The organism is Gordonibacter urolithinfaciens, assembly GCF_900199375.1.
Classification (GTDB): Bacteria; Actinomycetota; Coriobacteriia; order Coriobacteriales; family Eggerthellaceae; genus Gordonibacter; species Gordonibacter urolithinfaciens.
This window is the reverse complement of record NZ_LT900217.1, coordinates 1,604,908-1,662,578: the sequence shown is the minus strand read 5'-3', so window position 1 is coordinate 1,662,578 and position 57,671 is coordinate 1,604,908. Positions and strand designations below refer to the sequence as shown.

General features: G+C 61.3%; 48 protein-coding genes and 5 tRNA genes (2 of these 53 only partly in view). 32 read left to right on the top strand and 21 right to left on the bottom strand.

Annotation, left to right across the window (positions count from 1 at the left end):
* The 3 genes in view from BN3560_RS07180 to BN3560_RS07175 are tightly spaced (at most 4 nt apart) and all read right to left on the bottom strand, a layout consistent with a single transcriptional unit that may run on beyond the window.
* A protein-coding gene (locus tag BN3560_RS07180; protein WP_096227527.1) for a GGDEF domain-containing protein crosses the window boundary here: on the bottom strand, window positions 1-1,215 show its 5' portion. Its footprint begins 642 nt before the window's first position; the window shows 1,215 of its 1,857 coding nt (coding positions 1-1,215); it begins with the start codon at window positions 1,213-1,215; its stop codon lies beyond the left edge, outside the window.
* Between the two features lie 4 nt (window positions 1,216-1,219).
* Entirely contained in the window at window positions 1,220-1,534 is a 315-nt protein-coding gene (locus tag BN3560_RS14345; RefSeq protein WP_123649808.1) for a hypothetical protein, read from the bottom strand.
* Window positions 1,509-2,609, bottom strand: a complete 1,101-nt coding sequence (locus tag BN3560_RS07175; RefSeq protein ID WP_096227526.1) for an LCP family protein — start codon at window positions 2,607-2,609, stop codon at window positions 1,509-1,511. Before BN3560_RS07175 ends, BN3560_RS14345 begins: the two co-directional genes overlap by 26 nt.
* A 605-nt stretch (window positions 2,610-3,214) precedes the next feature.
* Here BN3560_RS07175 and BN3560_RS07170 point away from each other — a divergent pair.
* Window positions 3,215-3,529: a helix-turn-helix domain-containing protein gene (locus BN3560_RS07170; protein ID WP_154269947.1), complete on the top strand. Its 315-nt coding sequence runs from the start codon at window positions 3,215-3,217 to the stop codon at window positions 3,527-3,529.
* 18 nt (window positions 3,530-3,547) lie between these two features.
* On the opposite strand, the gene BN3560_RS07165 is transcribed toward BN3560_RS07170, so the two are convergent.
* From BN3560_RS07165 to BN3560_RS07140, 7 genes are all read right to left on the bottom strand, one after another.
* On the bottom strand, window positions 3,548-4,033 hold the full coding sequence (locus BN3560_RS07165) for a VanZ family protein (RefSeq protein ID WP_096227525.1): 486 nt from the start codon (window positions 4,031-4,033) through the stop codon (window positions 3,548-3,550).
* A gap of 38 nt (window positions 4,034-4,071) precedes the next feature.
* Complete coding sequence (locus BN3560_RS07160) at window positions 4,072-4,737, bottom strand: HAD family hydrolase (RefSeq protein ID WP_096227524.1); 666 nt, start codon at window positions 4,735-4,737, stop codon at window positions 4,072-4,074.
* 60 nt (window positions 4,738-4,797) lie between these two features.
* A tRNA-Gly gene (locus BN3560_RS07155) sits at window positions 4,798-4,872 on the bottom strand.
* A gap of 153 nt (window positions 4,873-5,025) precedes the next feature.
* Window positions 5,026-5,178, bottom strand: coding sequence for a DUF5679 domain-containing protein (locus BN3560_RS14475; RefSeq protein ID WP_166521699.1), 153 nt, complete (start codon window positions 5,176-5,178; stop codon window positions 5,026-5,028).
* Between the two features lie 144 nt (window positions 5,179-5,322).
* Complete coding sequence (locus BN3560_RS07150; RefSeq protein WP_227115347.1) at window positions 5,323-8,655, bottom strand: aminopeptidase; 3,333 nt, start codon at window positions 8,653-8,655, stop codon at window positions 5,323-5,325.
* A 63-nt stretch (window positions 8,656-8,718) separates the two neighbouring features.
* A complete protein-coding gene (locus BN3560_RS07145; protein WP_096227523.1) occupies window positions 8,719-10,110 on the bottom strand; it encodes a hypothetical protein in 1,392 nt (463 codons plus the stop codon).
* A 28-nt stretch (window positions 10,111-10,138) separates the two neighbouring features.
* The gene (locus BN3560_RS07140) at window positions 10,139-13,234 is read right to left on the bottom strand and encodes a helicase C-terminal domain-containing protein (RefSeq protein ID WP_096227522.1); all 3,096 of its coding nucleotides are present in this window, start codon (window positions 13,232-13,234) and stop codon (window positions 10,139-10,141) included.
* A 143-nt stretch (window positions 13,235-13,377) separates the two neighbouring features.
* Here BN3560_RS07140 and BN3560_RS07135 point away from each other — a divergent pair, with 143 nt between their 5' ends.
* The gene (locus BN3560_RS07135; RefSeq protein WP_096227521.1) at window positions 13,378-14,019 is read left to right on the top strand and encodes a hypothetical protein; all 642 of its coding nucleotides are present in this window, start codon (window positions 13,378-13,380) and stop codon (window positions 14,017-14,019) included.
* Between the two features lie 159 nt (window positions 14,020-14,178).
* Here BN3560_RS07135 and BN3560_RS07130 read toward each other — a convergent pair whose 3' ends face one another.
* Window positions 14,179-15,126, bottom strand: a complete 948-nt coding sequence (locus tag BN3560_RS07130) for a D-alanine--D-alanine ligase family protein (protein WP_096227520.1) — start codon at window positions 15,124-15,126, stop codon at window positions 14,179-14,181.
* A gap of 99 nt (window positions 15,127-15,225) precedes the next feature.
* Between BN3560_RS07130 and rlmN the strand changes: the two genes are divergently transcribed.
* On the top strand, window positions 15,226-16,257 hold the full coding sequence (gene rlmN, locus BN3560_RS07125) for a dual-specificity RNA methyltransferase RlmN (RefSeq protein WP_227115348.1): 1,032 nt from the start codon (window positions 15,226-15,228) through the stop codon (window positions 16,255-16,257).
* Window positions 16,258-16,350: 93 nt separating this feature from the next.
* Here rlmN and BN3560_RS07120 read toward each other — a convergent pair whose 3' ends face one another.
* Both BN3560_RS07120 and BN3560_RS07115 read right to left on the bottom strand, forming a co-directional pair.
* Window positions 16,351-17,412: a ParB/RepB/Spo0J family partition protein gene (locus BN3560_RS07120; protein ID WP_172623283.1), complete on the bottom strand. Its 1,062-nt coding sequence runs from the start codon at window positions 17,410-17,412 to the stop codon at window positions 16,351-16,353.
* Complete coding sequence (locus tag BN3560_RS07115; protein ID WP_371744313.1) at window positions 17,405-18,388, bottom strand: ParA family protein; 984 nt, start codon at window positions 18,386-18,388, stop codon at window positions 17,405-17,407. The genes BN3560_RS07120 and BN3560_RS07115 overlap by 8 nt, the downstream gene beginning before the upstream one ends.
* 141 nt (window positions 18,389-18,529) lie before the next feature.
* On the opposite strand from BN3560_RS07115, the gene BN3560_RS07110 reads away from it, so the two are divergent.
* Window positions 18,530-19,045, top strand: coding sequence for an endonuclease domain-containing protein (locus BN3560_RS07110; RefSeq protein ID WP_331712886.1), 516 nt, complete (start codon window positions 18,530-18,532; stop codon window positions 19,043-19,045).
* Between the two features lie 70 nt (window positions 19,046-19,115).
* Here BN3560_RS07110 and rsmG read toward each other — a convergent pair whose 3' ends face one another.
* The 6 genes from rsmG to rpmH form a co-directional block, all read right to left on the bottom strand.
* Complete coding sequence (rsmG, locus tag BN3560_RS07105) at window positions 19,116-19,769, bottom strand: 16S rRNA (guanine(527)-N(7))-methyltransferase RsmG (RefSeq protein ID WP_096227516.1); 654 nt, start codon at window positions 19,767-19,769, stop codon at window positions 19,116-19,118.
* Window positions 19,770-19,877: 108 nt separating this feature from the next.
* The gene (locus tag BN3560_RS07100; RefSeq protein ID WP_087191150.1) at window positions 19,878-20,411 is read right to left on the bottom strand and encodes a Jag family protein; all 534 of its coding nucleotides are present in this window, start codon (window positions 20,409-20,411) and stop codon (window positions 19,878-19,880) included.
* A 91-nt stretch (window positions 20,412-20,502) separates the two neighbouring features.
* Window positions 20,503-21,273 carry a YidC/Oxa1 family membrane protein insertase gene (locus tag BN3560_RS07095; protein ID WP_096227515.1) on the bottom strand — a complete coding sequence of 257 codons (771 nt, stop codon included), beginning with the start codon at window positions 21,271-21,273 and terminating at the stop codon, window positions 20,503-20,505.
* Between the two features lie 48 nt (window positions 21,274-21,321).
* Complete coding sequence (yidD, locus tag BN3560_RS07090; RefSeq protein ID WP_015539276.1) at window positions 21,322-21,564, bottom strand: membrane protein insertion efficiency factor YidD; 243 nt, start codon at window positions 21,562-21,564, stop codon at window positions 21,322-21,324.
* A 10-nt stretch (window positions 21,565-21,574) separates the two neighbouring features.
* Window positions 21,575-21,904, bottom strand: a complete 330-nt coding sequence (gene rnpA, locus BN3560_RS07085) for a ribonuclease P protein component (RefSeq protein ID WP_096227514.1) — start codon at window positions 21,902-21,904, stop codon at window positions 21,575-21,577.
* A 14-nt stretch (window positions 21,905-21,918) separates the two neighbouring features.
* Window positions 21,919-22,053, bottom strand: a complete 135-nt coding sequence (gene rpmH, locus BN3560_RS07080) for a 50S ribosomal protein L34 (RefSeq protein WP_041239173.1) — start codon at window positions 22,051-22,053, stop codon at window positions 21,919-21,921.
* Between the two features lie 842 nt (window positions 22,054-22,895).
* Between rpmH and BN3560_RS07075 the strand changes: the two genes are divergently transcribed.
* The 8 genes from BN3560_RS07075 (at window position 22,896) to BN3560_RS07040 (ending at window position 36,485) form a co-directional block, all read left to right on the top strand.
* Window positions 22,896-23,738, top strand: a complete 843-nt coding sequence (locus BN3560_RS07075; protein WP_167380491.1) for an ATP-binding protein — start codon at window positions 22,896-22,898, stop codon at window positions 23,736-23,738.
* A gap of 93 nt (window positions 23,739-23,831) precedes the next feature.
* Window positions 23,832-25,433, top strand: coding sequence for a chromosomal replication initiator protein DnaA (dnaA, locus tag BN3560_RS07070; RefSeq protein ID WP_096227513.1), 1,602 nt, complete (start codon window positions 23,832-23,834; stop codon window positions 25,431-25,433).
* Between the two features lie 679 nt (window positions 25,434-26,112).
* Window positions 26,113-27,213 (top strand): DNA polymerase III subunit beta, encoded by a 1,101-nt coding sequence (dnaN, locus tag BN3560_RS07065; RefSeq protein ID WP_096227512.1) that lies wholly within the window; start codon window positions 26,113-26,115, stop codon window positions 27,211-27,213.
* Between the two features lie 24 nt (window positions 27,214-27,237).
* Entirely contained in the window at window positions 27,238-28,482 is a 1,245-nt protein-coding gene (gene recF, locus BN3560_RS07060) for a DNA replication/repair protein RecF (protein ID WP_096227511.1), read from the top strand.
* Window positions 28,479-29,183: a phosphoadenosine phosphosulfate sulfotransferase gene (locus BN3560_RS07055; protein WP_096227510.1), complete on the top strand. Its 705-nt coding sequence runs from the start codon at window positions 28,479-28,481 to the stop codon at window positions 29,181-29,183. The genes recF and BN3560_RS07055 overlap by 4 nt, the downstream gene beginning before the upstream one ends.
* A 309-nt stretch (window positions 29,184-29,492) precedes the next feature.
* Window positions 29,493-31,463, top strand: a complete 1,971-nt coding sequence (gyrB, locus tag BN3560_RS07050; protein WP_154247985.1) for a DNA topoisomerase (ATP-hydrolyzing) subunit B — start codon at window positions 29,493-29,495, stop codon at window positions 31,461-31,463.
* 11 nt (window positions 31,464-31,474) lie between these two features.
* Entirely contained in the window at window positions 31,475-34,252 is a 2,778-nt protein-coding gene (gene gyrA / locus BN3560_RS07045) for a DNA gyrase subunit A (protein ID WP_096227508.1), read from the top strand.
* A 511-nt stretch (window positions 34,253-34,763) separates the two neighbouring features.
* Window positions 34,764-36,485, top strand: coding sequence for an MATE family efflux transporter (locus BN3560_RS07040; protein ID WP_087191159.1), 1,722 nt, complete (start codon window positions 34,764-34,766; stop codon window positions 36,483-36,485).
* A gap of 86 nt (window positions 36,486-36,571) precedes the next feature.
* Here BN3560_RS07040 and BN3560_RS07035 read toward each other — a convergent pair whose 3' ends face one another.
* Complete coding sequence (locus BN3560_RS07035; RefSeq protein ID WP_087191160.1) at window positions 36,572-37,075, bottom strand: bifunctional nuclease family protein; 504 nt, start codon at window positions 37,073-37,075, stop codon at window positions 36,572-36,574.
* A gap of 322 nt (window positions 37,076-37,397) precedes the next feature.
* Here BN3560_RS07035 and BN3560_RS07030 point away from each other — a divergent pair.
* Window positions 37,398-37,474 (top strand) — tRNA-Ile (locus BN3560_RS07030).
* A 127-nt stretch (window positions 37,475-37,601) separates the two neighbouring features.
* Window positions 37,602-37,677: transfer RNA gene (locus tag BN3560_RS07025), tRNA-Ala, on the top strand.
* Window positions 37,678-37,713: 36 nt separating this feature from the next.
* Here the strand turns inward: BN3560_RS07025 and BN3560_RS14695 are convergent.
* Entirely contained in the window at window positions 37,714-38,670 is a 957-nt protein-coding gene (locus BN3560_RS14695) for a TraX family protein (RefSeq protein WP_224768053.1), read from the bottom strand.
* 69 nt (window positions 38,671-38,739) lie between these two features.
* On the opposite strand from BN3560_RS14695, the gene BN3560_RS07015 reads away from it, so the two are divergent.
* From BN3560_RS07015 to BN3560_RS06930, 18 genes are all read left to right on the top strand, one after another.
* The gene (locus BN3560_RS07015; protein ID WP_087191161.1) at window positions 38,740-39,549 is read left to right on the top strand and encodes a CPBP family intramembrane glutamic endopeptidase; all 810 of its coding nucleotides are present in this window, start codon (window positions 38,740-38,742) and stop codon (window positions 39,547-39,549) included.
* Window positions 39,550-39,685: 136 nt separating this feature from the next.
* Window positions 39,686-40,243 carry a J domain-containing protein gene (locus BN3560_RS07010; RefSeq protein ID WP_087191162.1) on the top strand — a complete coding sequence of 186 codons (558 nt, stop codon included), beginning with the start codon at window positions 39,686-39,688 and terminating at the stop codon, window positions 40,241-40,243.
* A gap of 100 nt (window positions 40,244-40,343) precedes the next feature.
* A complete protein-coding gene (typA, locus tag BN3560_RS07005; RefSeq protein ID WP_087191163.1) occupies window positions 40,344-42,155 on the top strand; it encodes a translational GTPase TypA in 1,812 nt (603 codons plus the stop codon).
* Window positions 42,156-42,373: 218 nt separating this feature from the next.
* Window positions 42,374-43,693 (top strand): peptidylprolyl isomerase, encoded by a 1,320-nt coding sequence (locus BN3560_RS07000; protein ID WP_087191164.1) that lies wholly within the window; start codon window positions 42,374-42,376, stop codon window positions 43,691-43,693.
* Between the two features lie 221 nt (window positions 43,694-43,914).
* Entirely contained in the window at window positions 43,915-44,751 is an 837-nt protein-coding gene (locus BN3560_RS06995; protein WP_087191165.1) for an ABC transporter ATP-binding protein, read from the top strand.
* Window positions 44,752-44,816: 65 nt separating this feature from the next.
* Window positions 44,817-44,907, top strand: a tRNA-Ser gene (locus tag BN3560_RS06990).
* A 58-nt stretch (window positions 44,908-44,965) separates the two neighbouring features.
* Window positions 44,966-45,058, top strand: a tRNA-Ser gene (locus BN3560_RS06985).
* 268 nt (window positions 45,059-45,326) lie between these two features.
* A complete protein-coding gene (gene kdpA / locus BN3560_RS06980; protein ID WP_224767976.1) occupies window positions 45,327-47,102 on the top strand; it encodes a potassium-transporting ATPase subunit KdpA in 1,776 nt (591 codons plus the stop codon).
* Window positions 47,103-47,153: 51 nt separating this feature from the next.
* Window positions 47,154-49,232, top strand: a complete 2,079-nt coding sequence (gene kdpB / locus BN3560_RS06975) for a potassium-transporting ATPase subunit KdpB (protein WP_172623282.1) — start codon at window positions 47,154-47,156, stop codon at window positions 49,230-49,232.
* Between the two features lie 105 nt (window positions 49,233-49,337).
* Complete coding sequence (kdpC, locus tag BN3560_RS06970; RefSeq protein ID WP_087191168.1) at window positions 49,338-49,940, top strand: potassium-transporting ATPase subunit KdpC; 603 nt, start codon at window positions 49,338-49,340, stop codon at window positions 49,938-49,940.
* A 245-nt stretch (window positions 49,941-50,185) separates the two neighbouring features.
* On the top strand, window positions 50,186-50,710 hold the full coding sequence (locus BN3560_RS06965) for a hypothetical protein (RefSeq protein WP_087191169.1): 525 nt from the start codon (window positions 50,186-50,188) through the stop codon (window positions 50,708-50,710).
* Window positions 50,711-51,265: 555 nt separating this feature from the next.
* Window positions 51,266-51,559 carry a 30S ribosomal protein S6 gene (rpsF, locus tag BN3560_RS06960; protein ID WP_015539264.1) on the top strand — a complete coding sequence of 98 codons (294 nt, stop codon included), beginning with the start codon at window positions 51,266-51,268 and terminating at the stop codon, window positions 51,557-51,559.
* Window positions 51,560-51,616: 57 nt separating this feature from the next.
* Entirely contained in the window at window positions 51,617-52,087 is a 471-nt protein-coding gene (locus tag BN3560_RS06955; protein ID WP_087191170.1) for a single-stranded DNA-binding protein, read from the top strand.
* A 23-nt stretch (window positions 52,088-52,110) separates the two neighbouring features.
* Entirely contained in the window at window positions 52,111-52,371 is a 261-nt protein-coding gene (rpsR, locus tag BN3560_RS06950) for a 30S ribosomal protein S18 (RefSeq protein ID WP_015539262.1), read from the top strand.
* A 16-nt stretch (window positions 52,372-52,387) separates the two neighbouring features.
* Window positions 52,388-52,936: a 50S ribosomal protein L9 gene (gene rplI / locus BN3560_RS06945; protein ID WP_087191171.1), complete on the top strand. Its 549-nt coding sequence runs from the start codon at window positions 52,388-52,390 to the stop codon at window positions 52,934-52,936.
* A 202-nt stretch (window positions 52,937-53,138) separates the two neighbouring features.
* A complete protein-coding gene (gene dnaB / locus BN3560_RS06940; protein ID WP_087191172.1) occupies window positions 53,139-54,551 on the top strand; it encodes a replicative DNA helicase in 1,413 nt (470 codons plus the stop codon).
* A gap of 39 nt (window positions 54,552-54,590) precedes the next feature.
* The gene (locus BN3560_RS06935) at window positions 54,591-55,874 is read left to right on the top strand and encodes a metallophosphoesterase family protein (protein WP_087191173.1); all 1,284 of its coding nucleotides are present in this window, start codon (window positions 54,591-54,593) and stop codon (window positions 55,872-55,874) included.
* Window positions 55,871-57,671 carry the 5' portion of an AAA family ATPase gene (locus tag BN3560_RS06930; protein ID WP_087191174.1) on the top strand. It continues 488 nt past the right edge of the window, so the window shows 1,801 of its 2,289 coding nt (coding positions 1-1,801); the start codon lies at window positions 55,871-55,873; its stop codon lies off the right edge, out of view. The genes BN3560_RS06935 and BN3560_RS06930 overlap by 4 nt, the downstream gene beginning before the upstream one ends.

The following is a 57,671-nucleotide window of genomic DNA, read 5'->3' as shown; positions in this document are numbered from 1 at the left end:
CTCGAGAATCTCCTCAACCAGCGAAACGTCCTCTTCGTGGAAATCGACGAGCGGGATTCCGCGCTCCAAATAGTGTTCGCGTCGTAGGCTGTCGAGTGAGAACACGCTGCGCGCGTTCGGGGTCAATTCCAAAACGTCATCGCCGTACGAGTACTCGAACAATACCGTATCCGAGAACTCCGCAAGCACGGCATAGCGTTCGGCCCCGCGGAGCGCGCGACGACGGAAGCGTCCTATGACCAGGGCAACCGCGACACAGGCTATGGTGCTGATGATGACGAGAACCGTTCCCGCCACTACCGTGTCGTGCAGGATGACCTGGGAATGCTCGGCTATCGTATTCTCCTCGGTAAAGTTCACGATAGTCCAATCGTTCTCATTGAGACGTACGGAAGTGAAGAAAGTCGTCTTGCCATCGCGCTTGCCAATAGCAAGGGTGGCCACATCGCTATCGTTCTCCACGTTCTCCTGCATCTTGCTCACGATAGCGTCCGCATACCCTTGGTTGCGCAACACCTCGTACAGGTTCAACCCGTCGTAGAGCTCCGACTTCTCGGAGTCGACGATAATGGTGCCATCGCCTTTCATGAGCACGGAACCCAGCAGCGTAACCGACGATTTGATCTGGGTCGTATCGATGAGACTATGAGCGTCGACGATACTGCGAAGCACGCCGACGACCACGCCCTCCTTTACCACCGGTTCGGCTATGCTGTAAAAGAATCCGTTAAGCCGATGAGACTTGCGCACGTCCGACACGACGCTCTCGCCGGCCTTGAGCCTTCTCAAGATCTCGAGGTCGCTCTCTTTCCGATTCGACTCGACAACGCCCTCTTCGAGCGAGGCGATGGATACGTAGGTCACACCGAAAGTCGCGCGTTCGTTCCATGAGTTAAGAAAATCGGTGAACACCTCGCCTTCAGGGTCGATATCGGTTGATTCTGCCAACGTCCGAATGGTGAGCACGGTATTGCGAATCTCGTCGATGGACGATTCGGACTCGATTTTCTGCGCCGTGGTGAAATCGTTCATACCTTCGGCCGACATCTTGTTGAACTCCTCGCCCAACGAGACCGAGTATGCGATGAACACGCCGTAGATGATAGCGCCCACGATGAGGATGGACGCGGCGAGGACGGCGAACGTGCGCGGCGACCCAAGCCGACGCCAGCGGCGCGGCCGATTTTCGTGCTTGGTTTCGGTTGGCTCGGCCATCAGGTCAGAATTCCTTGCTTTCACGCGAGCGCACGTGTTCGAGGGCATTCCCGAATTCGATAGCATGTTCTCGGCCAGGGCAAAAAACAAGGTTGACGCGCAAGTGCTTGCGTTCCGTTACACGAAAGCGCCCGCTTCTCTTATGGGGAAACGGGCGTTGAAGAAGGTTTGGCTGCACGATATCGGCGTTCGTGCCGCGCAGCGTATCCCGCGTCGACAGGGGAAGCGGAATAGCCACCGTCACCCTATTCGCCATCCGGCCCGCTTTGCGAGGAAGCCGAGTTGCAGCACGGCTAGTAGGACGGATCGTAATCGTCATACGACTCCTCATCGTAATATCCCGAGCTGCCCGTACCTGTAGAGCTGGCGCTGGAGTAGCCCGACGATCCTGACCCGCTGGTATAGCCCCTGGGACCCAAGCCGCTGACGCCCACGATGTTGCTCGGGTCGCCCCCCTCCTCTATCGTCTCCATCATCTGCTTCGTAGCAGTGGGATCGTTCAGCACGAACGACTGGCCGTCCACCATCTGATCCATGAACACGGTGGGTGCCATGGCCGAGTACACCGTCAGGTCTCCCTTGCCCTTGAACTGCTCGGCCAGCGAGATGATATCGGTAACGGACAAGTCCGTAGTCACGCACTTCGCCGCACCCTGAATAACGCCGGGAAGATCGGTGACGGGCATGTCGAGCACCTTGTTCACCAGAGCCATGATGAGCTTGCGCTGATTGGCCGTCCGCGTGAAGTCCCCGTCGACGAAGGCGCGGCTGCGCGCGAACACGAGTGCCTGCTCGCCGTTGAGATGCTGCAGGCCCTCCTCGATGATGATGCGCTGGCCATACGGGTTGTCCGTGGTGTTGTCGGCATCCGTGTCGTCGATGCGCTCCGTCACCTCCACGTCAACGCCACCCACCGCGTCGACCAATTGCACCATGTTCTCGAAGTTCACCTCAGCATAGTGGGAGATATCCACCCCGAGCAGCTGGCTGGCCTCGCGGATGGTGGACGACACGCCACCGTAGTTGTAGGCGGCATTGAACTTCGAGATACCCACGTTGTCGATGTCGATCATGGTGTCGCGCGGAATGGACACGATGCTGGCTTGGTTTCTCGTGGGATCGACGTACACGACAATGTTCGTGTCGGAACGCGCGCCGGCCTCGTCGCTTCCGGTACGCTCGTCCGAGCCCACGAGCATCATGTAGAACGGCTCGTCGAAGCTCTTCTTCGGAGCAAGCACGTCTTGGATGGCCTGCATCTCCTCGGAAGTCATATCGCCGACCAGCTCGTTGTTGATGGAGTTGACGTACAGGGCGAATGCGGTGCCGCAACCCACGACAGCTACGAGAACGGCAGCCAAAATGCCGATGGCCACCTTCTTGCCGCGGCTCATGCGACGGTTCGCGTTACGGGAGTACTGGGGATTGTTGCGAGAGTACTGGCTAGCGGCTGACTGGCGGGAATAGGCGGTGTTGGCGCTGCGCCCCTGGCTTCCGGGCGTGTAGGCTGAACGGTAGGCAGAGGAGCTGGCCTGCTGCGCACCGCGATTGCGAGAAAACTGCTCGGCGGTTCCACGAGAGGCGATACGGCCCGACTGGGCCGCCTTCGCCGAGCGCACAGCACGTGCTGACTGCGGTGCACGCGAGGAGCGGGCAGCCGGTCGGTTGGTGCGAGAGTTTCGTGACGCCATGTACTTCTCCTCAACAGCCTTGGCTCAACCGCTTGCAGGCGAAACGCAGAGCCGGCGGGCATGCGCGGCACCGCTTTCCCTCCGGCACCGGCCCCTTCACGATTCAACCCTATCGTTCGAGGTCGTATGCGCAAACCGCACAATATACCTTTACATTCTATCATCGATGGGCGAAACGCCATAAAAATGGCATGCTATAGGGACAAACGATACACAGCGGATCAAGCCATGCCCGCTTTTCCAATAATTCCCCAAATCGTATTCCAGCGGTTACGGTACCAGGCGCGAGAGCGGCTAGGCTTTCCCACATGGCGAACAACGTCGGACAGACCGCGAGCTCACAGCATGCAGCCTTGGACAACAGAAGCGAGACTTCCGTCATCCTCGGGCGCAATGTCACGCGCCTTCGCAAGCAAGCAAAGATCACAAAGCAGAAGTTCGCTCTCATGGTGGGCGTGGGACGCCCCTTCCTCAACCGCATAGAGAACGGCACAGCCGACCCGCGCCTGTCCGTCATCCTCCGCTTGGCCGATGCTCTGGAAACCACACCGCAAGAACTGCTCACCAATCCGGGCGAACCGCCAACGCAGAGTATGCCAAAACGCCACGCGCGCCTTGGCTGACCATTCCCTCTCCGGCTATCACCTCTTCGGCAACGGCTCCTTGCCCAAGCGTTCTTCGCCTTCCCGCCGCCTCCTCCTAAGCTGGAGGTAGGCCAACCCCGATCCCAGCGCAGCACCGGCGGTGTCTACGAGCCAATCCATCGGATCGCACATGCGCCCCGGCACGAACAGTTGATGAAACTCGTCGGACACGCCGTACAGGCTGGCGCAGGCCACCGCCACGAGGCAAGCACGGCGCAGGGGCATATGGCAGCGCAGGGCATTCGCCAGCAACGCCCCGAAAACCGCATACTCGCAGAAGTGGGCAGTCGACGAGACCACGTCCACCCCGGGTCCGAGCAGCTGCGCCTGCAGAGCTTTCAGATCCTGGAAGACGAGCGAGAACAATCCCAGATCGTCGTTCAAACCGGTATCCGTATTAGACGACATGAAGAAGATGAAGCCGGCGCAGAGCACCACGAGCACCCAGCTCGCCACGACAAACGCCGTCGATTTTCTAACCATAGCGGCAGTCCTCCCAAACAGTCCGAGACAGTGGGCGGCTATCCCAAAAGGTCGAGCAGCGCTCGCGGGTCGTCGATCACCAGGTCGGCCGACGCCGCGCGAAGGCGTTCAGCACCGTGATAACCCCACGTGACGGCCACAGCATAGGTGCCAGCGTTGCGAGACACGGCTATATCGCCCGTCGAGTCGCCCACGTAGGCGGTGCGCTCGGGCGTCGACCCCAGCTCCTCGATGGTACGCAGAAGTCCTGTCGGATCAGGTTTGCGAGGGGTATCGGCGCTCTCGCCGCGCGCCACGGCGAACAGGCCGGGCAGATAGGCCCCGACGACATCCTGGACGCCCGCGTCGAACTTGTTCGACAGCACGCCGAGCCGCGCGCCTCGGCGCTTGAGCTCGGCAACCGTCTCTGGAATGCCCGCATAGGCCTTGGTCAGGCGATACCCGTACTGCGGGTAGAGTTCTTTCCAACGGCTCATGGCTGCCTCGACAGCCTCCTCATCGGCATCCTGGGGAACGGCCTGGTACATGAGCGCCTTCACGCCGTTGCCCACATAGCTAAGGATCTCGGCGGACGTGCGCTCGGGAAAGCCGCACTCGCGCAACACGGCATTCGTGAGGACCACGAGGTCGGGTAGCGTGTCGAGCAGTGTGCCGTCGAGGTCGAACACGAAGGTGTTGAACCGGGGCGTCGTTGCGTCTATCATGAGCGCATCCTTTCGCCTTTAAACGAAAAATCCAAGCCGAAGCTTGGACCGTGGTATCGATGGAGCGGGTGACGGGACTCGAACCCGCGAATACAAGCTTGGGAAGCTTGGGCCTTACCACTTGGCGACACCCGCATGATGACAGATTATAGCGCAAATACTAGCAGCACGCAGACGGAAAATGTTTCACGTGAAACATCCATGGACGCGGGCCGGTCAGGCTACACCACGGCCCCCGAGCAGAAGCGCGGGGGCCGTGGTACGTCCAAGGATTTGGATGAGCCGGAGCTACTTCTTCGCGGCGCCGATACGGCAGATGGTGGTACCGCAGTCGGGGCATTTGCCCTTCGTGATGGGCTTGCCGTTCTTCGTCGTGCTCTCGACGGGGTCCTGCATGATCTTCTTGGCCTTGCACTTCACGCAATACGCTTCAATAGCCATGGCTTCCAAACACCTTTCTGTTCTTTGTTGAATCGGGCGCAGCGCCCGCGTGAGAACGCGCGAGATTCAAGAAATCTTACGAGCAACACACGGCCGCCATTATACGGTACCGCGATGCAGGCGCACCGGGGATGCCGGCCGCCTTTATATATTCTTCAACAACTCCATAACGAATTCCGCATTGTTGTTCAACGTCTCCTCGTCGATGTTCTCGAGAACATCGTCCCCTTGCGCGAAGAACGCCGGTTTCGCACCATCCATGCCGGCGAGGTGCATAGCTTGGAAGCCCTGCTTGATTGCAATTGAAGCCGCACTGTCCTCCCACATGATAGACGCGGCGCCAATTGACAGGCCGGTGGCCTGCGATGCCTTCTTCGTGTAGCGCTTCATGCGGGAGGAGGCCTTGGCCTTGCGATACATTCCTTCGCGCTCGATCATGCAGAGCTCGCCCGCACCCAACGCGTCGATATCGATGATGATGGAACCACGCAGATCCTGGTTGTGCTCGGCGAGGAACGCATGCATGCCGCCGTGCTGCGCCAGCTCGGAGCCCAACGCGACGAACCACACCTCGGTATTGATGTCGGGGTTGCGGAACTGGTATATCTCCTTGAGTTCGGGAGGTGTCGCCGGGTCGTCCGGATGGGCGGCCCGCAGGTCGTCCTCGGGGTTCAGCTCCTCGGGCGTCACGTCGTTGGCACGGCCCATGCGCAGGCGCGAGAATCCACCGCCGTTCCAGCGTCGACCGGCATCGGAGCGGAACGCGTCATCCTCGTACTCGTCCACATCGTCGAGCGAGAAATCGTCATCGGCAAAACCAGCGGCGGGAGAGGCGCTCGTGACGCCCGCGAACGTGTCCTCGGGGCTCTTCCCCACCAAGGGAGCCAGGTAAGAGTCCTCTTCCCCGTCGTCGACGTAGGCATCGTCCTCGTACGTCTCCTCGTAGTAGTCCGGGGCGGCACTTTGCTCTTCGCGGAAACTCTCCCAACCGCCGCGCGCTGCGCCGGCGGTACGGGCATCGAACGTTTCGTCTACTTCGAGCCATTCTTGAGGCGTGGGCTCCTCTTCTTCCTTGCGCTTGCGGAAACGCAGCTTGTCGAGGAAGCGATGCGCGCGCGACTTCGGCATTTCCACGTAACCGGTACCTGCGAAGGCACCCGTTTCGGTATACTCGCCCTCATAGGCGGAATCGTCGGCATCATCCACGTAGATGTCGTCGGGATCGACGTTCTCGAGCAACTCATCGCCTACCGGGGCGAACGCCCCGGTGGCGCCGGCCGGGACGAATGCGCCGGCTGTGCTGACGGCAGCCTCGTCGGGTCGCGCGATGGCACCGGACAACGAGGGAAGCGCTGCGCGCAGGTCGGGTCGCTGGGGAGCCGGCACCGCAGGAGCATCGCCGACTGCAGGGATGGCGGTATCCGATACGGGCTCGATGGACGGCAGCATGGTGAGAAGGCTCTTGGCCGCACTCTTGCCGGACGTCTCGGCCTCGGCGAGCGGGGCACGCTGCTTGGGCAGCTCGGTGATGGGCGTTAAGTTGGCAGCCGCCACGCCAATGTCGGGCAGGACGATGGGACGACGTTGCGAAGCAGGAGCAGCTTCGCCGCCTTCAGGGGACACAGGTACGGGTGCACCAGCAGGCTGCACCGAAGGGGCGCCCTGCGCCGACTGGAGCTCGATACGGCCGCTGTCGCCGATTGGCGCGGCGGTCACGTCGACGCGATTCGCGGTGCGGTTCACCTCGCCGCGCTCCTCGAGCTTCTCGGCCTGAGCCTTCGCCGGATCGAGGAACGAGGGCATGGGCACATCTCCCATGGGCGGCACGTCGCCAAGGCGCAGCTCGCTCACATCGATGGGCGGCATAGCGCACGTAGCACCCGTATCAGGGGCATCCGCACCATCATGAGATTTGAAGCGCACCTCCGGCATGGTCGCCGAAGCCTGCGCAGGAACCGTTTCGGGAGCGGCGCCGTCCATCGCGACGGCGACGGTGTTCGCGAAGGTTTCCGTTTGCCCGCCCGCCGGAGATTCATCCGAGCGATTTGCTTGCGGCGCTTTGACCTCCATGATGCCTTCGCGCATACTCTGCAGGCGCACCTCCATGTCGGACGGCGGCGTCGGAGGTTCCTCGGCGGGACCTTCCGCGTTGTCACCGAGGGCAGCATCAAGGGCATCGGCATAGCGTGAGCGGTGCACCTGCTTGTTGTCGACGGGTTTCTTAGCCTTCTCCTGAGCTTTCTTGAACCAATCAGGCACCCCGTCGCTGGAAACGGGCTCGGCAGCCGGTGCGGGAGCAGGCGGGAAGGATGTCGGGATACCCGCGGCAGCTGCTGCGGCTGCTTCGGCCCCGTTCAAAGCAGCAGCCTCTGCGTTCGCAAGCGCCGCCTGCACCGTCTCGGCAGGAATGGTGGTGAACGCCTCGCGGGTCTCGCCGCGCTGCGACTGGAAGTCCACGTCGGTCGGACTCGGCAGCGGGGGCTCCTTCACCTGGACAAGATTCTCGGCCAAGTCGGTGGACAGGCGTCCGCTTACCGGCTTGCCCGTGAGCGCGGCAACGGCGGCCTTAGCGGCCGCCAGGCGGGCGGCCTCGCTTTGGGGAGCAAGCTCGGGAGGTTTCACGTTGGAAGCCGCATAGACGATCTCCACTCCCTCGGGCACGAGGCCGGCTGCACGAGCAGCCTCCTCGCCATGGATGGCAGCCCCTTCGGCGCGCGCGGCCAGCTCGGCCTCGCTCACCCGCCCGCGGCCCACCCGACGCGCCACGTCAAGCAGCACGGAGACGCCTGAGGCGTTGCAGTTCGCCGCCTCGTTATAGGCCGCAAACTTGTGTGCAAGCGCTTCAAGAACCGGCAGCGCCACGAGTACGAGCACGATGGCCATGAGCACGTTGAGCACTATCTCGGTGGTGCCGGCAGCATGGAGGAAGAGCGTCGCCCGCAAAACAAGCAGCAACGGGACGGCCGCCATGGCGCCGAGGTTCACCCAACGGAGCACGGGCAGCGCCGAAAGGAAGGGCTGCTTCAACTCGGAGCGCACCTTGCCGCTGTCGTAACGAGCCACGAGAATGATCTTGCGGCGCCGCGAGCCGCCTGCCTCGGACGTGTAGCCGGGCTCGTATTTCGCAACGACATTCTGGCTGACCCCCCGCGCGAATGTCTTTGACAACACCGGTCGGTCGAGCACCTCGGCAACCAACAGCAACAAGGCGATCAGGGACACGATAAGAGCAGGGATAACCATGACGGAAAGGAACAGTGCCAGCACGGCCACGACCAAAGTGGCCCCACAGCAGATCGCGCGGGGGGCGTCGGCTCTTCCGGCACCGCTGAAATCCTCGATGACGGCCGACAGGCCAGCTTCCTTCTGCATCTGCTCGGTTATGTACAGCGCAGCCTGCTGCTCTTCTTCCGTTCCGGCAGGACGCGGGCCTATTTGCTGCGACAAATATGCAACGTGGTCTAGAATTTCCGGCATACCCTTTGCCTTTCGCTCACGAACTTGTGACATCCTGCTAGGCATATATGCCGTTAGTATACGCTATTTGCTGGTGGTTCCCAAATAATCACGAAGAAACGCATCCGCTGCTCCAGCTTGTGAACGAGCCGTTGAATACGTCTCGAAAAGCGTGCCGGTTGCCTGATCGTAGGCATCGAAAACCAGCTGCGCCACATCGTCGGGAAGGCCTGCGGCCAGCGTCGCGGCCTCGGCATCCGCACGGTTGTAGGCATCGTTCTGGGCGACGGCCTCCTCCTTGTTTTTTGCCAGGAACGCGTCATCGGACGCCAGCGCGTGGCCCATGGCCTCTATTCGCTTTGCCACGTAGTCGAGCGGGCCCGCCAGATCGACGTCTGCATACGCGGAGTCAAGCGCTTCGAGCGCCGCCTGGGCATCTGCGAAGGCTCCGACCGCCGCATTGGTCTTATCCTTGGAGGCCGTCACATGCTCTGCGGTGGTATCGGCCACCAAGGCGGCGGCATCGCGGGCGAGGGCATCGGCCTCGACGACCCTCTGCCATGCCTCCCTGACGGCGCGCGCCGCCTCGTCCGCCCGCTGCGCCTGCTCGACGATCTGCCGGCCGCTCTCGATCAGCGCGGTACGCGCACCTGTGGCCGCAACGGTCTGGTTCGCCGCCTCCTTGCCCTCGGACTCGCGCAGGTCAACCGACACGCGGCGCGCGGCAGCATCGGCCTCCTCAAGCTGTGCGAGCGCAGCGGGGAGCTTTGCGAGCACGCTGTCGGCTTGGGCCAAGGAGCCGGCATCGAGCGGATTCGCCACGATCCCGTCCAGTGCCACCACCGTCTCGTCAGCCTCCCTGATGAGATCGAGCGCCTCGTCGAGTTGGGCCACCTGATGCAAATGCCGTTGATGATCCTGGTAAAGATACCAACCGCCCGCGCCCGCAAGGCACAGACCCACCACTACCACGAGGGTAGCCGCCAACATGCGATGAAGGCGGCGCCGGGCCTTGCGGAGGGCTATCTCTTCCTCGGGAGAACGAACCTTCGAGGGAGCGGGCAGGGCAGGTGCGGCGGATCCTGCCGGCGCCGCGGAGCCGGCAGCGGCCGTCTTGCGCGGCGCTCCTGTTGGCACCGTAGTCGGACCCGCAACATCGGATTTGGGAGAGCCGACGTCTACCGTTCCCAAAGAAGAAGCAGGGGTCGGGTTCTCCGCCGAGGCGAATTCACCGCTCGAGAGCAGCAGACCGCGCTCTTTTGTGGGGGTGGCGATGCTCTTCTTCCGACGTAGCGGCAAGGTGAACAGAGACACATGACCGAACCGGGAAGGGCGCGCGGCGGCGTCCTTCCCGACGTCCCCCTCCAGCTCGTTTTTAGCGGCGTCGAGCACGCTGAACGATATCTCGTTCGACGTGCCCACGGTATGTCGCTTGATGTGGGCGGCCCGTCCCAGTTTGTCGTTTCGCTTGCCCATGCATCGGCTCCGCGAGAACCGCCGCCCGTCAGGCGGGCGACTCGTCGTCAGCGGCCGCTGCGAGCTCCGCCACGATCTCGGCACACGTGCACACCTTGATGGTGCGGCTGGGCAGCGAGTTCAGGAACGCCTTGCCGTAGCCCTTCGTCACCAGGCGCGTGTCCGCCAGGATGAGCACGCCGCGATCGTCCGCCTTGCGGATGAGGCGGCCGGCCGCCTGCTTCGTCTCCAGCACGGCCTGAGGCAGCACGTAACGCCTCCATGCCTGGTCGTCGCGTGCAGCACGCTCGCATGAGAGCGGGTCCGTGGGCTTCGCGAACGGCAGCTTCGGAATGACGACGCCCTTGAGCGTGGCGCCCGGTGCGTCGAATCCTTCCCAGAAGCTCTTGAGCGCGAACAGCGACAAGTGCTCGTCCGCGAGGAAATCGTCCCGCAGGCCTTTGACCGACACGCCCCACTTCTGGCACACGAGGCGCAGGTCGTCGGTCTTGATCGCCGGCTGCACCACATCGAAGCAACGTTCCATCTCGCGGCGGTTCGTGAACAGCGTGAGCATCGACCCCTGCTGCGCGCGGTGCACGTCCACGAGCAACCCCTGCAAACGCTCCAGGTAGGCAGGGTCGTTCGGTTCGGGCATGTCCGAGGCCACGTACACCGTCATATGCGCGTCGAAGTCGTAGCTCGAATCCAGCTTGCAAGCGCGGCAGTGCGACAGTTCGCCGGTGTTCAAGCCCAGGGCCGCCTCGAAGGCGTCGAATTTCTCGTCCACCGCCAGCGTGGCGCTGGCGAACACCACGGAATGGGTGCGGGCGTACAGCGTCTCGTTCATCGCTTCGCCCACATTGAGCAGCAGGGCCTCCAGCTTGTCGGTGGCCTTGTCGTTCTTGCGGCAGAGCGACGCCGCGTAGGCGTAGCCATCCGGCGCTTGCACGAGAATCAGCTCGACGGCCCTGATCTGGTCTTTCAATTCCATAGCGAGGGAGGCTATCTCACGCTGCACGTCGGCGGCGCCATCGACGTCCTCCAGGTATCCCACCAGTTCCTGGCACGGGGTGACGAGCTTCTCGGCCGCATCGGCCATCACGCGGCCGAGCGACGCCACGTAAGAGAACGTCTCGCTGCTCCTGATGTCGTCGTTGAGCCAAAGCTCCACGTAGTCGTAGGCCTTTCCGCGCTTGTTCGCATCGAAGAACAACAGGTCCTTCAAGTGGGAGGTGAACTCCCGGGCGGCTTCGCCGTAGACCTTGCCGGCGGCGCGCGCCTTGCTGGTGAGGGCGTAGAACAGCACAGCGCCCTCCCCTTTCTCCGGCGCGATCACACGGCGCTCGGCGCGCAGGAACACATTGCGCGACGCCTCGTCGGCAGATAAGCGCGTGGTCAGGCGCAGGATATCCTCGGCCGAAAGTGCCAGCGAGAAGGCGCGGCGAGCCTCGGCCTCGGCACCGTGAGCCTCGTCGACCACCCAGTAGCGGATCGGCGGCAGCAATCCCCCGTCGGCAGCCAGATCGCAGAACAGAAGGCTATGGTTCGTTACCACGATATCCGCGCTCTCGGCGCGGCGGCGGGCGCCGTGAACGAAACACGACGTGCCGAAATAGGGACACTTGCGTCGCAGGCAGTCGTGGCTCGTCGTGGTGATGGCGAAACGCGGAAGCAGGCGGTAATCGATCTTCAGGCCGTCCATGTCGTCGTACTCGGTCTGCTCGATGTACGAGAGCAGCGCGGCGAGCGCGGGAGCCTGCGACTGCTCCTTGCCGGCAACGAGGCGCGTGCCGGGCCCTTCGACGGTCAAGCGGTCGATCTTCCGCAGGCACGGGTAATGGGAGAATCCCTTGAGCGCGGCATAGGTGAGCCCTTCAGGGCTTTCACCAAGGGCATCAGCATTATCGCACGGAGCGTTTCCACCGGTGATACCCGCCTCCGCAAGCGCGGTGCCCAGCGCCGGCAGCTCATGGTAGACAAGCTGGTCGAGCAGGGCATTGGTCTTCGTCGCAATACCCACGGCAATATTGTTCTTGCGGGCCGTCAAGGCTGCCGGAACCAAATAGGCCATAGACTTTCCCACGCCCGTACCGGCCTCCACCATGAGGTTCTCGGAGGCGGCGAAGGCGGCGCGCACGGCCTCGGCCATCGCCAGTTGCTCGGCACGCGGCTCGAAGTTGCGATAGAGGCCTCCCACCAACCCTTCGGCGGCGAAGGCGGTGGTGATCTCCTCGTCAGAAGGGAATGCCAGATCGCGGAGGGGATCGGCTGCTATGGCATCGGCATCCGTCTTCGGCTTGCGGTCGAACTTCGCCACACGCTCACGGCGCAGGGCGCGCAGCGAGAAGCGCTGACGTGCTGCCTCGGATTCTGGTTTTCCCAATTCTTTCGTTTGACCTGCGCATATGATATCATCATCGCCTCTTTTGCCGGCGAAATAATCGAACACGACCTGGGTCGGCCATTGCTCGGGCGTCGCCATGCGCGCTATCTCGCGCACGAGCGGCACGGGCATCGCTCCGACAGCCGCCAAGAGGATGCGGAAGATGGAGCAGGTGGCCTCGACATCGGCATCGGCCCGATGCGTCGAGAGCGGCGCGCCGAAGGCCTTCACCAAGTCGAGCAGGCGATGCGATTTCAAACGCGGAAGCGCGATGCGCGCAAGGTCGAGCGAATCGATCCACGTGTTCTCCAGCAGCGGATAACCACTGGGATGGCGGGTGGTGAACGTGCGGTCGAACTCGGCATTATGCGCGACTATTTTCGCATCTCCCACGAATTTTACCAGATCAGACAAGGCATCGGATGGAAGTGGCGCATCCGCCACGTCCTCGTCGTGGATATCGGTCAAATAGGCGACATCCTCCGGAATAGGCTTCCCCGGGTTCACGAACGTGATGAACCAGTCGACGATCCTCCCCTGCTCCATGCGGGCGGCGGCGATCTGCGTCAGCTCGTCGTGATTGAACGAGAAACCGGTCGTCTCGGTGTCGAGGACCACGATATTGCGATCAAGATCCCCATAATCGCTTTCAGCGGCGATTGCCGGCAGCGAAGCGTAACGCGCCTCGATAGCTGCAGGCGTCCCATCGCTTATAAAAGTTTGCAGGATACCATGCGCCTGCTCGCTGTGCTTTTCCATAACGATCAGCCTACCATCTCTCAACTGTTCGTACAAACCAAAACGCCCTTGCCCGGGTAAAAGCCCATCCAACATCAGAAATGTTTCACGTGAAACATTCATGGTACACTTCATCCTGCACCTGAACCGCTCGAGGGGATACCATGGAAACCACCTACACTGGATTTTACGCACGCTTCGATACACCATCCAAAAAGGACGCTGCGGTACTGCTTGGAGCCGACAATCTTGTCGGCGACCTTTTCGATGTGGAATTCGTCACCGAAGAAGGCACGGCCGTAGCCTGGATAGTAAACCGTTTCGGACACCGCGTCGCCTTCCTCGATGCGGATACAACGAGACGGCTCCGCGTACTTCACGCCCGCAATTGGATGATCAAGGCGCTGCTCTCTTTCGTCGCCTTCACGGACAGCCCGGAACCAGGCGAGTACTGGGGCGAGGTTGCCATTCTCTGCTTCTCACCAGAGCACGAGCAGGCTTTCACGACATTTGCAGGCAACGTCGCCCAGCGCTTGATGGAAGGAATCCGCCCCGAAGTCGACCTTGGCGAGCAGGGCATCAAACAGATACTTGATAGCAACGGCACTTGGTCACCTTCGAAAACGGTGCCTCTTCCAACCAAGAAGCCAGGAACGGTGATCATGAAGGGCCGACGCAAGATGTCGGAGAAGCTTATCGAGCAAGGACGCAAAGGTAACAAGGGCTGCTACATAGTTAGTTGGATATTCATACTCGCTGTAGTTGCGCTTGCCCTGTTCGGGCTGAAAACATGTGGAGTATTCTAACCCTCTCCAGATGTTTCACGTGAAACATCCTTGGTGCTTGCTTGAGAAATCGCCGATTGTTTCACGTGAAACAATCGGCGATCATTTTTATTTTGACTCTTCCCCTTAAGTCAATGTTTCACGTGAAACATTGACTTTATATCAGCCGACCCGCACTGATCATTTTTTCTCCAGTGCGAATTCAATCAGCATCGTACAAAGTTCGGGAAACGATATCCCATCAGCGCGGGCCGCGTCGGGGAGCAGCGAAGTACCCGTCATACCCGGGATGGTATTCGTCTCAAGTATCCACCACTTTCCCTCGTCATCCAGAATGAAGTCCGACCGAGACACGCCAGCACAAGCGAGGACCTTATGCGCTTTGACGGCCATTTCCTGGATCTGCTTCGTCGTTTCTTCCGAAAGAGGGGCCGGGCAAAGATGCTGCGAAGCGCCCGGCTTGTATTTTGCCTCGTAATCATAGAAGTCGTTTACTGGAACGATCTCGATAATCGGAAGAGCTCGCGGATCATCGTTGCCGATTACTGCCACGGTCAATTCTTTTCCTTTTATATAGCGCTCGATCAATATCTCGTTATCAAGCTCGCGAACTCTCTCAATCACCTCTTGAAGTGCTTTTCGCTCATCGACTATGAAAACACCCAAAGCGCTTCCCTCTGTGGCAGGTTTCACCACGCAGTGCTCTCCCAAGCTGTCTACAATCATATCGATGTCAGCAGGGTTAGCAGAACGCAATGTGACAGATGGGGGTGTTGGAATGCCGGCCGCTTGGTAAAAGACCTTTGATTTCACCTTATCCATGGCAAGGGCACTTGACCACACGCCCGAACCAATATAAGGAAGTCCAATCATCTCGAGCATTCCCTGCAACGTTCCATCTTCCCCGTATTTGCCGTGCAGACAGATGAATGCCACATCGAATCCGCCATCGATGAGCTTCTTCAGGTCCTCTTTGTCAGCAGGATCAAGTACCGTCACTTGAAAACCCGCCTCCGCCAAAGCCTGGTGTGCTCCCTCGCCCGACGCAAGCGATACTTCACGTTCACCGCTGATGCCGCCAACGAGCAGCGCAACATGGCAATGCTGGGGGTCAACGCATGCAACCATGAAACGAACCTTCTTTCGTTGAAGAACCAATAGCTTGCTGAGTATAGCAATGTTTCACGTGAAACATTTCAAACAACTATGATGAGATATAATGCGGCCATGATAAAACCCATCAAAACATATTCGCTCGAAGAACTTCAACAGCTGATGAAGGAACTCGGTCAACCGGCTTTTCGGGCAAAACAGCTTTACGAATGGCTCTACTTGCATAATGCGAGCAGCTATGACGAGATGACGAACCTTCCTCGAACTTTGCGTGAGCAACTTTCCATCGACTATCCCCTTTTCGTTTCCAATGTCGCGGATTCTCAAACTTCGCAAGATGGAACAACAAAGTATGTAATTTCTTACCATGACGGGGCACGGGTAGAGACAGTTGCCATACCTTCATCCGATGGCAGGCTCACCGTGTGCTGTTCAACGCAAGCTGGTTGTGCCATGGGATGTGCCTTCTGCGCTACGGGCAAAGAGGGCTTCACCCGCAATCTCTCGGCTGGAGAAATAGTCGAGCAGGTTTTGATCGCGCAGACGCGTATGGGAAAACGTGTATCCAATGTGGTGGCTATGGGACAAGGGGAGCCCTTCCTCAATTACGAGCAGACGCTAAGCGCCCTGCGTATTCTCAACGACGAGAGACTCCTCAATATCGGAGCGCGACACATCACGCTTTCCACCTGCGGTATCCTTTCTGGTATCGACCGCCTCGGCACCGAACCCGAACAGTTTACCCTTGCAGTGTCGCTTCATGCGGCAATTCAGCGTACGCGTGACAAGATCATGCCGGGCGTTGCAAACTATGAGCTAGGCAAGCTTAAAACGGCGCTCCTCAAATACCTCGAGCGTACGAATAGGCGCATCACCCTTGAGTATGCCATGATGAACAGCGTTAACGACAACGAAAACGACCTGAAAGCACTCATAGAGTTTTGCGAGGGATTGCTCTGCCATGTCAACCTTATTCCTTTGAACGAAATCGAAGAGTCAGAGTTTTCCCCAAGCAAGATCCAAACAATGAACCAATGGTACCTGTCCCTCAATAAGAGCGGCATAGAGACGACCATACGGCATTCGCGTGGAAGCGATATCGCTGGCGCATGCGGCCAACTGAAGAATGCTGTGAAACATCTCTAGGTGTTTCACGTGAAACATTCCAATCTCATCGCACAAAAAGAGCACCTCGGAAGGGCGCTCTTTTTTCTAATCTGAAGTGTTTCACGTGAAACATTACGAAGTCGATGCTATCAATTCCTCGAACAGCTTCTCTAATTCCTCTTCATCCTTGAACTCGATCTCGATCTTGTTCTTGCCCTGCACGGTTTTCACCCGGACGTTCGTGTGCAAGACATCCCTAAGCGCTTTCGCCACGGTTTTAAATGATTTCGGCGTCGGTTGGCGCGTTTGGGCCGATTCTGGGCTCTTCTTGCCGGCAAGCAGGCGTGCAATTGCCTCCGTTTCCCTGACCGAAAGCTTTTCTTCCACCAGCTTCTGGGTTAGCTTCAGTCTTCCTTCCTTCGAAGGGATGGACAGGATTGCACGCGCATGACCTGCCGTGATCTTCTCCTCGAACAGCAATTGCTGGGCCTCTTCTGGCAATTCCAGAAGACGCAGCGCATTGGCGACCGTCGACCGTCCTTTCGACATTGCCTGGGCGACTTCCGACTGCGTGAGGTTGCGTCGCTCCATCATTCGACGGTAACCGTACGCCTCCTCGATGGGATTCAAGTCCGAACGCTGGATATTCTCCACCAAAGCCAGCTCGAGCGCCTTATCATCATCCGCTTCCTTGATGCGGATAGGAACGGTTTTCATGCCGATCGAACGACATGCCTGCCATCGACGCTCTCCAGCGATGATCTGGTACTTATGAGAACCGACCGGCCTTACGAGAATAGGTTGCAGTAGACCGTCTTTTTGGATAGAGGTCGCAAGCTCCTCGATTTCCTCTTGCTTGAAGTTCGTTCGCGGCTGGTCGGGATTCGGCGATATTGATTCGAGCGGCACTTCGTCGGTTCGGCGCTGCACCACGCTCTTAATGGTCACGTGGTCCTCGTCCTTGATGAAATTATCTGCAGATACGCCTTTGTCCTGCGGCACAAGTGGAGGAGCCGGCGCCTCGGCAGATACCGGAGCCGAATACGCGCGCTTCATCGACTCGTCAAGCTCCTCTGCCTCGATAACAACCCGAGGTGCCGGTTTTGCCGGCTCCGGAGGAACCGCTTCTTCGTAAGAGCCGCCCAACAACGAGTTCAGACCGCGTCCCAATCCGCTTTTCGTCGATTTAGCCACGGTTTATCACTTCCTTTGCAAGATCAACGTACGATTGGGCGCCTTTACCAGACGGATCGTACTGTGTTATCGGTTGCCCGAAGCTTGGAGCCTCGGAAAGCTTAACGGTACGCGGAATGAGCGTATCGAAAACAATTTTGCCGAAATAATTGCGCACTTCTTCGACAACCTGCTTTGAAAGCGTGGTTCTGCCGTCGTACATCGTCAACAACACACCGAAGATATCCAATGACGGATTAAGGCGTGTTTTGACACGTTTCATCGAATCGAGGAGTTTTGTCACACCTTCCAGTGCATAGAACTCGCATTGGATAGGAATGAGAAGCTTGTCAGCGGCCACGAGGGCATTTACGGTAAGCAAGCCAAGCGAGGGGGGACAGTCAATGAAAACATAATCGTATTTACCACGCAACGAGCCAACCGAGTCGCGCAGGCGGTTCTCACGAGCCATCTCGGCAACCAGCTCGACTTCCGCGCCGGCCAGGTTGATAGTGGCGGGAATAACGTCCAAACCTTCGCATACGTCGGGAATGATAACGCCCTCTACCGGTACATCATTCAAAAGCACATCGTAAACGCAGTGTTCGACACGGCTTTTCTCGATACCGAGTCCGCTCGAAGAGTTGCCCTGGGGGTCGAGATCTACCAAGAGCACTTGCTTGCCCATTTCACCGAGCGCAGCAGATAAGTTGATCGCGGTCGTTGATTTCCCGACGCCGCCTTTCTGGTTGATGATCGCCATGACCTTCGTCTGGCCCACCACATGCTTTACCGGTGCTTTGTCCTTGAAAGACTTGATAGGTTTAAGGGGTATATCCTTTTCCACCTCGGGAACAACTTCACGTTCGACTACCTCGATATCCTCTATGACGATATCGTCCTCGTACGTCGTATTCTCGATAATGATGGGTTCTTCATTTGATTTGACAGTCTCAGCTGCTTTTCTATCACGTTTCAGACTATCGAACAGTCCCACAAAAGGCCCCCTTTCAAGAGCATTGAAGCTAGTATACCTTGTTTGTGTTTCACGTGAAACACTATAGCGGCGGATTGACAGGGTTCTTGCAAGATCCATGCAAGAACCCTGTCTGATAGGTGCAAGATTCAGCCGGCTGCCATGTTGTTTTCCTGCAAGGTCCAAGCAACTGGGAGCCGATTGAAATACGGTTCTCCGGCAAGGTTGCGGCGTTATGATCTGGATGATAACGTCGATCAACCTAAGAAGGTGCCAATGAACCGTGCTGCGCGTACCCGCCTAGCTGAACGGGCCAGATACATGAGAAAGAATATGACCGAAGCGGAAAAGATACTTTGGTTTCGCTTCCTCCGTGAATATCCCATTCGATTCTCGAACCAAATTATCGTCGGTCCTTACATCGTCGATTTCTATTGCAGAAAAGTAAGGTTAAGCATAGAGCTCGATGGATCCCAACATTACGAGGAGGTCCACCGAAAATACGACGAGATACGAACTACTTACTTGGAAATGGAAGTAATCAAGGAATTACGTTTCCCAAACTCTTATATTTGGGACCATTTCGAAGGAGTGTGCGAGACTATTCACCGAGAAGTCGAACTCCGAAGGAATGACCTTTCGTCTATCCCTCTTTCAGAAGTTCGAAACAAGCGATGATGTTTCACGTGAAACATCATCGCTTGTTGTCGCTCGAACACTCGAATGTTTCACGTGAAACATTCTTTGGTTAAAGAGGCTTCTTTTGGGCAAAACCGACATGACGGGGAAGCTTTAACTTAGAGCGACCTGATTTCTCGAAGGTTATGATCCTTCGAGAAGTTTCACCATCGCTTAGCATGAGCGTTCTATCAGAATACAGGCGCATACCAAGTTTCTCTTGCAACGACAGAGCATGCTCCCATTCTTCGTCTTGCACGTTTGCTTTATAACAGATCAGCAGCCCGCCGCTTATAAGCAACGGGCTTGCCAATTCCATGAGAACCGACAGCTTCGAAAGAGCGCGTGCGGACAACGCTGCGAACGCGCGAGGGCGCTCGAGAGCCAGATCTTCGATACGGCCACCATAGGTCGACACCTGCTCGGCTAGCCCAAGCTCTGAAAGAACTGTACCGACGATAGCCATTTTCTTCTGAACGGAATCTACGAGAATGGTCTTCCTCCCTGATTCAAGTGCCAAAGGAACACCAGGAAATCCGCCACCGCTCCCAAGATCGCCGTACAAGCCTTCAGGAGCCTTCATCAACTCCTCCAGTCCGGCTAGCGAGTCTTCTATATGAAGTTTGCGCGCTTCTTCGAGCGAAGAGATGCGCGTGAGATTCGTTTTTTCATTCGCTTCAAGAATCTTCTCCAAATAGAGATCGATGAGTGCTTCGTGCTGCATGGGCAATCCTTCGATACGAGGCGAGTTTTCACCACAAGTGTACCATCACGCAGAATGTTTCACGTGAAACATCGCCTATAAAAAAGCCTCCCATTGGGAGGCTTTCAATTAACGAGGGAGGATCACAACGTGTCGGGCGCTTCCTTCACCTTCTGACGCGGTTTCCACGCGATCATCGTCTCGAAGCGTGATATGAACGATACGTCGCTCGTAAGGCGTCATTGGACGGAGCTTGATGCTACGGTTCTGGCTGGCTGCACGGTTGGCGGATGAACGGGCAATGGATTCCAGCTTTTCACGCTGACGCCCCTTATAACCCTCGATATCGACAACGACCGGATAGCGATACCCTATCGTGCGCACCGTGATGGCAGATACCAGGAATTGCAGGGCGTCGAGCGTTTTTCCATGGCGACCGATAAGCACCGCAAGATCGTCACCTGTGATATCGAGAATAAGCTCACCCTCATCGCCCTCGTACTCGTCGATCGTCACTTCGCCGACGTTGAAGTACTTGAGGATATCCTGCAGCGCCGCAATGGCCGTGTCGGCAATGCGATCGAGCTCCTCGTCGGTCAGATCAACCGGCTCCTCCACAGTTTCCCCAGCGCTCTGCTTCTCTTCGACAATTTCATCAGCCATGGCAGACTCCTTCAATAGGCAATCCAAATGAGGCGGGGAGAAACCGATCTTCCGAGCCCCATTGTTTCACGTGAAACAATCGGTGCGAAGCCTAGCGCTTCTTCGTCGGACGAGGCTTCTTAACCTTGCGCGTGACGTCGACCTCGATCGGCTTCACCTCGATGGTCTCGGCAGCCTCCGCGTCGCGCTTCTTCATGATGCGCATGGAGATCTGCTGCTGGCCGAGGCCGATAAGCGAGGAAGCACCCCAGAACAGCAGAACACCAGCCGGAGAGCCCCAGCTGATCCACAGCATGAACACGCTCATGACCGCGGACATGATCACCATCTGCTTGCGCTGTGCGTTGTCCTTGTTGTTCATCTGCTGCAGAACCATCGGGAGGAACGTGGCGCCGGCGAACACCACCATGAGGATCAAATAGGGAACAAATGTTCCAAAACCCTGTGCAAACGCCTCGGAAGGCCGCTCGACAAGGCTGGGTACCAGGTTATAGAACTCGTACGTGGAGCCCTCGGTACGGGCCCCCATCTCGGAAAGCACTTGGAACAGGGCCATGAAGATAGGCATCTGAAGGAGCATGGGCAGGCAGCCCGCCAGGGGATTGAACTTCACCTCGGCATAGAGCTTCTGCATCTCCTCCTGCTGCCGTTGCGGGTCGTCGGCATACTTCGTCTGGATTTCCTTCATCAGAGGCTGAACCTTCTGCATCTGGAAAGAAGACTTCGTCTGCTTGTGCATGAGCGGCGAGATCAGCACGCGGAAGATGACCGTTACGATGATAATCGCCAGGCCCCAGTCCCCGCAGAAATTATAGAAGAACTGGATGATCTGGAATATCAGATCCTTAAATGCGTCCCACATGTAGCTTTTTCCTTCCTATATACCAAAGAAGCCGCACGATCCTCCCGGTCAAGGGACGGGATCGTATCCGTGAGGGCCTCCCGGACGGCATCGTAGAATCCGCTTCACCGTCAGCTTCAGCCCCTTCCAGAACCCGTAGCGCCGAAACGCGATGATCCCGTATTCAGAGCAAGTTGGCGTGAAACGGCAGCACGAGGGAAAAAGCGGAGAGATGGCTGCGCGGTAGAACGTGATCATAAACACCGCGGTCTTGCAGGGCAGGTGTTTTATGAAATCGGAGATCGTCCCCATCGCGTGAACCTCATCGCACCCCGGCTCGCTTCAACGTATCGTCACATGCTGCTAGCACTTTACTATAAGACGCCCGCACGATGTTCGACTTTGCGAGGAAAATCACATCGTAGCCCCTCCAAGGGCCGCCAAGTTCGCGACATATCGCCCTCATGCGCCGTTTGGCGCCGTTCCTCCACACTGCATTGCCCAGTTTCTTCCCAGCAATAAAAGCAGCACGACCGGATGGGTCGTGCTGCTTTTCGTTGCGTACCACGATGAACGTGAGGTAGGGCGTCTGCAAACGCTTGCCGTGGGTAAACAGGGACGATATCTCCGCGTTGGATTTTATGGTCTCCAACCCAGAACCCCTGGCTACACGCAGAGGCGCTTGCGTCCCTTGGCGCGACGAGCAGACAGGACGGCGCGGCCACCCTTCGTCGACATGCGGGCACGGAAGCCGTGGCACTTGGCGCGCTTGCGCGTGTTAGGTTGATACGTGCGCTTCATGGTCATTTCCCTTTCGATACTTTCAAGAGCAACTTCCAAAGTATATATCATGTTGCCGAGCCGTCAAGCGTTTTTCCTCGAAGCAGCGGCAATAAATCGAAGGATGAGTCGTTCGGAGACAAGGAAACGGGGGGATTCGTCATACACGTTTTCCACTTAAGGAAAGAACACCTGTTCACCTCCATGCCATTTTCATAACTCTCTTGAGGGGAAAACCTATGGTAGAGCGCCTGCCACGGCTTTTTCCCAACATAACCAATCAGGATTAATGCTCGAAGTGAGCGATAAATTGTGGAAAATGGGGAAAACTACGATTTCATTCGGCAGCCTTTGTGGAAATCTCTAACGACAGCCGTTTGTCAAGGGTGTGTTTAAAAGGAATTTACAGAGGCCCTATCAGCCATTTTGGATTCCACTCTTAATGAACACGCTTTTGATCTGGTATTTCTCATCGATCCACCATACAAATTATTTTCAGAGGTTGCCGTATCGCAATGTTCCTTACACCGAATCGACACCATTTGCATGGGTAGATGAATCCTATCTGGGGAAACCTTTTCCTCTTGCAAGTCAATGAAAATTTCAACAATTCAGGCGCTTTTCAACGTTTTCCAGAATTCTCCATTCAGTCTTGTTCATGGTTTTCCACTTTTTCTGAATAAAATGTTGATAACTCTGAAAAACCCTTTTCGTTACTGCTTTCATTTTCATTCGATAATGAATGAAAGCAAATTCAATCCATGAATTCCGCAGGTGAATAGATTCACGCATGAAAAAAAGGTACAATGCCGTTGAATGTCTTTGAAAAATGTTGAATATCGAATCTGAAAAACGGAATACCATTGAACGACCAGATTGAACATTCAAACCAAGGCAATGAACCCACTGATGGCAACGCCGGTGCGTTCGACTATACCTATGTGCAGACCGTTGCGCGCATAGCTCAGTACGATGATCTCCGCAGCGCGCCGCGTATCACCGAGATCCAGCCGGCACCCACGGCGGACTTCATCGAGCACCTTGCCTCGAAAATCTACGAACAGGCGAAGATGGCGGGCGGCACGATTCCCTATACCGTCATCCGCGAGGTGTCGGAAAACTTCATCCATGCACGGTTCGCCGAGATCATCGTCTCCATCCTTGACGAGGGGAACACCATCAGGTTCGCCGACCAGGGTCCAGGGATCATGATGAAAGACAAGGCGCAGCTGCCCGGCTTCACATCGGCCATCGAGCCGATGAAGCACTATATCCGCGGTGTCGGATCGGGCCTTCCCATCGTGAAGGAGTACCTGGACTTCTCGCACGGCACTATCTCGATCGAAGATAACCTCGGTACTGGCGCGGTGGTCACCATCAGCCTGAAAAGCAATGAGGAACCGGCGGCCTACGTACCGGAATCACCCTATGACCAGCGAAGACCTGCCAATAGCGGGAGAGGATACGCTCCGCAGCCGGCAATGCCGCCGCTTCCGCCGCTATCGCAGCGCGAGCGCGACTTCCTGCCCATCTTCTTGAGCGAGGGTGCACTGGGCGTCACCGACCTAGCCCGGCTCACCGGAGTGCCCCAGTCGAGCACGTACGTAACCCTCTCGAAGCTGGAAGAGGCCGGCCTTATAGAGAAGACCGCCGGACAGAAGCGCATTCTGACCGATCTGGGCTTCCACGTGGCGAATTCGCTATAATCGCCACGAAGGGACGGGCATCCGCCGTCGCAGGACGCAACAGGGCGGCATCCGTTCAACCGTAAGTAAAACCTCCTCAAGAGGGGAATAACCATGGAAAGCGAAAAGCTCGAGCAGGTCTGGCGCGCAGTTTGCGATCAGGTCAAAAGCTACAACAACATAGACCCTTCGCAGATCAATGCCTTCTTCTCGCGGCTGCAGCCCCAGGCGATGAGCGAGGATTTCCTCATGCTCACAGCCGACAACGACTTTATCAAGACATGGATCGAGCGGCACTACGTCGACTTCATCAAGCAGGCGCTCATGGATTTGTACCGCACGGCGTTCACCGTGCTCATCGAGGTGGATATCGCAGCGGAGGCAGCCGGAGCGGCCCAGGGCACGGTTGCCTCGGCGCCGGCCGCGTCTTCGTCGGCAACGATGGCGCCGGCAGGGGCACCGGCCGCTGCTGCAGAAGGAGCACCTGCAGGCGTCGGCGGCTACACGGCAGGGTCGCCTACGACCTCCCAACCCCCCTCCCAGCAGACGGCGGCCGAACAACCGCCCATCGCCTCCCAGATCGCCGACGCTTACGAGCCGGTCGGCGACGATGCCCTGGGCGACGTCTACCAAGACGAAGATGAGCCGGGCGGACCCGATAGGCCCACGTCCACGCTCACATTCGAGAACTTTGTCATCGGCGACTCCAACCGCATGGCTTACTCCATGGCCGTGGCCGTGGCCGAGATGCCGGGCAAGGCGCACCTCAACCCCTTGTTCATCTATGGCAAGTCGGGCCTCGGAAAGACCCACTTGCTGCGCGCCATCCAGAACTATGTGCATGAGACCATGCCCAACCTCTCTACCATCTACGTGGACTCAGCCGAGCTGCTCTCTGATTACATGGAAGCCAGTGCTGCGCACGACAAGGAGAAATCCAGCTACAAGAACTTCAAGACGCGCTACGAGGAAGCCGACGTGCTACTCATCGACGACGTGCAGTACCTGCAGGGCAAGAAGCAGACACTTGATATCGTGTTCCAGATATTCAACAAGCTCACCGGCCAAGGACGCCAGGTGGTGCTCTCGGCCGACCGCGCGCCGAAGAACATCGACATCGACGAGCGCTACAAGAGCCGCTTCAACTCCGGCGGCACGTTCGACATTCAACCGCCGGAGATAGAGACGAAGCTCGGCATCGTGAAGAGTTTCGTGGACGAGTACCGAGCCACCGAAGGAAAAGCCAGCTTCTCCATCCCCGACGATATACAGATGTATATCGCGGAGAGCTCCAGCTCGAACATCCGCGAGTTGAAGAGCGCCGTGACGAAGGTGATCTACCAGATGACGTTCTTCAACCAGCCCGACCTGAGCCTGGACGATGTGCGCAGCCTGTTGGAGAACCACTTCTCAGGCGGACCGTCGAAGCGGCTGACCATCGCCGACATCCAGAAGGAAGTGGAGACGTTCTATAAGGTGAGCCACGCTGACTTGGTGGGAAAGAAGCGCACGCGCAACATCATCTACGCGCGGCAGATCGCCATCTACCTATCGCGGCAGATGCTCGACCTGCCGTTCAACGACATCGGCAAGAAGTTCAACCGCGACCACTCCACCGTCATGTACTCGGTGACGAACGTGGAGGAGAAGATGAAGGAAAGCCGCGAGCTGCGCGAGGAATTGGAAACCCTGAAGCAGCTCATCCGGGAAATATAAGCTTCAGCAGATGACGGGAAAACAAGGAGAGAAGTAAACCCCGCCGGATGTTTCACGTGAAACATCCTATTGGGCGGGCCGTGGCGGGCCTGATCGCACCTCCTGTGTTTCACGTGAAACACGCTCGATTAGACCGAACGTGCATTTCCGTTCGACGGCACCGCTGTGCAGTTTCACGTGAAACACAGGCAACTCGTCCACGGCATTCAAGCTCAAAGCTGACGTTGCATGTGAAGCCTTCGCTATTGGAAGTTTTTCCGAGCACCGCAAGATCCGCGGACTGGCATAGAGCGAACGATCGTTCGGCGGAAACATGACTGAAAGATGACTGGCAACTTGGTGAAAACCACCGGTTCGCTTGGGAAAGATAATGAAAGCGATAAAATATGTTGAGGGAGGGTACGTGCCCTCCACGTCGGAAACAGCAATAAAAAGTGATGTTGAAGAGGGATGATGCAAGTTATCCACAAATCCACCGTCCTTATTATTATCATTATTAAAAACTCAGATAAATTAAAGGAAGACCTTTAGAGAAAAGAATCGCGGCGTGCTCGCCGCAGCCGGACAAAACCGTGAGGCAAAATAACCGGGAGAATTTATAATGGCAGCGTAACATGACGTGATGTTTGCCATACTGGGTGGAACTGCGCGCGCGCATAGGTGAGAGAAAGGGAACGCCTTGAAATTTAGCATCAACCAATCGGAACTTCAGAACGCCTTGAGCGTGGTGCTCAAGGGCGTGGCCACGCGATCGACGCTTCCCATCCTCTCCGGCGTGTTCCTCGAGGCGGACAACGACTCCCTCACGCTGCAAACCACGGACCTCGAGCTGTCCGTGCAGTACACGGTTGCCGCCCTCGTGGAGCAGCCCGGCCGCGCCGTCGTGCCCGGCAAGCTGTTCGCCGACATCGTGAAGAACCTTCCCGATGCGGCCGTGCACGTGGAGGCCGACGAGGAGAACGCCGTCATCACCTGCGACACGGCCTCTTTCTCCATCAAGGCGCTCAATCCCGACGACTTCCCCGGATTTCCGCATGTCGACGTGACCCAGCGCGTGGATATCCCGTTCGCCCAGTTCTCGTCCATGGTTCGCCGCGTGGCCCGGGTGGTTTCCAAGGACGAGAGCCGGGCCATCCTCACCGGTGTGCTTATCACCATCGAAGACGGGCGCCTGAAGATGGTGGCCACCGACTCGTACCGCCTGGCCATCACCGAGGCCGAGCTGCCCGAGTACGCGGGCGAGGAGTTTCAGGCCGTCATCGCAGGCACATTCCTGCAGGATATCGCCGCGCTGCCGAAGACCGACGGACCCGTTTCGTTCGCGCTGGCCGAGAACCAAATCGTCGTGACCTACCAGGACACGGTGTTCGTGAACCGCCGCATAGAGGGAAACTTCCCGAACTACCGCCAGCTGCTGCCCGATTCCCACACTACCCGCGTGAGCATGCCCGTGGAACACCTCGTGGCGGGCGTGAAACGCGCGTCGCTGCTCGGCCAGTCCTCCTCGCCCGTGCGCTTCGACATCAACATCGCCTCGCAGACCACGCAGCTGTCGTCCGTGGCCCAGGACGTGGGCTCGGCGCAGGAGACCATCGCGTGCTCCGGAGAGGGCGAGGACGTGGAGATAGCCTTCAACTACGCCTACCTGCTCGACGGCCTTGCCGCCGTGGGGACCGACGAGGTGTTCCTGGAGGTACAGTCGTCGCTCAAGCCGGGCATCTTCAAGGCAGCCGAGCCGGAGAACTTCCTGTACCTCGTCATGCCGGTACGCATCGCCTAGGCGCATCCGCGCCCTCTGCATCCCATGCACCTGCGTATCGAACGCATAGCGTTTCGCAACTTCAGGAACTACGAGACCTTCGAATTGTCAGCCTTGGGGCCGCTGACGGTGCTCGTGGGCCCGAATGCCGTGGGAAAGACGAATGTGGTGGAGGGCGTCCAGCTCCTCACGGCGCTGCAGTCGTTTCGCCGCCCCTCCCTCGAGCAGATAGTGCGCCAGGGCGCCGATTTCGCGCGCCTTGACGCGGACGTGACCGACGGCAGCCGCGAGCTCGCGCTGTCGCTCCAAGTGAGCGAGGGGAAGAAGCGCTATCTTCTGAACGGGAAGGGCAAGCGAACAGCCGATCTCAAGGGGCTTGTGCCCTCCGTGACGTTCGCACCCGACGATCTGGAGCTGGCGAAGGGGGCGCCTGCGGTCAAGCGCGCTGCGCTCGACGCGCTGGGCTCGCAGCTCTCGGCGAACCACTACGTCATAAAGAAGGACTACGAGAAGGTGGTGCGCTACAAGAACCGCCTGTTGAAAGACGATGCGCTTCCCGAGCTCGTGGCGAGCATCGACGAGACGCTCGTGACGTGCGGAGCGCAACTGGCATGCTACCGCTCCGCGCTCGTGGAGAAGCTGGCGCCTCGCGTGGCCGATTACTACGCCGCTATCGCCGGCGGGCGCGAGGCGCTGATGATGGGCTACGTGCCGTCGTGGGAACCCCACGACCCTGATCTTCCGGCCACGTTCGCCTTCGGACGCGACGAGGCGCGCAAGCGGCTTCAGGCCGAGATCGCCCGCCGACGCGACGAGGAACGTGCGCGCCGGCGGGCGATCGTGGGCCCGCATGCGGACCACGTGGAGTTCTTCATCGCCGGGCGCAACGTGGCGCTCTACGGTAGCCAGGGCCAGCAGCGCTCCGTCGTGCTGGCATTCAAGCTGGCCGAAGCCGCGCTTATCCAGGAGATGCTGGGCCAGAAGCCGGTGCTGCTGCTGGACGACGTCATGAGCGAGCTCGACGAGGGCCGTCGCAACGCGCTCGTGTCGTTCATCGAGGGAGACATCCAGACGTTCATCACCACCGCGAACCTCGCCTACTTCGACGAGGACCTGCTCTCCCGTGCCCGCGTGGTGGAACTGCCGCTGGAAGGCGCGGCGGAGCCGGATGAGGAGCGCGCATCGGGCGCGGCTGGTGCGGATGCCGCGGACGAGCGCAGCGCGGCTCGACGACACGCTGGGAGCGGCCCTGCGGCGGCCGGCCCGTCAACGGGGGAGGGTGGGCGATGAGGAAGCTCAAGGCGGACCTTGACCGGTTGAAGGCCATATTGGAGGAGAAGAACCCCGGCGGCGCCGAGGCGCTGCGCTTCGCGGAGGTGAACGATCTGTGGAGGAATGCCGTCGGAGCCGTTTTCGGCGGTGATTCGGCGGATCTCGTGCTCGACCATACGAACAGCGTGTACGTGATGTCGGGCGAGCAGGGGGGCAACCTGCGGCGCTTCGACCGGCCGCGCAGCGAGACCCAAGGGTTCGTGGCGGGCAAGGTGCTGGCCGTGTACTGCGACGACAGCATGGTGCGCTCCGAGCTGGACAACCGCCAGGAGCTGCTGAAGATGAAGTTCAAGGAGCAGGGCGAGGACGTGGAAGCGCTGCGGATACTGCCCTCCACCCGCGACATGAAGAACCGCCATCCCTTCCGCGAGGAGGCCGCCCGCCCCGGCGCGCCCGCCCGTTCCTTCGTGCGCCCGGTGCGCACGGTCCGCGCGTTGACGGAGGGCCAGCTGGCCGCCGTGCATCAGAGCGCCGACCAGGTGGAGGACCCAACCGTGCGCCGTGCCCTCTACCGAGCCCTGCTGGCGAGCGCCGCGCGCAGCGATGGGGACGCGGCGGACGCCGCCGCGTCCGCCCCCGGGTCGCCGACGGTGGGCGGGGGCCCGGGGGCGTCCGGCGGGAGCGCCAAGGGAGGGCGTCCCTCTGCGCCGCGCCGTTAGAGGCCTTTTGCGGCCAACCCCGTCCCAGGGGATGCGAAGCCTGCTCCTACAAGGTTCTGAACGACCGTTTCGACAAAATTACTACACATTCGTCCAATCTCCCCTCATACGGCTTCTCAAAGCCTTTAAAAGCCGTTTAAATTGTTGGTGCCGTACCGTGGTTATGGTACAATTTTCCAGTTGCCGTCCCGCCATCCGGCCGTCGCTAAGCGACCTTGGCCGAGGCGGCCCGCGACGGCTGCGCCGCCCGTGCCCGTCCCGCGCGGGACCGCGGCGCGTCCTCACGAAAAAACGCACTGAAAAAGGAGCATGTCAGTGGCAAACAAACCTGACCATTACGACGGTTCCGACATCCAGGTCCTCGAGGGCCTGGAGGCGGTCCGCAAGCGTCCGGGCATGTACATCGGCTCGACGGGCCCACGCGGCCTGCATCACCTGGTGTACGAGGTCGTGGACAACGCAGTCGACGAGGCGCTCGCCGGCTACTGCGACACCATCGAGGTGTGGATCCACCCCGACAACTCCATCACGGTCGACGACAACGGGCGCGGCATCCCCGTGGACAAGCACCCCAAGGAGAAAATCCCCACGGTGGAGGTCGTCCTCACCATCCTGCATGCCGGCGGCAAGTTCGGCGGCGAGGGCTACAAGGTGTCCGGCGGCCTGCACGGCGTGGGCGTGTCGGTGGTGAACGCGCTGTCCTCGCGCGTGGAGGTGAGCGTGTTCAAGGAGGGCGTGCAGTACGACATCTCCTTCGACCACGGCAAGACGGCCGAGAAGCTGCGCGAGGTGGGCAAGGTGCGCCGCGGCAACGGCACTACGGTGACGTTCTGGCCCGACCCCACCATCTTCACCGACACCACGGTGTACGACTACGACACGCTGGCCAGCCGCTTCCGCGAGATGGCGTTCTTGAACAAGGGCCTGAAGATCATCCTGCACGACGAGCGCGCGAACCCCGGCAGCACGCTGTCCGACCTCGCGCCCGAGCCGCGCACCGAGGTGTTCCAGTACGCCGGCGGCATCGTGGACTTCGTGAAGTTCCTGAACGAGGGCAAGGAGACGCTGAACAAGCCCATCTACTTCGAGGCCGAGAACGATGACGGCACGGTGGAGGTGGCCATGCAGTGGTCGTCGTCCTATTCCACGAACTCCGTCATGGCCTTCGCGAACAACATCAACACGCACGAGGGCGGCACGCATCTCGACGGCTTCAAGCAGGCCGTCACGCGCACCATCAACGAGTACGCCCGTGCGAAGGGCATCCTCAAGGAGAAGGACTCCAACCTCTCCGGCGACGACACGCGCGAGGGCTGCGCGGCCATCATCTCGGTGAAGCTGCACGATCCGCAGTTCGAGGGCCAGACGAAGACGAAGCTCGGCAACACCGAGATCCGCCCGCTCGTGCAGAACGCCGTGACGCAGGGCCTCGCCGAATACTTGGAGGAGAACCCGAAGCCGGCCAAGCGCATCATCGACAAGGCCACGCAGGCCCTGAAGGCGCGCGAGGCCGCCCGCAAGGCACGCGAGATGACGCGCCGCAAGGGCGTGCTCGACTCGTTCGCGCTGCCGGGCAAGCTGGCCGACTGCTCGTCCAAGACCCCGGCCGACTCCGAGATATTCATCGTAGAGGGCGACTCCGCAGGCGGCTCGGCCAAGCAGGCCCGCGACCGCAAGACGCAGGCCATCCTGCCCCTGCGCGGCAAGATCCTCAACGTGGAGCGCGCGGGCCTTCACCGTTCGCTTTCCAGCGACACCATCAGCTCGCTCATCACGGCCATCGGCACGAACATCGGCGACGACTTCGACGCCGACCAGGCGCGCTACCACCGCATCATCATCATGACCGACGCCGATGTGGACGGCGCGCACATCCGCTGCCTGCTGCTCACATTCTTCTACCGCTACATGCCGGAGCTCATCAACCGCGGCTACATCTACATCGCGCAGCCGCCCATCTTCGGCCTGAAGAAGAAGAACTCGCGCAGCCCCAAGATCGAGCGCTACATCTACGACGAGAGCGCGCTCGGCTCGGTGCTCGCGGAGTACGACAACCCGGACAAGTTCGACGTCCAGCGCTACAAAGGCCTTGGCGAGATGGACCCCGACCAGCTGTGGGAGACCACCATGGAGCCCGAGACGCGCACGCTTCTGCAGGTGAACATCGACGACGCCGCCGAGGCCGAGCGCGTGGTGAGCGAGCTCATGGGCGACCAGGTGGAGCCCCGCAAGGAGTTCATCCAGAAGCACGCCCGCGACGTCCGTTTCCTGGACATTTAAGGAGAATCTAAGTGGCAGACAACAACGATTCTTTCGACGAGTTCCTGAACCGCGCGGAGGAGGACTTCGACGCGGCGAACGGCGACGGGGAAGAGGACGACCTGGAAGGCGCCCTCGCCGATGCCGAGGATGCTGAGGAGGACGACGACGCCCCGCGCGGCCCAGGCTCGGTGATCTCCGACGAGATGCGCGCGAAGGCGCTCATCAAGGACGACCTGCCGAGCGCCCATGGCGAGATCGTGGAGGGCGCCAACGGAGGCAACGGCACCATCGTGCGCACGGCGTACCTGGGCAAGGAGATGCAGACGTCGTTCCTGGAATACTCCATGAGCGTCATCGTCGCCCGCGCCCTGCCGGACGTGCGCGACGGCCTGAAGCCGGTCCATCGCCGCATCCTCTATGCCATGAACGAGAGCGGCTACACGCCCTCGCGCCCGCACATGAAGTCGGCCCGTACCGTGGGCGACGTCATCGGCAAGTACCACCCGCACGGCGACTCGGCGGTGTACGACACCATGGTGCGCCTCGCGCAGCCGTTCTCCATGCGCGTGCCCCTGATCGACGGCCACGGCAACTTCGGATCCATCGACGGCGACGGCGCGGCCGCCATGCGCTATACCGAGGCGCGCCTCGACAAGGCGGCCATGGAGTTGCTCTCCGACCTCGACAAGGAGACGGTCGATTTCCAGCCGAACTACGACGAGAGCTTGGAAGAGCCCGTCGTGCTGCCGGCCCGCTTCCCGAACCTGCTGGTGAACGGCTCGCAGGGCATCGCCGTTGGCATGGCCACGAACATCCCGCCGCACAACCTGCGCGAGACCATCGACGCCACGTGCCTCATGCTCGACAACCCCGACGTCACCACCGAGGAGCTCATGAAGGCCCTGCCGGGCCCCGACTTCCCCACGGGCGGCATCATCATGGGCAAGAAGGGCATCATCGACGCCTACGAGACGGGCCGCGGCTCGCTCACCGTGCGCGCCCGCTGCGAGGTTGAGGAGAAGAAGAACGGCCGCAGCTCCATCATCGTGAAGGAAATCCCCTACATGGTGAACCGCCAGCGCCTGCTGGAGAAGCTGGGCGAGCTCGTGCGCGACAAGAAGCTGCCCGAAATCTCGAACATCCACGACGGCGCCGACCGCCACGGCATCGACATCATCATCGACCTCAAGCAGAACGCCATTCCGCAGGTGGTGCTCAACAAGCTGTACAAGCACACGCAGCTGCAGGTGGGCTTCGGCGCCATCATGCTGTCGCTCGTGGACGGCGTGCCGCGCGTGCTCTCGCTCAAGGAGATGCTGCACTACTACATCGCGCACCAGGAAGACGTCATTGTGCGCCGGACGCGCTACGAGCTGGCGAAGGCCGAGGAGCGCGCGCATATCCTCGAGGGCTTGGTGGTCGCCCTTGACAACATCGACGAGGTCATCAGCATCATCCGCTCCTCGCAGACCGACGCCGAGGCGGCCTCCCGCCTCACCGAGCGCTTCGGCCTGTCGAAGAAGCAGACCGACGCCATCCTGGAGATGAAGCTGCGCCGCCTGACCGGCTTGGAGCGCGGCAAGATCGAGGACGAGCTGGCCGCCCTGCGCGAGAAGATAGACTACTACCGGCGCGTCCTGGGCGACATGACGCTCGTGCGCCAGATCATCAAGGACGAGCTGCAGGAGATCAAGAAGAAGTTCGGCACGCCGCGCAAGACGCTGCTCTCGGCCGACGCCAAGGACATCGACGTGGAGGACCTCATCGCCGACGAGAACATGGTGGTGACGGTGACGAAGGCCGGCTACGTGAAGCGCCTGCCCGTGGCCACGTACCGCCAGCAGAAGCGCGGCGGCAAGGGCATGCAGGGCGTGAACCTGAAGGACAACGACTACGTGGAGCACCTGTTCGTGGCGTCGACCCACGCCTACATGCTGTTCTTCTCCACGGCCGGCAAGGTGTACCGCCTGAAGGTGTACGAGCTTCCCGAGGCATCGCGCCATGCGCGCGGCACGGCCATCGTGAACCTGCTGCCGCTGGCGAAGGGGGAGACCATCTCCGCCGTCATTGCCACGAAGGACTTCCCATCCGACGAGTTCCTCATGTTCGCCACGTCTCATGGCATGGTGAAGAAGACGTCCATGGAGCTGTACGACCGCACGCGCCGCGACGGCCTCATCGCCATCAACCTGAAGGATAATGACGAGCTTATCTCGGTGAAGCGCGTCGCTCCCGGCGAGAAGGTCATCATGGTGTCGAGCGCCGGCAAGGCCATCAAGTGGGACGAGGGCGAGGTGCGCGGCATGGGTCGCGACACCATGGGCGTCCGCGGCATGAACGTGCCGCCCATCGCCCGCGTGCTGGGCATGGAGATAGCCAAGCCCGGTACCGAGCTGTTCGTCATCACCGAGAAGGGCTTCGGCAAGCGCACCCCGGTGAGCGACTACCCCGACCACCACCGCGGCGGCCAGGGCGTGTTCACCATCACGATGACGGAGAAGAAGGGCCTCTTGGCTGCCATGAAGATCGTGGCGCCCGACGAGGAGATCATGATCATGTCCGAGGAGGGCGTGGTCGTGCGCACCCCGGTGTCCGGTATCTCCGAGCTCGGCCGCTCCACGCAGGGCGTCTGCGTGATGAAGGTGGGCGACGGCGACCGCGTGACGGCTGTGGCCATCTCAAGCCGTGCCAAGAAGAAGCGCCCCGCCGGCGAGAAGCCCGGAGCCGAGGACGAGTCGCAGATCGACCTTCTGGAAGAGGAGTCCGAGGAAGGCGACCTCGCCAAGAACGAGATCGACGAGGCTTAAAGCCGAACGGGAAATATAAGAATCATCGACAGCGGGCCCGAAAGGGCCCGTTGTTGTTTGGGATGGCGATTTGGAATGGCAGTTGCGAGGGGAGCCGAAGGGAAACGGTGGGTAAAGGCTAAGTAAAGGCGAAGGAGAAAAATAAGGAGAAGTGTATTTCTCCTTATTAGTACATTCTCCTAATAAGGAAAATAATTTTTTTGATGATCCGATTTTCTATTCCCCGTTATTTACTCTCGTTCACTCTTTCAATGTTTGCAATAATTTCAATTTTTGCGGTGTTTCACGCAAAATGTTTCACGTGAAACATTTGATGACTCAAAAAATCATGAATTAAAAATTCATTACGCGCTTATTTTTAGCGAACGTTCGTACTCATGAATGCGGACTTCGTGGATGGGATGCCCGTCCGTAACACGGATGTTGACGTGCCGTATACTGCACGCCTTGTGATCGTAAGCGCGTCCGCCGAAGGGGCGGCGCAACGTGATGAAAGGGGGCGGAGAAGCCCATGTCCATAACCGCATTGGCCCAAGGGGCGCGCGGGTGCGCACAGGGAGCCTGGGGGCACGCGCAGGGCGCACGGCGGCGCGCCGGAGAGGCGCGGAGGGCCCGCGCCGGCCGGGCGCCGGCCGAGAAGACCTCGTCGGCCGACGTGTTCGTGCTGTCCGTCCCGCTGTTCATCGAGCTGTTCATGCAGATCATGGTAGGCAACGTGAACCAGATGATGCTGGCCCCGCACGGCACCGACCCGACCGCCGCCGTGGGCAACGCGCTGCAGATACTCAACATCATCACCATCGCGTTGTCAGCCATGGGAACGGCGTCCACCGTGCTGGTCACGCGCGTGCTGGGGAACGCCTCGTCCAAGCGCACGATATCGGAGATCGCCACCGTCGCGCTCGTGGTGAACATGGCCCTGGGCGCGCTCATGACGGCGGTGCTGTTCACGTTCTGGCCGCAGTTCTTCGGGTGGCTGCACATCGATGCCACGCTGTGGGGCATGGGCTCCTCGTTCCTGCTTATCGTGGGCTCCACCACCATCTTGCAAGGTGCGTTCTTCGCCATCACGGCTCTTCTGCGCAGCTTCGCGCGCGTGGGCGACGTCATGGGTGCCAGCCTGGCCATGAACGCGGTGAACGTTGGCGTGGGCCTCGTGCTGGTGAACGGTCTGGGCGGCGTGCTGGCGCTCGGCGTGGAGGGCACCGCAGCCGCCAACGTGGCGGCACGCGTCGTGGGCCTGGGGTTGGCGGCGTTCCTGTTGCTGCGCCACACCGACGTGCGCCCGTCGCCGCGGCTGCTGCGTCCGTTCCCGAAAAAGACGCTCAAGAACATGCTGGGCGTGGGCATTCCCTCGTCGGGCGAGCAGATGAACTACGACCTGGCGCAGATCGTCATCCTGTCGTTCATCAACGTGCTGGGTACGACGGTGGTCACGGTGAAAGTGTACTGCTCCATGCTGGCGAGCATTGCCTATCTGTATTCCATCGCGCTTTCGCAGGCGACGCAGATCGTGCTAGGCTACCTGTTCGGCGCCGGCAAGTTCGACATCGTGCGCCGGCGCGTATGGATGGCCGACCTCATCGCGGCCGTGCTCACCACGGCCGTGTCGCTCACGCTGTGGTGGAACTTCGACGCCGTGGTGGGTCTGCTCACCGCCGACCCGGTCGTGCACGAGCTGGGCCGGCAGATCATGCTGGTGGAGGTGTTCTTGGGAATAGGCCGCAGCCTGAACATCGTGATGGTGCGCGCTCTCATCGCGCTCGGCGACGTGCGCACGCCGGTAACGGTGAACGTGGCGTTCTCGTGGGTGTTCGCAGTGGGCGGCGGCTGGCTGTTGGGTATCGGCTGGGGCTGGGGCCTCGTGGGCATGTGGATAGCGATGTGCATCGACGAATGGCTGCGCGCCGGCTTCCTCATCGCCACGTTCGCGCGTGGGGGCTGGAAGCGACGGGTGCCCGGCTCTGCCCAAGGGGGCGAAAGGGAACATGCAGGCTCGCGCCGGCGACATCCGGCGTCGACCGGCATCGATGAGGGCGGCTCACGTGCGTCTGCGGCCCTGGAGAAGCCTGAACTGCCGCCTACCGAGCCGACGTTCGGCCCTTTTGCGCCGACACGGGTGAAGCAGGGCGAGATCGTGGGGGTGAACGCCCCCTCGTTCGTGGTGACCACAGCGTTCGACGGCAGCAACACGGCGTCCGTTCTCGACGACATCGCCTCGTCGTTCTGGTAAGCGGGGCTTTCTCGGGCCCCGCCGCCCGCCGCCGAACTGCCGCCGCCCGCCCCTTCAGGGCAGCAGTCGGCAGGCCGGTGCTGGGTTTATCCTTCGAAGTCCTCCGGGGCCAGCTCTTCCAGGAATGTGCGGAAATCGGCGAGCTCGTCTTCCGCATCCGGCGCGTTCTTGAACACATAGGGGAACGACGCCCGCTCGAGCACGTCCTCCTCGATGAAGATGGGAGCCTGCTGGCGCAGCGCGAGGGCGATGGCATCGGACGGGCGCGCATCCAGGTCGATCAGGCGGTCGTGCTGTTTGAGCGTGAGGCGTGCGAAGAACATGGCGCCCTTCACGTCGTTGATGACCACGTGGTCGACGCGCGCATCGAGGTTCGTGAGCGCATCGAGGAACAAGTCATGCGTCATGGGCCGCGTCAAACGGGCCTTCTCAAGGGCTATCCCCAGTTGAGTGGCCTCGTTCATGCCAACCCAGATGGGCACGATGCGGTACTTTCCGGGCTGCGACGGTTCCTCTATCGGCTGCAGTACGAGAATGGAGGGCGCCGGCGCGGCCGACACGATCAGGGTTTGCACGTTGACGGGTTTCATCGCAGCTCCTCGTTGCCTCGGGTTCGCCGGTACGTCGCTTAATCCCGATTATACCGCTCCCTTGAGGCCGGGACGGTTCGCGAGGAAGGCGTTTTCCTCGTGTGACGGGCCTGTGGCAAACTGTCCGCGAGCCTTCGTCGGTCTCCGTGTCGATCGCGATGTTTCGATAGTCAGTGCAGGGCGGACGGCGCGACCGTCGCTCCTCTCGGCTTTGCGGGAAGGATGCTCGAAAGCGTCGTCAGGGAAACCTTTTGAAATTCCTTTTGAAAATCGCTTGACCAAACCGTTGATTCTGGGTTACAGTATCCAGGCACTTTTTTACGGGCCCGTAGCTCAGTTGGTTAGAGCGCACGCCTGATAAGCGTGAGGTCGCTGGTTCAAATCCATTCGGGCCCACCATTTTTTGCGATAAACGCTCCACCGTGAGCCGAGTTAGCCGGTGGAGCGTTTATTATTTTCCGAAGAAAGTGCCGTTTCCCTTTGCCGAGGCTCGTTCCGAGGCGGCAGGCGCGAGACGAAACAGAACGGGGCATTAGCTCAGCTGGGAGAGCGACGGCTTTGCAAGCCGTAGGTCAGGGGTTCGATCCCCCTATGCTCCACCATATCATCCAACGGCCGCGAGGCCGTTTCTTTTTTCCTCAACCGAACAGCAGCAGGTGCACTACGCCCAGCACAGCAATATGGGCCGGGTAGTAGGCGTAGAAGAACCATTTCATGGGAAGCCCGCGGCGGCCGCGATAAGCGTAGAGCAGCGGGATGGTTGCGGGGCAGCCTACGAGCGGGTAGAGGACGAAGGGGAGCAGTGACCAGTCTCCGCTCCTGATAACGAAGCTCGCGAGCTCTCCGAGTAGGGGAAGGCCGTCGGCGATGGCAACCAACAGGACCGGGGCGGCCACGGCGCCGAGCGGCGTGCGCAGCAGGGCGGGCACGGCGTCGTCGGCGCCGTGGACGAAAGGGGAGGAGCTTGCACTCGCGTCGGGCGCGGCGACAAGCGGGGTGTCGGGTGCGGCAGCCGAGACGGCGGCGGACACCTTCTCGGCATTGTCCGTCGCAGCGCTTGCAGGAGAGGCCTTCGATGTGGGCGCCTCCGCTGGTCGTGCCCCGCCTTTTGGACACGGGCCGGCGCCCAGCTTCTTGAACAGCACGATCACGACCACGCCGATAAAGCCCCAGTCGCATGTCAGGCTGACCAGCGCCCCCGCTGCGGCTATTGCCCAGAACGCACCGCGGTTGCGCATATGCTCGTCGGCGTACAGCACGCCCAGGCCTATGAGCAGCGTGAACAGCACGTTGCCGTTATCGGCGAGGAACAGGCCATAGGGAAGCTGGGATACCAGCGCGAACACCCCGAGCCGGAACGCGTACCGCTTGACGTTGGACGTGCGGCGGTATCCCTCGACCAGCAGGAAGGCCATGGTGGGAAACGTGAGGCCGCCCAATCCGATGAGCACGCATGACGCCCAGAGCGGAAGCTGGTCTGCGAAGAGGTAGCCCGCGTGGTTCGCGGTCATGCCGACGATGGCCACCGCCTTGAGCGCGAACGACGACAGCCCGCCGGTTCCGGCACATGCTGCCCCTCGTTCGCTGCCTGCCATCGGCTTGCCTCCGTCTCCGCGGCTGTTTCGTGCACCTGACGGTGCAAGGCATCGATTATACTGCATCCCATGAGCCTTCCTGCCTTACGCCGCCGCCACCTCCTTGCGTACGTCGTCGCCTCCTGTACGTTGGCCGTCGTGTGCCTGAACGTCGTGCCCGGCAGCTCGCCGGGCGCTGTTGCCGCGCAGACGGCCGCAGCCGGAGCCGCTGTCCTCGCGGTGCTCGCGCTGTTCGATCCGGCGGTCCTGAAAATCAGGCGTCCCATACCGAGAAGCGCATGCGGCGCCTTCCTCATGTGCGCCGGTGTGCTGGCCATCGCCCTTGCGGCGGGGCTTGCGACGGCCGGCCTCGCAGGGGCGGCGGCCGGGATAAAGCCTCCCGGTTCTGAGGATATCGCCCTATTCCTGATCCTTTGCCTTCTTACCGGCGTGTTCGAGGAGGCGCTGTTCCGCGGGGTCCTGTTCCGCAGCTTTGCGGAGTCGCTGGAAAGGGCGGGAACCTGCCGCCCGCTGCTCGTCGCAGCAGCGGCTTCGGCTGCGATTTTCGGCATCCTGCATGTTTCGGGAACCGCTGCTCCGCCGGCCGATGCCGTCTTCCTCGTCCAGCTTGCGGGCAAACCGGTGCAGGCGGCCTTGTTCGGCGTCATCATGGCGGGCGTGTACGCGCAGTCGGGGAACCTGTGGTTGGTCTCAGGCGCGCATGCGGCGTTCAATGCCCTGTCAGAGCTGCCGTCGTTCGCGACGAGCGGGCAGCTGGTGGAAACCTATGTGACGGGCAGCCCCGCCGACCTGGCCGTTCTGCTGGGAACGATCGCGCTATTCGTTCCTCTTGCCGTCGCCGCGCTCCGCGGCTTGGCACGAGCCGACCGGCTGGCTTGATCCTGCTGCGGCCTTCGTCCCGCGTGCATTCTGTGACGCCCCTTGCCGCGCCGCGGCTCCCCATGCCGACGTGGTACTATACTTCTTCGGCAAACAAACGCGCGAGCAGCGCGCCACCACGATCCTGCGGGGAGTTATGAACCGGACGGAAGCACTGCGCATCTTGGGACTCGACGAGGATGCCACCCTCGCCGACATCAAGACGGCTTACAAGGAAACGGCGCAGATCCTGCATCCCGACCGCTTCGCCACGAACAAGAAGCTCCAAGACCGCGCCACCGAGCAGTTCAAGAACCTCCAAGAGGCATACGAATACCTGACCAGCGGAAAAGGTTCGCGCACGAAGGCCGGCCGCACCGCTTCCGCAACGCGCGCCTATGGGCCGGGAGGCCGGGCCGAGGCGCGCCTCGCCGGCATTGCCGCGGCGCGCACGCAGCTGGTGCACCAGCGCGACGTCGTGTACGACGAGCGCCGCAACGGGCTGGTCATGGCGGGTGTCGGCGCAGTGGTGGCCATCCTGTTCCGCAAGCCGGGGCCGCTGCTCATCCTGGCCACGGCAGGTGTGACGGCCGTGGTGTGGGGCATCATCCAGGCTGTCGGCGCCCAGCGCACCATCGGCACGCTCAACGAGCATATCGACGAGCTCAAGGCCGAGCAGCGCCGCCTGGAAAGCGAGCTGGAGGACTTGGAGTAGCCCCGCCGCCTTTCCACCTCGCGCCGGCACCCGGCGCACCTGCAAGGGAACCACCGCGGCCCCGCGCCGCGCAACCGATACCGAGAGAAGAAGGAACAGCGTGAAACAAGAGAACCTCCGCAACATCGCCATCATCGCCCACGTCGACCACGGCAAGACCACGCTCGTGGACCGGCTGCTGTACACGAGCGGCGTGTTCCGCGAGAACCAGCAGGTGGACGAGCGCGTGCTCGACAGCAACGACCAGGAGCGCGAGCGCGGCATCACCATCCTGTCGAAGAACATCTCCGTCACCTACAACGGCGTGAAGATCAACGTCATCGACACGCCGGGCCACGCCGACTTCGGCGGCGAGGTGGAGCGCGTGCTCAACATGGCCGACGGCGCCTTGCTCATCGTGGACGCGTTCGAGGGTCCCATGCCCCAGACGCGCTTCGTGCTGAAGCATGCGCTGTCGCTCGGCCTGCGCATCGTGCTCGTGGTGAACAAGATCGACCGTCCCGGCGCCCGTCCCGAGGAAGTGGTGGACGAGGTGTTCGACCTCATGGTTGAGCTCGAGGCATCCGACGAGCAGCTGGATTTCCCCATCATCTACGCCAGCGCCGTGAACGGCTATGCGCGTTACGCCCCTGACGACGACAACATGGACATGCTGCCGCTGCTCGACACCATCCTCAAGGAGATCCCCGCACCCGACTGCGAGCCGAACGGCCCGGTGGCGCTGCAGATCTGCACGGTCGACCACTCCAGCTTCGTCGGCCGCATCGGCGTGGGCCGCCTGTTCAGCGGCACCATCCACAAGAACGAGCAGGCGCTGGTCATCAAGAACGACAACACGCGCTACAACACCGTCATCAAAGACGTGTTCACGTTCGAGGAGCTGGGCAAGAAGAAGCAGCAGGAAGTGTATGCGGGCGACATCGTGGCCGTGGTGGGCGTGGAGGACGCCGACATCGGCGACATGGTCACGAGCCGCGAGAACCCGGTGCGCCTCGACCCCATCGAGGTGGAGGAGCCCACGATGGCCGTTGTGTTCGAGGCGTCCACCAGCCCGCTCATCGGCCGCGAGGGCGACATCGTGGGCGCGCGCCAGTTGAAGGAGCGCCTCATGCGCGAGGCGGAGAGCAACATCTCCATGCGCATCGAGGAACTGGAGGACAAGTCCGGCGTAGAAGTGGCCGGCCGCGGCGTGCTGCACTTGTCCGTGCTCATGGAGACCATGCGCCGCGAGGGCTTCGAGTTTCAGGTGGGCCGCCCGCGCGTGCTCATCAAGAAGGACGAGCAGGGCCGCAAGCTGGAGCCCATCGAGGAGGCCACGGTCGACGTGCCCAGCGAGTACGCGGGCAAGGCCATCGAGGTGTTCGGCAGCGCCGGCGGCGAGATGGCCGACATGTTCCAGCGCGGCGACCAGACGCACCTCGTGTTCAAGATCCCCACGCGCGGCACCATGGGCCTGCGCACGCGCCTGCTGAACGTCACTCGCGGCGAGGCCACCATGTTCCACCACTTCAGCGAGTACGGCGCCTACCGTGGAGACTTCAACGGCCGCAAGAACGGCTCCATGATCAGCATGTCCACCGAGAAATCGGTCGCCTACGCGCTGGACACGCTGCAGGAGCGCGGCAAGCTGTTCGTCGGTCCGGGCGAGGATTGCTACGAGGGCATGATCGTGGGCGAGAGCGCGAAGGAAGGCGACATGGTCGTCAACATCGCGAAGTCCAAGCAGCTGGGCAACCAGCGCTCGAGCGGCGCCGACAAGGCCATCCAGCTCACGCCGCCGCAGACGTTCACGCTGGAAGAGGCGCTGGAGTACATCGAGGATGACGAGCTGGTGGAGGTCACGCCCCAGAGTATCCGCCTGCGCAAGCGCATCCTAAGCTCCATCGAGCGCAAGAAGGCCAACAAGAACTAGCAGGTTTCCGCAGGTTCGCATGCGCTTCGACAAGAGGCACCTCCACGTCAGCGTAGGGGGTGCCTCTTCGCATAAGGCCCCGTCCACGCTTCGTGAAGCGAAAGTGGGCATATTGTGCATCGCTAAGGGGGCAATTGCCGCGTGTGCGAAAATACTGATCAGTAACTTACATCATGCACGGCAGCTGCGGCAGCCGGCATGTTCAAGGGAAGGGTTCTATGAAGACTGCTAACATCATGAAGGCCGTGTGCGTTGCCGGGTTGGCAGCCACGTGCGTATGGAGCCTGGCGGCCTGTGCGGGCGGTGCCTCCGCTTCCGGCGCGAAGACCTATACCGGCGGCGTGGCGGCCACGGTCAACGGCACGGAGATTCCCGAGGACGAAGTCACGGGCATGGTCGAGAGCATCCGCTCCCAAATGAGCATGACCGATACCGACACCTGGGGCCAGTGGCTTGCTGACAACGCCATGACGCCCGAGTCCGTCCGCGAGGAGATGATCGATTCATTCGCTCAGCAGGAACTCATCAAGCAGGGCGCTAAGGAGAAGAACATAACCGTCGAGAGCTCCGAGATCGACGACATCGTGAACAAGACGAAGTCGAACTACGAGGACGACGAGAAGTGGAAGGCCGCCCTCGAGCAGGCCGGCTTCACCGAGGAGAAGTACCGCGAGAACGTTGAGAGCCAGCTCTTGCAGAAGAAGCTGACCGAGTCGTTCGCCTCCGACGAGGAGCCCAGCCAAGAGGACCTGCTGAAGTACGCGCAGATGTACGCCTCCGCCTACGACGGAGCGAAGCGCTCCTCGCACATCCTGTTCGACAGCGGCGACGAGGCCACGGCCCAAAGCGTGCTCGACCAGATCAACAGCGGCCAGCTGGACTTCGCCGAGGCTGCCAAGCAGTACTCCAAGGACAACGCGGAAGGTACCGGCGGCAGCGCAGCGAAGGGCGGCGACGTGGGCTGGGACAAGCTGAACAGCTTCGTGACCGAGTACACCGACGCGCTGGGCGGCCTTGAGAAGGATCAGGTCAGCGGCTTGGTCACGAGCCAGTACGGCATCCATATCATCAAGTGCACCGACGTGTTCAACGCGCCGAAGGTAGTCGGCGAGGATGGTACCGAGACCGTCGAGCTCACGAGCCTCGACCAGATTCCCGTCGAGTTCTTGGACAGCGTGAAGGAATCCCTCAAGCAGCAGAACCAGAGCACGGCGGTTCAGGAGTGGTTCAACGAGTACAAGGAGAACGCCGACATTCAGATCAACCCGATGCCGGAGGGCCTGCCCTACGCCGTCGACATGTCGAAGTACACGCCGGCCGAGGGGTCGACGGGCGCCGAGCAGAACGCTGCCGGCGAGAATGCCGACGGCAGTGCCGAGGGAACGGCGGACGGCTCCGCCGACAACGGCGGCTCGGCCGATGCTGCGGATGGGGGCGATGCGACGGGTAGCGCCGACGGTTCTGCCGACAACGCGGCCGGCGACCAGCCTGCAGAAGGCGGCGACAGCGCGAACCAGCAGCCTGCCGAGGCGGCTTAGCGGTACGACCGCACGGTGCAGGTGCGCAGACGATCACGAACGGCGGGCATCCTGCGGGGTGCCCGCCGTTTTTTCTTTCCCGGTTTTGTCTTCCTCTTGGGGTATCCGCGGCCTTTCCGCTTCAAGCGCCCCTTCGATTGCATTGCCGCACAACCGCGCCCGGCCACTTCGGAAGTGTTTCACGTGAAGCACTTCCACTGAACAGGAGCGATTAAACGAACATGAGCCTCACCCCGCCTCCCTTCCTCCAGCTGCGCAACGCTGTCGTGCGCCGAGCCGGACGCGCCATCCTGACGATCGACGCGTTCGAGCTTGCGTGCGGCGAGAACATCGCCCTGCTCGGGCCGAACGGTTCAGGCAAGTCGACGTTCGTGAAGCTCGTCACGCGCGAGATGCTGCCGCTGCACCGCGACGAGCCCCCCGTGCTCTTCAAGGGCCGCGATCGCGCAATGCTCGCCGAAGTCAAGCGCAGCCTGGGCGTGGTGTCGTCTACCATGCAGGAGCAGATGACGGTGCACCTGCCGGTCGTGGACATCGTGGCCGGCGGCCTGTTCGGCGCCCTCGGCATCCCGCAGACCGTTGCCGCCCCCGATGCCGATGGCGCCCGCGACCGGGCGCTCGCCACCATGGGGCTGCTCGGCATCGCCGACCTCGCCGCCCGCGACGCCATGACGCTCTCTACCGGCCAGGCGCGCCGCGCTCTCATCGCCCGTGCGCTCGTGCACGATCCCGAGGCCCTCGTGTTCGACGAGCCCTGCACCGGCCTCGATCCCGAGGGCATGTTCTACGTGCGCCGCAGCATGCGCGCGCTGGCCCAGGCGGGGAAGTCCATCGTGCTGGTGACGCACTATCCCGAGGACGTCATCCCCGAGATCGCCCGCCTCGTCCTCGTGAAGGACGGTGCCGTGTTCGCCGACGGCCCGAAGGAGCGGCTGCTCTCAGACGACACTATGAGCGCGCTGTTCGACGTCCCCCTGCGCGTGAAGCGCACGGCGGTTCCCGCTGTCGCGAAAAATGCCGAAGAGGATGCTTATTTCTCGCTTGTGAGCGCCTATTAGCTGTTGTATACTACGTAGCTGCTGCACGTCCGCGCCCAGCGCGAGCATGCGCGTTTCGGACGAGCGGAGAGATGACCGAGAGGCCGAAGGTGCACGATTGGAAATCGTGTGTGCTCCAAAAGAGTACCTAGGGTTCGAATCCCTATCTCTCCGCCAGCTTACACCCGCGCCCGCGAGGCGCGTTCCATACGGGGCCTAGCCCCGCACCCCACGCGGAGGGGTGGCAGAGTGGTTGAATGCGGCGGTCTCGAAAACCGTTTTACCCGTAACCCGGGTAACGAGGGTTCGAATCCCTCCTCCTCCGCCAGTTTTCCAGATGAAGCGCCTCCGGGCGCTTTTTTCATTCCATCGTGCGCGCCCTGCCTTAACGCCTTCTTAACACCCGCCCTCGCTCCTTAACGGCGCGCTAATCCGCGCAACCTTATCGTTTTCCTAGTTTGCAAAGGTGCCGCTGCGGCGGCCTGGAAACGAGGAAGGAAGACGATGGACTACGTAACCGCCGTCGTTGGAGGGTTGAGCGTCATCGTGGCGTTCTACCTGTTCTACGTTCTGCTTCGAGGGGGTGACGAGCGGTGATGGACGAGTTGCTGGAATACGGCATCTACCTTGCCCTGCTCGTGGCGCTCGCCATCCCGCTGTCGGGCTATATCAACAAGGTCATGGCCGGCGAGAGGGTGGCCGTGCTCTCGCGTGTGCTCGTGCCGGTGGAGAACGTGGTGTACCGGTGCATCCGCGTCGACCGTGCCGACGTCATGGGCTGGAAACGCTACCTGATAAGCGCGCTGGCGTTCTCGGCGCTCTCGCTGGTAGGGTTGTTCGCCATCCTCATGTTGCAGGGCGTGCTGCCGGGCAATCCCGAGGGGCTCCCCGGTCTCACGTGGGACCTCGCGTTCAACACGGCGGTCAGCTTCGTGACGAACACGAACTGGCAGGCCTATAGCGGCGAGAGCGCGCTCAGCTACTTCTCCCAGGCCATCGGCCTGACCGTGCAGAACTTCGTCACACCGGCCGTGGGCATGGCCGTGCTGTTCGCGCTGTTCCGCGGGTTGGTGAGCGAAGGCGCCCCTGGCCTGGGCAACTTCTTCGTCGATGTGACGCGCTCCGTGCTTTTCGTGCTCATCCCGCTCGCGCTCGTCGTGACCGTGGTGGACGTGTGGCAGGGCTCGCCGCAGAACGTATCCGAGTATCAGGAAGTACAGCTGCTGGAACCGGTCGGTATCGATGCAGAGGGCAATGTGGTAGAAGCCGATGATCCGGCAGCCGTGCAGGTGATCGATGAGGGCGTGGTTCCCATGGGGCCGCAGGCCAGCCAGGTTGCCATCAAGCAGCTCGGAACGAACGGCGGAGGCTATAATGGCGTGAACTCGGCGAGCGCCCTGGAAAACCCCACGCCGCTCACGAACCTGGTGCAGTGTATCTCGCTGCTGCTCATCCCGTTCGCGCTCGTGTTCAGCTTCGGTCGCTTCGTGGCCGATCGGCGACAGGGTCGGGCTATCTTCGCGGCCATGTTCGTGGTGCTGGTGGCGAGCTTGGCAGTGATAGCCTTCTTCGAACAGGTCGGAACGCCGCAGCTTGCGGCCGACGGCTCGGTGTACATGGGCACGTACGATCAGTCCGGCGGTAACATGGAGGGCAAGGAGGCACGTTTCGGCGTGACCGACTCCTCTCTCTGGGCCGCATTCACCACAGCCGCATCGAACGGCGCGGTCAACTCCATGCATGACAGCTACACGCCCATCGGCGGCATGGTACCCATCATTCTCATGGGATTGGGCGAGATCATCGGCGGCGGTATCGGCTGCGGCTTGTACGGCATGATAGGTTTCGTCATCCTTACCGTGTTCATCGCGGGGTTGATGGTGGGTCGCACGCCCGAGTACTTGGGTAAGAAGATCGGACCCAAAGAAATGCGCATGGCCACGATCCTGTGCATCACCACGCCTATGGTTCTTCTTATAGGCGCTGCGGTCATGTGCCTCGATCCGGCGACGGTGGATAGTCTGAACAACGCGGGTGCCCATGGATTCTCTGAAGTACTTTATGCCGCCACATCGGCGGGCGGTAACAACGGATCGGCTTTCGCAGGCTTCAACGCTAACACCCCGATGATCAACGTCGTGTTGGGTTTCGAAATGCTGGCGAACCGCTTCATCCCGCTTGCAGCCACGCTCGTGCTGGCTGGCAGCTTGTGCGCGCGGCCGAAGGTGGCGGTGAGTGCAGGCACGCTCTCCACGAGCAATGCCATGTTCGTGTTCCTACTGATCCTTGTCGTGCTGCTGGTTGGCGCTCTGTCGATGTTCCCGGCGCTGGCGCTGGGCCCGATAGCCGAGCAGCTTCATATGGTGCTCTAGGGAAGGCGGGCGAAAAAAGAAATGTCAACGGCAACTATGAGGAACAATGAAATGACCCATTTGGCGAAGCGCGCCGTGCGCGACTCCTTCGTGAAGCTTGCCCCTCGCGAGCAGGCGAAGAATCCCGTTATGCTCATGGTGTACCTATCGGCCATCCTGACGCTCGTTCTGTTCGTGCTGTCGCTGTTCGGCATCACGGATTCCCAGCCCGGCTTCATCATCGCCATCTCGGCGGTGCTGTGGCTCACGGTGCTGTTCGCGAACTTCGCGGAGGCGCTCGCCGAGGGCCGCGGCAAGGCGCAGGCCGACTCGCTGCGCGCCGCCAAGCGCGACGTGCCCGCGCACAAGCTCAACGAGGGCCTGGTGGCGAAGGGCCATCATGTGGACGACCCGGCGGAGTACTTCCGCCTGCAGGCCGACGAGGTGAGCTCGGCGGTTCTGAAGAAGAAGGACCTCTTCTACGTGGCGGCTGGCGAGCAGATCCCGGCTGATGGCGAGATCGTCATCGGCGCCGCATCGGTGGACGAGAGCGCCATCACCGGCGAGTCGGCTCCGGTTATCCGCGAGTCCGGCGGCGACCGCTCCGCCGTGACGGGTGGCACCACCGTGCTTTCCGACTGGCTGGTCGTGCGCGTGACGGCCGATGCGGGCCACAGCTTCCTCGACCAGATGATCGCCATGGTGGAATCGGCTACCCGCAAGAAGACCCCGAACGAGATCGCGCTCGAGATACTGCTCGTGGCGCTGACCATCGTGTTCCTGATCGTGTCGGTGTCGCTGTTCGCGTTCAGCGGCTTCAGCGCGAACCAGGAGGGTATCGCGAATCCCACCACCATCACCTCGCTCGTGGCACTGTTCGTGTGCCTGGCGCCCACCACCATCGGTGCGCTTCTGTCGGCTATCGGCATTGCCGGAATGAGCCGCCTGAACCGGGCGAACGTATTGGCCATGAGCGGCCGCGCCGTGGAGGCGGCGGGTGACGTGGATGTGCTTTTGCTGGACAAGACGGGCACCATCACGCTGGGCAACCGGCAGGCCGCCGAGTTCATACCGGTGGACGGCGCCACCGAGCACGACGTGGCCGACGCGGCGCAGCTGGCCAGCCTTACCGACGAGACGCCCGAGGGCCGCAGCATCGTGGTGCTGGCGAAGGAGCGCTTCGGCATCCGCGCCCGCGAGCTGGAAGGCTCGGGCATGGTCAGCATCCCGTTCACCGCGCAGACGCGCATGAGCGGTGTTGACTTCGAGGGTCACGAGATTCGGAAGGGGGCGGCCGATGCCGTCAAGGATTATGTGGAGTCGCACGGCGGCGCGTACAGCGGCGAGTGCGCCGCAGTCGTTGCGGATGTCTCGCGTGCAGGCGGCACTCCGCTGCTCGTTGCTCGCGATCATCGTATTCTGGGCGTTATCCATCTGAAGGACATCGTGAAGCAGGGTATCAAGGAAAACTTTGCCGATTTGCGCACCATGGGCATCAAGACCGTCATGATAACGGGCGACAACCCCATGACGGCCGCCGCCATCGCAGCCGAGGCCGGCGTGGACGACTTCATTGCCGAGGCCACGCCCGAGACGAAGCTGGCCGCCATCCGCCAGTACCAGGCCGAGGGCCACATGGTGGCCATGACGGGCGACGGCACGAACGACGCACCCGCGCTTGCGCAGGCCGACGTGGCCGTGGCCATGAACAGCGGCACCCAGGCTGCCAAGGAAGCCGGCAACATGGTGGACTTGGACTCTTCACCCACGAAGCTCATCGACGTCGTGCGCATCGGCAAGCAGCTGCTCATGACGCGCGGCAGCCTGACCACGTTCTCCATAGCGAACGACCTGGCGAAGTACTTCGCCATCGTGCCCGCGTTGTTCGTGCCGCTGTATCCTCAGCTCGAGGCGCTGAACATCATGCACCTCACGAACCCCTACACGGCTATCATGGCGGCCATCATCTACAACGCTCTCATCATCGTGGCGCTCATTCCGTTGGCGCTGCGCGGTGTGAAGTACCGCGAGGCGTCATCGCAGAGCCTGCTGTCCCGCAACCTGTTGGTATACGGTCTGGGCGGCATCGTCCTGCCGTTCGTTGTCATCAAGCTGCTCGACATGATGTTGACGGCTTTGGGTGTGGCGTGAGGATAGTTCTCGTCCAGCAGTTTGGTTTGGCAAAACTCTGCATTCAATACTCCGCAGGTCAAAAGCAATAACTGGCCTGCGGACCGAATTGGAAAGGATCACCTCATGAAGCAAGTGAAAATATGGGGAAGCGCAATGCTCCTCTTCCTCGTTACAACAGTGCTGTGCGGTGTTGTCTACACGGCTGTTTGCACGGGTGTCGCGCAAATCTTCTTCCCTTATCAGGCAAACGGCTCTATCATCGAGGTCGATGGGACAAAGTACGGCAGCGAGCTTGTCGGCCAGGAGTTCCACGATCAGGATCATATGTGGGGCCGGCTCACGAACGCAAACGTCTCTGCGTTTACCGACGACGAGGGTAATCCCGTCATGTGGTACGGCCCGTCGAACCTGAGTCCCGCGAGCGACGATTTTGCCGCTACGGTGCAGGCCCGTATCGACGAGATCCATGCAGCCCACCCCGAGAAGGGCGACGAGCCCATCCCCAGTGACCTCGTCACGAACTCCGGCAGCGGCTTCGACCCCCATATCTCCCCGGCTGCCGCCGAGTACCAGGTGGAGCGGTTGGCGAAGAACACCGGCAAGACGCCTTCCGAGATCCGCGCCATCATCGATCAGTGCACCGAGCAGCCCCAGTTCGGTGTTCTCGGCGATGCTCGCGTGAACGTCCTCAAGGTGAACCTCATGCTCGACGGTATCCTCCAGTAGCCGCCTTCCCAACCGTTCGAAACCGCCGAATCCCCCGGATGTTTCACGCGAAACATCCGGGGAGCGGGAAACGTCCTGAATAACGGCCGCGTATCAATATCTGAAGATACGCCGAATAACTCGCCGTCCGCGAGCGAGGGCTCGCTGGGAAGCCCTACACTGGTCGGCAACGGAAAAACGAGGGCCGCATGCGGGCCGCCAAAAAGAGCGGACAGGCAGCGGCGGCCAGTTGAAAGGACGAGGCTATGGCCGATCGCGTAGTGGAGAGCTCGGACGTAGAAGTACCCGAGATCCCCGAGATCCTGGAAAAGGTGCTGCTCTTCTCGCTGGAAGAGGCGAAGGAGAAGATGAAGCAAGGTGCCGACGTGGTGCCGTTCACCGCGCTCGTGGTGAAGGAGAACCTGTTCTTGGAGAACCATCCGGGCGAGTCGGCGGACGAATGCTTCGCCTTCGCGCGCCACACGGTGGAGAACGCCCGCGGCGCCGAGGCGTACGCTCTGTGCTATGACGGCTACGTGGAAGTCGATGACGAGACGAAGGATGCGCTCATCGCCGAGGGCGGCATTCCCGGCGAGGACGAGGGCGTGGCCGTTGGCTTCCTTTACACGATGAGCGAAGACGGCGAGCCTGCGTTCGAGGAGGAACCGGCCTACATCGGCGAGGCGCCGAACTTCATGAGCGGCCTCAAGGAGGCCGACCAGTACGACGAGGACGAGATCGACGAGAAGTACCTCGACGATGAAGAGGATTTCGAGGGAGAGACCGAGTAACTACGCAGGCGCTGATTATCTGCGGCAGCTAAAGAAACGCTGCGAAGAGGCGGATAATCGAGCCGGCTGTGTTCCATATGGAACACAGCCGGCTCTCTGTTTTCAATTCGGCCATGTTCCAATGTTGAGGATCCTTTCAAGAAAAAAGCGGTTACCCGTGTACGCAAGACCCCTCCGCTCATGCTCATGGCCAGGGTTTTCGAATTGCGGAAGCGGTCGTGTCAGATGCGCGCCTTACCCGCGCAAGGAACGCGCGGCTGATGCGCAAGGTCCGCACGTCATCCACGTCAGATCCGCATCAGTTCCCCGCGGCTCCATGACGGTTGAATTACGGTCGCCCGGCAAGGTCGCGTTGCTATACTGCTCCCAGAGAAGTTCAGCGGACAAGCGGGAGGCACGCCGCGCAATGATGGTGAAAGCATGTGCGCGCTGGTAAGGAAGAAAGTTTTCCTTGTAGCCCATGAGGCCCTTTGCTAGAATAGGCAAGCTAATCCTGCTCCGGGTTAACTGCCTTCACCAGCCCCGGAGCCGCTAAAGACCAAAGGAGGTGAGCTGATGAAGGCTTATGAATTGCTGTTTTTTGTCGCTCCGTCTATCGACGAAGAATCCCGTGCCGCTGTTATGAAGCGTATTGAGACCACGATCGCCGAGGGCGAGGGTACGGTTGACAACGTCGACAACTGGGGCAAGCGCAAACTCGCTTACGAGATCGACGGTCTGACCGACGGTGACTACACTCTCATCGATTTCCATGCCGATCCCGCTAACGTTGCTGAACTCGATCGCGTTCTTCGCATCAATGACGCCGTTGTGCGCCATATGATCGTCAAGCGTACCGATCGCGATTAAGAGCACGTGGCATTGGGCGCCCGCGGCGCCCCAGCATGAGAAGAAGAGGTAGGTATCATGAGCATCAACCGAGTTATCATCAGCGGAAACCTGACGCGCGATCCCGAGCTGCGCTCCACGGCGAGCGGTTTGCCGGTGCTCGGCTTCGGCGTTGCCGTGAACGACCGCCGCAAGAACCAGCAGACGGGCGAGTGGGAGGACTATCCCAACTTCATCGACTGCACCATGTTCGGCGCCCGTGCCGAGAGCCTCTCGCGCTACCTCAACAAGGGCACGAAGGTGTCCATCGAGGGCAAGCTCCGCTGGAGCCAGTGGGAGCGCGACGGCCAGAAGCGCAGCAAGATCGAGGTGATCGTCGACGAGCTCGAGTTCATGTCGAGCCGCAACAGCGATTCGTCCTCATACGGCGGAAACCAGTCGTATGGCGGCAACGCGGGCGGCTATTCCCCGGCTCCGGCCGCAGCCCCCATGGCTGCGCCGGTGGTCGATGCCTCTTCTTCAGTCTACGATGAAGACATCCCGTTTTAAGCGAAACGAAAGAGGTTTGTGAAATGTCCGATTACGCGAAGCAGCCGCGTCGCAAGTTCTGCCAGTTCTGCAAGGACGAGGCGAACTACGTCGACTACAAAGACACGCAAATGCTGCGCAAATACGTTACCGATCGCGGAAAGATCAAGCCGCGCCGGGTGACGGGTGCCTGCACCCAGCACCAGCGCGACATCGCGAACGCCGTCAAGCGTGCCCGCGAGATGGCTTTGATGCCGTACGCGGTGCCCGCCGTCAGCGGTCGCGGCGATCGTCGCAGCCGCTAGGCGCAAGGAGGGTTCCATGAAAGTCATCCTGCTTCAAGAATTGAAGGGCAAGGGCGGTGAAGGCGACGTCGTCGACGTGGCCCCCGGCTTTGCCAACAACTACCTGCTTCCCCAGAAACTCGCCATCCTGGCGACGAAGGGGAACCTCAAGCAGCTCGAGCAGCGCAAGCACAACATTGCGAAGCGCGAGGAGAACCGCATTGCCGACGCCGAGAAGATGAAGGCCGCCCTCGAGGGTGCCACCGTCAAGGTCGAGGCGAAGGTCGGCGAGGAGGGCCAGCTGTTCGGTTCCGTCACCGCCGTCATGGTCGCCGACGCCATCAAGGCCGCCACCGACCTCGATGTGGACAAGCGCCGCCTCGAGCTCGGCCATGCCATCAAGACGGCTGGCGAGCACGAAGTGGTCTACGGCATCTACCGCGACATCAAGGTGTCCGTGAAGCTGCTGGTGGGCAACGTCGATGAGCCGGCCGAGGCCGAGGTCGTCGAGGTCGAGGAGACCGTGGAGGTTGTCGAGGAGGCCGAGGCTCCCGCCGGGGCTGCCGAGACGGCTACCGAGGAATAAATACTTTTCCACAGGACCCAACTTGTGGAAACGGGGGAAAACCCCCTTTGCCCCGCTGACGGGCGAAGGGGGTTTTCCGTTGCATGTGGATAACGCATCTCATGGTTTTTCGAGAAGAAAAATACACATGAGCTGCGGTAACGTATGCGGTACTATAGCGGGAACAAGGTAGCGGACACCTGAAGGAGCGAGAAGAGCCACTATGCCGGAAGCGTACCAGGCCAGCACAAGGAGCAACGACTTCAACGACGGATCGGCACCGAAAAACAAGCCGATGCCGCAGAACATCGAGGCCGAGAAGTCCGTCTTGGCGGCCTGCATGCTGAACGCCGAGGCGGTGGAGGAGCTCATTCTGAAGCTCAAGCCCGAGTCGTTCTACCGCCCGGCGCACCGCATTATCTTCGAGTCCATCTGCGAGTTGAACACGCGCCGCATTCCCATCGACCAGATATCGCTCGCCGACAACCTGAACGCAACGGGCCAGCTGGAGGCCGTGGGTGGCAAGCCTTACCTGGTCGATTTGGCCGACAACACGTTCGCGCTCACGAACTGGCAGAACCACGCCGAGATCGTGAAGCGCACGGCCATCCTCCGCGAGCTCATCTACGCCGCCGCCTCCATCAACGCGCTGGCCTACGACGCGCCCGACAACCTGGACGAGGTGGTGGAGGACGCTGAGAAGACGCTGTTCGGTGTGACCGAGAAGCGCGTGTCGTCCACGTTCTCCAAGATGGATTCCCTGCTCACCGAGGCGTTCGAGGAAATCACCAAGCTGGCCGAGCAGCAGAACCATATGGCTGGCGTGCCCACCGGCTTCAAGGACGCCGACGACCTGTTCCACGGCTTCCGCGGCGGCGACCTGGTCATCTTGGCTGCCCGCCCCGGCGTGGGCAAGACGTCGTTCGCCCTGAACCTGGCCGTGAACGCCGCTAAGTCGGGCGCGGCCGTGGCCTTCTTCTCGCTGGAGATGAGCGCGGGCCAGCTGGTCCAGCGTATCCTCTGCGCCGAGGCGCGCGTCAGCTTGTCGAAGATCCGCGCGGGCTTCATCTCGGAGGGCGACTGGGGGGCCATCGCCGACGCGTCGAACACGCTTTCGAAGCTGGAGCTGTACATCGATGACTCGCCGGGCCTGTCCATTCTCGAAGCGCGCGCCAAAGCGCGCCGCGAGTTGCGCCGCACCGAGGGCAAGGGCCTCATCATCGTGGACTACCTGCAGCTCATGCAGCCGCCCTCCACGCGCCGCGACGGTAACCGCGCCGTGGAGGTGGGCGAGATCTCGCGAGGCCTGAAGGTGCTCGCGAAGGAGATGGACATGCCCGTGATCGCGTTGTCGCAGCTGTCCCGTGCCGTGGAGATGCGCGGAAAGAAGCGCCCGATGCTCTCCGACCTGCGCGAGTCCGGCTCCATCGAGCAGGACGCCGACATCGTCATGTTCATCGACCGAAGCATGGACGAGACGGAGGCGGAAAGCGAGGACCGCCCTGATCTGGGCACGGCGCAGCTCATCGTGGCGAAGCACCGAAACGGTCCTACCCGCGATATCGACTTGGCGTTCAACCCGGAGTACACGCGCTTCATGGATTTCATCGACGATTCGCGCGCAGGCGGCTTCTAGCCGGCCCGCGCGGGCCGCGTACGCGCTACACTGGTGCCCATGCGAAAGCGAATCACATTCATCCATGCGGCCGACCTGCATCTCGGCGCACCGTTCCGCGGCCTGAGGGCGCTCTCGGAAACGTGGGCGAACCGCCTGCTCACGGCTATCCCCGAAGCATACGATCGCGTGGTGGACGCCGCGCTGGCCCGCAAGGTCGACTTCGTGGTCATCGCAGGCGATATCTTCGACAGCGCACGCGCGTCTTACGGCGATTACCTGCACTTCTTCGAGGGTCTGCGCCGTCTGGACAAGGTCGGCATCCCCGTGTACCTGTGCACCGGCAACCATGACCCCTTCACTTCATGGAGCCGCGACTTCTTCGCGTTCCCGCCGAACACCCTCATGCTGCCGGCCGACAAGCCCGGTTTCGCGGCCTATCGGCGCGACGGCGAGACGCTGGCCCTTATCGGCGGGCGCGGCTACTACAACCAGACGTGGCCGTCCGACGAGGATATCGCTGCCGGCGTGACGCGTGCAGCGGCCGAGCAGGCGCTGGCCGATGCCGTGCCCGACGTCGCGCACGCGCCCTTCGCCGTGGGCGTGCTGCACACGGGATTGGACCTCGATCCAGTGAAGGCGCCCACGAGCCCCGCCGCTCTCCTGCGGTCGGGCATGGACTACTGGGCGCTCGGCCATATACATATGAAGTACGCCCACCCCTCGTTCGACGACCCGCGCCTCGTGTTCGCGGGCTGCATCCAGGGCCGCGATATCAAGGAGACGGGCGAGCGCGGCTGCTTTGCCGTGACGTTGGAGGAAGGCGCGAGCCCCGCGCTCGAGTTCGTTCCCACGGCCAGCGTGGTATGGCAGCGCATGGACGTGGACGTGGCCGATTGCGCGAACGTGGCCGAGGTCACCGACAAGATCATGCGGGAGCTGTTCCGCGTGAACGGCAAGGCCCATTGCGAGGAGATGTGCGTGCGCATCACGCTCACGGGCACCACGCCGCTGCACGCGGTGTTCGCGCGCCCCGGAGTGCTGGAAGACCTGCGCAAGCACATCAACGACGGCTACCCGTCGTTTTTCTGCGACGCGCTCGTCGATGCCACGCTACGTCCGTACGACAAGGAGGCGCTGCGCCGGGAAGGCCTGTTCCCAGCCGTGTTCCTGCAGGTGGCCGACGCCCTGCGCGCCGACCGCGAGGACGAGATAGCCTATATCCAGGAAGAGTTCCTGCTCAAGAACATCCAGCTGCCCAGCGCCTACACGCGCCGTATCGACGATTTGGCGGCCGACGCCGAGGACCTGGTGCTCGACCTGCTGAGCCGGGGTGACGAATGACGGCCGAGCACGGTGGCGCGCCGTACCTCAAGCGCATGAAGATCACGAGCTTCGGCGCCTTCGCCAACAAGGTGGTGGGCCCGTTCACCCCGCACCTCAACGTGGTGTTCGGCGAGAACGAGGCCGGCAAGTCCACGCTGGCCTCGTTCGCAGGCGGCGTGCTGTTCGGGTGGGAGGAGGCCCGAGGCGTCCGCAATACCTATAAGCCGCGCAACGCCGACCGCGCCGGCTCGCTGTTCTTCGCCCCGCGCCCGGAAGAGGGGGACTCTCTTCAGGGCGAGAATGCTGACGCCTCCGCGGCCGCCTCGGCATCCGAACCCGGGGTGCTCGCATCCGGGTCTGTCTCCGAGTCCGAAAACGAGCTCGTGCTCTCGCGCGTGCGCAACGCCGACGGCCTGCAAGGTCCGGTCGAGCTGGTGGACGACATCGACCGCGAGACGTTCCAGACCATGTTCTCGCTCACGGCCGACGAGCTGCGCAGCCTGCGCAACACCACCGATATGACCGCGAAGCTGCTCACGGCAGGATCCGGCACGGGCGCGAGCCCCGCCCACGCGCTCGCCGAGGTGCAGGACCGCCTGGCCGAATACACCTCGAAGGCCGCCGGCATCGAGCATTCCATCGCGCGCCTGACCGCCGAGCAGGACGACCTGCGCGCCCAGATGGCCGCCGCCGCGGACGAAACGGAGCGCTACAAGGCCCAGGACAAGGAGTTCCACGAGCTGGCGCCGCAGCGTGCGCAGCTGTTGGCGCGCCTGGACGCGCTCAACGCATCCATCGAGGAGCTTGCCGCGCAGCGCGCCAGCCTGGAGAAGCTGGACGCCCAGCGCGACCAGCTGCGCCGTCAGCGCGACAGCCTGCGCGAGGACGAGGCCGCCTTGGCCGCCGAGCACCGTGTGCGCGAGCAGACCTCGGATCCGGCGCTCGTGGCCCTGGGCGCCGCCGACGAGCGCGCCCTGCGCGACCGCATCGACGCGCTGGCCGAGGAGCAGGCAAAATGCGCGCACAGTGTGGACCTGGCCAAGGAGAACTGCTCAACGTCTACCGCCGCCTACGAGGCGCTGCTCGAAACCGAGGACGTGCATCAGGTGCACGAGGGGCGCCGGCGCCAGCGCAGCGTGCAGGTGGGACTGTCCATCGCGCTGCCCCTTGTGTTCGTGGCGGCCGGCGTGCCGCTGTTCATGCACGGCCGCGAGATCACCAGCCTGTCGTTCACCGCGCTCGGCATAGGCCTGGTGGTGTTTTCCCTCATGCTGGCCGCCGCTGCGCTGGTCATGCTGTTCCGACCCGACAAGGCCGCCGAGGCGCTGGAGGTCCGCAAGCAGGATGCCCAGTGGGTCATGCTGCAGGACAAGAAGAAGCTCGAGGCATGCTTGTCGGCGCAGGAGCAGCTGGCAGCACGCATCCGGTCCCAGCTGGACGCTGTCGGCCTCTCGGCTGCGCAGGGTTCTCTTCGCAGCGCCCGCTCGCTTCTGGCCGAGGCGAAGGACGCCCGCGCCGAGACGGGCCTGTTCCAACAGCGCCAGCAGGCGCTGGCCTCGCGCCTGTCCTCCGTGGAGGACAACCTCGCCGATGTCGAGCGCCAACGCGCCCGGGCCGTCGAGCGCGCAGGCCTGCGCGACGGCGCCTCTGTAGAGGACGTGGATGCCGCCATCGAACAGCGCACCAGGCAGCGCGTCGGCCTATTGGAGACCAGCGAGAGCCTGAACCGTCGCTACGGCGAGCTGAAACAGGAGCTCTCCCAGGCCAAGCACGCGCACCGATTCGACGAGCTGAAACTGCGCTACCAGCAGGTGC

Bases quoted from the DNA above. Each gene is read 5' to 3' on its own strand.
- BN3560_RS06955 (WP_087191170.1), top strand. From the start codon at position 51,617: ATGAGCATCAACCGAGTTATCATCAGCGGAAACCTGACGCGCGATCCC.
- BN3560_RS07140 (WP_096227522.1), bottom strand. From the start codon at position 13,234: ATGGAAAAGCACAGCGAGCAGGCGCATGGTATCCTGCAAACTTTTATA.
- BN3560_RS07010 (WP_087191162.1), top strand. From the start codon at position 39,686: ATGAACCGGACGGAAGCACTGCGCATCTTGGGACTCGACGAGGATGCC.
- yidD (WP_015539276.1), bottom strand. From the start codon at position 21,564: ATGGGGACGATCTCCGATTTCATAAAACACCTGCCCTGCAAGACCGCG.
- kdpA (WP_224767976.1), top strand. From the start codon at position 45,327: ATGGACGAGTTGCTGGAATACGGCATCTACCTTGCCCTGCTCGTGGCG.
- BN3560_RS06935 (WP_087191173.1), top strand. From the start codon at position 54,591: ATGCGAAAGCGAATCACATTCATCCATGCGGCCGACCTGCATCTCGGC.
- BN3560_RS07035 (WP_087191160.1), bottom strand. From the start codon at position 37,075: ATGAAACCCGTCAACGTGCAAACCCTGATCGTGTCGGCCGCGCCGGCG.
- BN3560_RS07145 (WP_096227523.1), bottom strand. From the start codon at position 10,110: ATGGGCAAGCGAAACGACAAACTGGGACGGGCCGCCCACATCAAGCGA.
- rpsR (WP_015539262.1), top strand. From the start codon at position 52,111: ATGTCCGATTACGCGAAGCAGCCGCGTCGCAAGTTCTGCCAGTTCTGC.
- kdpC (WP_087191168.1), top strand. From the start codon at position 49,338: ATGAAGCAAGTGAAAATATGGGGAAGCGCAATGCTCCTCTTCCTCGTT.
- BN3560_RS07095 (WP_096227515.1), bottom strand. From the start codon at position 21,273: ATGTGGGACGCATTTAAGGATCTGATATTCCAGATCATCCAGTTCTTC.
- BN3560_RS07100 (WP_087191150.1), bottom strand. From the start codon at position 20,411: ATGGCTGATGAAATTGTCGAAGAGAAGCAGAGCGCTGGGGAAACTGTG.
- BN3560_RS07000 (WP_087191164.1), top strand. From the start codon at position 42,374: ATGAAGACTGCTAACATCATGAAGGCCGTGTGCGTTGCCGGGTTGGCA.
- rpmH (WP_041239173.1), bottom strand. From the start codon at position 22,053: ATGAAGCGCACGTATCAACCTAACACGCGCAAGCGCGCCAAGTGCCAC.
- BN3560_RS14345 (WP_123649808.1), bottom strand. From the start codon at position 1,534: ATGACGATTACGATCCGTCCTACTAGCCGTGCTGCAACTCGGCTTCCT.
- BN3560_RS07040 (WP_087191159.1), top strand. From the start codon at position 34,764: ATGTCCATAACCGCATTGGCCCAAGGGGCGCGCGGGTGCGCACAGGGA.
- BN3560_RS07170 (WP_154269947.1), top strand. From the start codon at position 3,215: ATGGCGAACAACGTCGGACAGACCGCGAGCTCACAGCATGCAGCCTTG.
- rsmG (WP_096227516.1), bottom strand. From the start codon at position 19,769: ATGCAGCACGAAGCACTCATCGATCTCTATTTGGAGAAGATTCTTGAA.
- rpsF (WP_015539264.1), top strand. From the start codon at position 51,266: ATGAAGGCTTATGAATTGCTGTTTTTTGTCGCTCCGTCTATCGACGAA.
- BN3560_RS07165 (WP_096227525.1), bottom strand. From the start codon at position 4,033: ATGGTTAGAAAATCGACGGCGTTTGTCGTGGCGAGCTGGGTGCTCGTG.
- BN3560_RS14475 (WP_166521699.1), bottom strand. From the start codon at position 5,178: ATGGCTATTGAAGCGTATTGCGTGAAGTGCAAGGCCAAGAAGATCATG.
- BN3560_RS06965 (WP_087191169.1), top strand. From the start codon at position 50,186: ATGGCCGATCGCGTAGTGGAGAGCTCGGACGTAGAAGTACCCGAGATC.
- BN3560_RS07160 (WP_096227524.1), bottom strand. From the start codon at position 4,737: ATGATAGACGCAACGACGCCCCGGTTCAACACCTTCGTGTTCGACCTC.
- BN3560_RS07110 (WP_331712886.1), top strand. From the start codon at position 18,530: ATGTTGTTTTCCTGCAAGGTCCAAGCAACTGGGAGCCGATTGAAATAC.
- rlmN (WP_227115348.1), top strand. From the start codon at position 15,226: ATGATAAAACCCATCAAAACATATTCGCTCGAAGAACTTCAACAGCTG.
- dnaA (WP_096227513.1), top strand. From the start codon at position 23,832: ATGGAAAGCGAAAAGCTCGAGCAGGTCTGGCGCGCAGTTTGCGATCAG.
- BN3560_RS07150 (WP_227115347.1), bottom strand. From the start codon at position 8,655: ATGCCGGAAATTCTAGACCACGTTGCATATTTGTCGCAGCAAATAGGC.
- BN3560_RS07130 (WP_096227520.1), bottom strand. From the start codon at position 15,126: ATGGTTGCATGCGTTGACCCCCAGCATTGCCATGTTGCGCTGCTCGTT.
- rplI (WP_087191171.1), top strand. From the start codon at position 52,388: ATGAAAGTCATCCTGCTTCAAGAATTGAAGGGCAAGGGCGGTGAAGGC.
- BN3560_RS07055 (WP_096227510.1), top strand. From the start codon at position 28,479: ATGAGGAAGCTCAAGGCGGACCTTGACCGGTTGAAGGCCATATTGGAG.
- BN3560_RS06995 (WP_087191165.1), top strand. From the start codon at position 43,915: ATGAGCCTCACCCCGCCTCCCTTCCTCCAGCTGCGCAACGCTGTCGTG.
- gyrB (WP_154247985.1), top strand. From the start codon at position 29,493: ATGTCAGTGGCAAACAAACCTGACCATTACGACGGTTCCGACATCCAG.
- BN3560_RS07135 (WP_096227521.1), top strand. From the start codon at position 13,378: ATGGAAACCACCTACACTGGATTTTACGCACGCTTCGATACACCATCC.
- dnaB (WP_087191172.1), top strand. From the start codon at position 53,139: ATGCCGGAAGCGTACCAGGCCAGCACAAGGAGCAACGACTTCAACGAC.
- kdpB (WP_172623282.1), top strand. From the start codon at position 47,154: ATGACCCATTTGGCGAAGCGCGCCGTGCGCGACTCCTTCGTGAAGCTT.
- BN3560_RS07015 (WP_087191161.1), top strand. From the start codon at position 38,740: ATGAGCCTTCCTGCCTTACGCCGCCGCCACCTCCTTGCGTACGTCGTC.
- recF (WP_096227511.1), top strand. From the start codon at position 27,238: ATGCACCTGCGTATCGAACGCATAGCGTTTCGCAACTTCAGGAACTAC.
- BN3560_RS14695 (WP_224768053.1), bottom strand. From the start codon at position 38,670: ATGGCAGGCAGCGAACGAGGGGCAGCATGTGCCGGAACCGGCGGGCTG.
- BN3560_RS07175 (WP_096227526.1), bottom strand. From the start codon at position 2,609: ATGAGCCGCGGCAAGAAGGTGGCCATCGGCATTTTGGCTGCCGTTCTC.